This window comes from Sphingobium lactosutens DS20 (genome assembly GCF_000445105.1).
Lineage (GTDB): Bacteria > Pseudomonadota > Alphaproteobacteria > Sphingomonadales > Sphingomonadaceae > Sphingobium > Sphingobium lactosutens.
In genome coordinates, this window is sequence record NZ_ATDP01000087.1 from 7,501 (window position 1) to 65,171 (window position 57,671).

The 57,671-nt window shown below is 64.1% G+C and carries 50 protein-coding genes (2 of these 50 only partly in view); 26 read left to right on the top strand and 24 right to left on the bottom strand.

From position 1 onward, the window contains the following. Together RLDS_RS39345 and RLDS_RS39350 are read right to left on the bottom strand one after the other, a co-directional pair. Nucleotides 1-197, bottom strand: the start of a protein-coding gene (locus tag RLDS_RS39345) for an acyl-CoA dehydrogenase (protein WP_021225908.1). The gene continues 1,522 nt to the left of window position 1, outside the view; the window shows 197 of its 1,719 coding nt (coding positions 1-197); the start codon lies at nt 195-197; its stop codon lies off the left edge, out of view. 50 nt (nt 198-247) lie between these two features. Next, nucleotides 248-844 (bottom strand): TetR/AcrR family transcriptional regulator, encoded by a 597-nt coding sequence (locus tag RLDS_RS39350; RefSeq protein ID WP_021225909.1) that lies wholly within the window; start codon nt 842-844, stop codon nt 248-250. Nucleotides 845-1,002: 158 nt separating this feature from the next. Here RLDS_RS39350 and adh point away from each other — a divergent pair, with 158 nt between their 5' ends. The 4 genes from adh (at nt 1,003) to RLDS_RS39370 (ending at nt 6,462) form a co-directional block, all read left to right on the top strand. Continuing rightward, the gene (gene adh / locus RLDS_RS39355; protein WP_021225910.1) at nt 1,003-2,523 is read left to right on the top strand and encodes an aldehyde dehydrogenase; all 1,521 of its coding nucleotides are present in this window, start codon (nt 1,003-1,005) and stop codon (nt 2,521-2,523) included. A gap of 112 nt (nt 2,524-2,635) precedes the next feature. Further along, nucleotides 2,636-3,022: a DUF779 domain-containing protein gene (locus RLDS_RS39360; RefSeq protein ID WP_021225911.1), complete on the top strand. Its 387-nt coding sequence runs from the start codon at nt 2,636-2,638 to the stop codon at nt 3,020-3,022. A gap of 75 nt (nt 3,023-3,097) precedes the next feature. Further along, complete coding sequence (locus tag RLDS_RS39365) at nt 3,098-4,240, top strand: FIST N-terminal domain-containing protein (RefSeq protein WP_021225912.1); 1,143 nt, start codon at nt 3,098-3,100, stop codon at nt 4,238-4,240. Then, nucleotides 4,237-6,462, top strand: a complete 2,226-nt coding sequence (locus RLDS_RS39370) for a hybrid sensor histidine kinase/response regulator (RefSeq protein ID WP_021225913.1) — start codon at nt 4,237-4,239, stop codon at nt 6,460-6,462. The genes RLDS_RS39365 and RLDS_RS39370 overlap by 4 nt, the downstream gene beginning before the upstream one ends. A 14-nt stretch (nt 6,463-6,476) precedes the next feature. Here RLDS_RS39370 and RLDS_RS39375 read toward each other — a convergent pair whose 3' ends face one another. The 4 genes from RLDS_RS39375 to pedF form a co-directional block, all read right to left on the bottom strand. Then, on the bottom strand, nt 6,477-7,265 hold the full coding sequence (locus RLDS_RS39375; RefSeq protein ID WP_021225914.1) for a response regulator: 789 nt from the start codon (nt 7,263-7,265) through the stop codon (nt 6,477-6,479). Between the two features lie 25 nt (nt 7,266-7,290). Then, the gene (locus RLDS_RS39380; protein ID WP_031298044.1) at nt 7,291-9,039 is read right to left on the bottom strand and encodes a methanol/ethanol family PQQ-dependent dehydrogenase; all 1,749 of its coding nucleotides are present in this window, start codon (nt 9,037-9,039) and stop codon (nt 7,291-7,293) included. Nucleotides 9,040-9,351: 312 nt separating this feature from the next. After that, nucleotides 9,352-10,218, bottom strand: coding sequence for a substrate-binding periplasmic protein (locus RLDS_RS39385; RefSeq protein ID WP_021225916.1), 867 nt, complete (start codon nt 10,216-10,218; stop codon nt 9,352-9,354). Nucleotides 10,219-10,222: 4 nt separating this feature from the next. Then, a complete protein-coding gene (pedF, locus tag RLDS_RS39390; protein ID WP_031298047.1) occupies nt 10,223-10,648 on the bottom strand; it encodes a cytochrome c-550 PedF in 426 nt (141 codons plus the stop codon). A gap of 152 nt (nt 10,649-10,800) precedes the next feature. Here pedF and RLDS_RS39395 point away from each other — a divergent pair, with 152 nt between their 5' ends. The 4 genes from RLDS_RS39395 (at nt 10,801) to RLDS_RS39410 (ending at nt 17,801) form a co-directional block, all read left to right on the top strand. Further along, nucleotides 10,801-11,760: a PQQ-dependent catabolism-associated beta-propeller protein gene (locus tag RLDS_RS39395; RefSeq protein WP_031298048.1), complete on the top strand. Its 960-nt coding sequence runs from the start codon at nt 10,801-10,803 to the stop codon at nt 11,758-11,760. A 121-nt stretch (nt 11,761-11,881) separates the two neighbouring features. Then, nucleotides 11,882-13,285, top strand: a complete 1,404-nt coding sequence (locus RLDS_RS39400) for a porin (protein ID WP_021225919.1) — start codon at nt 11,882-11,884, stop codon at nt 13,283-13,285. A gap of 111 nt (nt 13,286-13,396) precedes the next feature. Continuing rightward, complete coding sequence (locus RLDS_RS39405; RefSeq protein ID WP_021225920.1) at nt 13,397-15,409, top strand: TonB-dependent receptor plug domain-containing protein; 2,013 nt, start codon at nt 13,397-13,399, stop codon at nt 15,407-15,409. Nucleotides 15,410-15,482: 73 nt separating this feature from the next. Continuing rightward, the gene (locus tag RLDS_RS39410) at nt 15,483-17,801 is read left to right on the top strand and encodes a TonB-dependent receptor (protein WP_031298049.1); all 2,319 of its coding nucleotides are present in this window, start codon (nt 15,483-15,485) and stop codon (nt 17,799-17,801) included. Between the two features lie 4 nt (nt 17,802-17,805). Here the strand turns inward: RLDS_RS39410 and RLDS_RS39415 are convergent, their stop codons facing one another. Both RLDS_RS39415 and RLDS_RS39420 read right to left on the bottom strand, forming a co-directional pair. Continuing rightward, nucleotides 17,806-18,750, bottom strand: a complete 945-nt coding sequence (locus tag RLDS_RS39415) for a quinoprotein relay system zinc metallohydrolase 1 (RefSeq protein ID WP_031298051.1) — start codon at nt 18,748-18,750, stop codon at nt 17,806-17,808. Further along, the gene (locus RLDS_RS39420; protein WP_021225923.1) at nt 18,747-19,535 is read right to left on the bottom strand and encodes a quinoprotein dehydrogenase-associated SoxYZ-like carrier; all 789 of its coding nucleotides are present in this window, start codon (nt 19,533-19,535) and stop codon (nt 18,747-18,749) included. Before RLDS_RS39420 ends, RLDS_RS39415 begins: the two co-directional genes overlap by 4 nt. A gap of 86 nt (nt 19,536-19,621) precedes the next feature. Here RLDS_RS39420 and RLDS_RS39425 point away from each other — a divergent pair, with 86 nt between their 5' ends. Further along, nucleotides 19,622-20,140, top strand: a complete 519-nt coding sequence (locus tag RLDS_RS39425; protein WP_021225924.1) for a rhodanese-like domain-containing protein — start codon at nt 19,622-19,624, stop codon at nt 20,138-20,140. A 122-nt stretch (nt 20,141-20,262) separates the two neighbouring features. Further along, a complete protein-coding gene (locus RLDS_RS39430; RefSeq protein ID WP_031298053.1) occupies nt 20,263-20,709 on the top strand; it encodes a pseudoazurin in 447 nt (148 codons plus the stop codon). Nucleotides 20,710-20,742: 33 nt separating this feature from the next. On the opposite strand, the gene RLDS_RS39435 is transcribed toward RLDS_RS39430, so the two are convergent. The 4 genes from RLDS_RS39435 to RLDS_RS39450 form a co-directional block, all read right to left on the bottom strand. Further along, nucleotides 20,743-21,699, bottom strand: coding sequence for a copper resistance protein B (locus RLDS_RS39435; protein ID WP_021225926.1), 957 nt, complete (start codon nt 21,697-21,699; stop codon nt 20,743-20,745). Further along, on the bottom strand, nt 21,696-23,453 hold the full coding sequence (locus RLDS_RS39440) for a copper resistance system multicopper oxidase (protein ID WP_021225927.1): 1,758 nt from the start codon (nt 23,451-23,453) through the stop codon (nt 21,696-21,698). The genes RLDS_RS39435 and RLDS_RS39440 overlap by 4 nt, the downstream gene beginning before the upstream one ends. A gap of 66 nt (nt 23,454-23,519) precedes the next feature. Next, the gene (locus RLDS_RS39445) at nt 23,520-26,042 is read right to left on the bottom strand and encodes an ABC transporter permease (RefSeq protein WP_021225928.1); all 2,523 of its coding nucleotides are present in this window, start codon (nt 26,040-26,042) and stop codon (nt 23,520-23,522) included. Then, nucleotides 26,039-26,740: an ABC transporter ATP-binding protein gene (locus RLDS_RS39450; protein ID WP_021225929.1), complete on the bottom strand. Its 702-nt coding sequence runs from the start codon at nt 26,738-26,740 to the stop codon at nt 26,039-26,041. Before RLDS_RS39450 ends, RLDS_RS39445 begins: the two co-directional genes overlap by 4 nt. Before the next feature lie 14 nt (nt 26,741-26,754). On the opposite strand from RLDS_RS39450, the gene RLDS_RS39455 reads away from it, so the two are divergent. From RLDS_RS39455 to RLDS_RS39490, 8 genes are all read left to right on the top strand, one after another. Beyond that, the gene (locus tag RLDS_RS39455; RefSeq protein WP_021225930.1) at nt 26,755-27,471 is read left to right on the top strand and encodes an arylesterase; all 717 of its coding nucleotides are present in this window, start codon (nt 26,755-26,757) and stop codon (nt 27,469-27,471) included. Nucleotides 27,472-27,715: 244 nt separating this feature from the next. Beyond that, nucleotides 27,716-28,603, top strand: a complete 888-nt coding sequence (locus tag RLDS_RS39460; protein WP_021225931.1) for a helix-turn-helix domain-containing protein — start codon at nt 27,716-27,718, stop codon at nt 28,601-28,603. A gap of 528 nt (nt 28,604-29,131) precedes the next feature. Beyond that, on the top strand, nt 29,132-30,277 hold the full coding sequence (locus RLDS_RS39465; protein WP_040603776.1) for a replication initiation protein: 1,146 nt from the start codon (nt 29,132-29,134) through the stop codon (nt 30,275-30,277). Nucleotides 30,278-30,844: 567 nt separating this feature from the next. Beyond that, on the top strand, nt 30,845-32,047 hold the full coding sequence (locus tag RLDS_RS39470) for an AAA family ATPase (protein ID WP_021225934.1): 1,203 nt from the start codon (nt 30,845-30,847) through the stop codon (nt 32,045-32,047). 46 nt (nt 32,048-32,093) lie between these two features. Further along, a complete protein-coding gene (locus RLDS_RS39475) occupies nt 32,094-33,137 on the top strand; it encodes a ParB/RepB/Spo0J family partition protein (protein WP_031298055.1) in 1,044 nt (347 codons plus the stop codon). A gap of 164 nt (nt 33,138-33,301) precedes the next feature. Next, nucleotides 33,302-36,406 (top strand): response regulator, encoded by a 3,105-nt coding sequence (locus RLDS_RS39480; RefSeq protein ID WP_084514759.1) that lies wholly within the window; start codon nt 33,302-33,304, stop codon nt 36,404-36,406. A gap of 2 nt (nt 36,407-36,408) precedes the next feature. Beyond that, nucleotides 36,409-37,278, top strand: coding sequence for a CheR family methyltransferase (locus RLDS_RS39485; RefSeq protein ID WP_084514761.1), 870 nt, complete (start codon nt 36,409-36,411; stop codon nt 37,276-37,278). Continuing rightward, nucleotides 37,271-39,154 (top strand): response regulator, encoded by a 1,884-nt coding sequence (locus tag RLDS_RS39490; RefSeq protein ID WP_021225938.1) that lies wholly within the window; start codon nt 37,271-37,273, stop codon nt 39,152-39,154. Before RLDS_RS39485 ends, RLDS_RS39490 begins: the two co-directional genes overlap by 8 nt. Here the strand turns inward: RLDS_RS39490 and nadB are convergent. The 6 genes from nadB to purM form a co-directional block, all read right to left on the bottom strand. Next, nucleotides 39,151-40,764, bottom strand: a complete 1,614-nt coding sequence (nadB, locus tag RLDS_RS39495) for an L-aspartate oxidase (protein ID WP_021225939.1) — start codon at nt 40,762-40,764, stop codon at nt 39,151-39,153. The genes RLDS_RS39490 and nadB overlap by 4 nt on opposite strands. A gap of 20 nt (nt 40,765-40,784) precedes the next feature. Then, nucleotides 40,785-41,225: an endonuclease domain-containing protein gene (locus RLDS_RS55255; protein ID WP_084514763.1), complete on the bottom strand. Its 441-nt coding sequence runs from the start codon at nt 41,223-41,225 to the stop codon at nt 40,785-40,787. Further along, complete coding sequence (locus tag RLDS_RS39505) at nt 41,222-42,151, bottom strand: ABC transporter ATP-binding protein (protein ID WP_021225941.1); 930 nt, start codon at nt 42,149-42,151, stop codon at nt 41,222-41,224. The genes RLDS_RS55255 and RLDS_RS39505 overlap by 4 nt, the downstream gene beginning before the upstream one ends. Before the next feature lie 206 nt (nt 42,152-42,357). Beyond that, nucleotides 42,358-42,645, bottom strand: a complete 288-nt coding sequence (locus tag RLDS_RS39510) for a terminase small subunit (RefSeq protein ID WP_021225942.1) — start codon at nt 42,643-42,645, stop codon at nt 42,358-42,360. 83 nt (nt 42,646-42,728) lie between these two features. Continuing rightward, nucleotides 42,729-43,679, bottom strand: coding sequence for a phosphoribosylglycinamide formyltransferase (purN, locus tag RLDS_RS39515; protein ID WP_031298063.1), 951 nt, complete (start codon nt 43,677-43,679; stop codon nt 42,729-42,731). A gap of 105 nt (nt 43,680-43,784) precedes the next feature. Beyond that, a complete protein-coding gene (gene purM, locus RLDS_RS39520; protein WP_021225944.1) occupies nt 43,785-44,879 on the bottom strand; it encodes a phosphoribosylformylglycinamidine cyclo-ligase in 1,095 nt (364 codons plus the stop codon). A gap of 75 nt (nt 44,880-44,954) precedes the next feature. On the opposite strand from purM, the gene RLDS_RS39525 reads away from it, so the two are divergent. The 4 genes from RLDS_RS39525 to RLDS_RS39540 are packed head-to-tail and all read left to right on the top strand — an operon-like array spanning nt 44,955 to nt 50,550. Then, on the top strand, nt 44,955-46,235 hold the full coding sequence (locus RLDS_RS39525) for a hypothetical protein (RefSeq protein ID WP_031298065.1): 1,281 nt from the start codon (nt 44,955-44,957) through the stop codon (nt 46,233-46,235). Next, a complete protein-coding gene (locus tag RLDS_RS39530) occupies nt 46,232-46,882 on the top strand; it encodes a P-loop NTPase family protein (protein WP_021225946.1) in 651 nt (216 codons plus the stop codon). The genes RLDS_RS39525 and RLDS_RS39530 overlap by 4 nt, the downstream gene beginning before the upstream one ends. A 3-nt stretch (nt 46,883-46,885) precedes the next feature. After that, complete coding sequence (locus RLDS_RS39535; protein ID WP_021225947.1) at nt 46,886-49,024, top strand: RNA degradosome polyphosphate kinase; 2,139 nt, start codon at nt 46,886-46,888, stop codon at nt 49,022-49,024. 8 nt (nt 49,025-49,032) lie between these two features. Continuing rightward, nucleotides 49,033-50,550, top strand: a complete 1,518-nt coding sequence (locus tag RLDS_RS39540; protein ID WP_021225948.1) for a Ppx/GppA phosphatase family protein — start codon at nt 49,033-49,035, stop codon at nt 50,548-50,550. Between the two features lie 41 nt (nt 50,551-50,591). On the opposite strand, the gene RLDS_RS39545 is transcribed toward RLDS_RS39540, so the two are convergent. Beyond that, entirely contained in the window at nt 50,592-51,260 is a 669-nt protein-coding gene (locus tag RLDS_RS39545) for a c-type cytochrome (protein WP_021225949.1), read from the bottom strand. Between the two features lie 159 nt (nt 51,261-51,419). On the opposite strand from RLDS_RS39545, the gene RLDS_RS39550 reads away from it, so the two are divergent. From RLDS_RS39550 to RLDS_RS39565, 4 genes are all read left to right on the top strand, one after another. Continuing rightward, a complete protein-coding gene (locus tag RLDS_RS39550) occupies nt 51,420-52,310 on the top strand; it encodes a prephenate dehydratase (protein WP_021225950.1) in 891 nt (296 codons plus the stop codon). A 96-nt stretch (nt 52,311-52,406) separates the two neighbouring features. After that, the gene (locus RLDS_RS39555) at nt 52,407-53,135 is read left to right on the top strand and encodes a sterol desaturase family protein (RefSeq protein WP_021225951.1); all 729 of its coding nucleotides are present in this window, start codon (nt 52,407-52,409) and stop codon (nt 53,133-53,135) included. Nucleotides 53,136-53,152: 17 nt separating this feature from the next. Then, nucleotides 53,153-53,563 carry a DUF2141 domain-containing protein gene (locus RLDS_RS39560; RefSeq protein ID WP_031298067.1) on the top strand — a complete coding sequence of 137 codons (411 nt, stop codon included), beginning with the start codon at nt 53,153-53,155 and terminating at the stop codon, nt 53,561-53,563. Between the two features lie 89 nt (nt 53,564-53,652). Then, a complete protein-coding gene (locus RLDS_RS39565; protein WP_001389365.1) occupies nt 53,653-54,417 on the top strand; it encodes an IS6-like element IS6100 family transposase in 765 nt (254 codons plus the stop codon). A gap of 162 nt (nt 54,418-54,579) precedes the next feature. Here the strand turns inward: RLDS_RS39565 and RLDS_RS39570 are convergent, their stop codons facing one another. The 5 genes in view from RLDS_RS39570 to RLDS_RS39590 are tightly spaced (at most 4 nt apart) and all read right to left on the bottom strand, a layout consistent with a single transcriptional unit that may run on beyond the window. Further along, nucleotides 54,580-54,822 carry a hypothetical protein gene (locus tag RLDS_RS39570; protein WP_021225953.1) on the bottom strand — a complete coding sequence of 81 codons (243 nt, stop codon included), beginning with the start codon at nt 54,820-54,822 and terminating at the stop codon, nt 54,580-54,582. Beyond that, on the bottom strand, nt 54,819-55,484 hold the full coding sequence (locus RLDS_RS39575; RefSeq protein ID WP_020820182.1) for a 3-oxoacid CoA-transferase subunit B: 666 nt from the start codon (nt 55,482-55,484) through the stop codon (nt 54,819-54,821). The genes RLDS_RS39570 and RLDS_RS39575 overlap by 4 nt, the downstream gene beginning before the upstream one ends. A 4-nt stretch (nt 55,485-55,488) precedes the next feature. Further along, a complete protein-coding gene (locus tag RLDS_RS39580; RefSeq protein WP_020820183.1) occupies nt 55,489-56,187 on the bottom strand; it encodes a 3-oxoacid CoA-transferase subunit A in 699 nt (232 codons plus the stop codon). Further along, a complete protein-coding gene (locus RLDS_RS39585) occupies nt 56,187-56,888 on the bottom strand; it encodes a dienelactone hydrolase family protein (protein ID WP_020820184.1) in 702 nt (233 codons plus the stop codon). The genes RLDS_RS39580 and RLDS_RS39585 overlap by 1 nt, the downstream gene beginning before the upstream one ends. Then, on the bottom strand, nt 56,885-57,671 hold the 3' portion of the coding sequence (locus tag RLDS_RS39590) for a muconate/chloromuconate family cycloisomerase (RefSeq protein ID WP_157838174.1). Its footprint extends 353 nt past the window's final position; only the last 787 of its 1,140 coding nucleotides appear in the window; its start codon lies beyond the right edge, outside the window; the stop codon is at nt 56,885-56,887. Before RLDS_RS39590 ends, RLDS_RS39585 begins: the two co-directional genes overlap by 4 nt.

Sequence of the window (57,671 nt, forward strand, 5' to 3'; positions counted from 1 at the left end):
AGCCTTGCCCCCTGCTCATCCCCCTGGCGATTGAGCGGATGGAGATAATCCGCGCAGAATCTTCCGGCTTCTTCGAGCACAGCCGTCGCCAGGCTGCAATCCACATCCTTGCCCAACTCGGCCATCACCCCGTCAAAGTCGAGGACCTCCTCCAGCAGAAAGCGATAGTCGTCGATGGGCGGGGTATAGCTTTGCATGTCACGGACCTTTCTACTGTGAAAGGCTATACCAAACAGTTGTTACAGTTTCAACCGGTGGAAGCGTCATGCCGGAACACTCTCACTATCTGTGCAGCAATCTCTTGTGGGGTCAGGCGCCCTGGTCGCACCCAATCTGCTGCGGAATTGAGCTGCGAAAGAAGCAGGTTTCGATAGATGGAGCGGTCCATGTTGGGCGGAAGAGGCAGATCATCCACCAAGGCGCGGAACAGCGTTTCGAAGCGATCCCGCCGCTCAATCAGCGCGGCCCGGACAGGGGCCGGGACTTCGCGAAAGTCGTTCATCATCGGCATGGTCAACGAAGCGGGATCGAGCTGGATTTCCAGCAGGCTGGTACAGGCCGCCTCCAGTCGCGCCCATGGCTGGGAATGCTGCTCAACAGCCCGCGTGATCCTGCGCTCCGCTTCGTCCAGTGCGGCATGATGCACTTCGACAAAGAGGGCGTCCTTCGACTTGATATGATGATATAGCGATCCGCCCTGAACGCCGGCCGCTTCGCCGATGTCGCGCATGGATGTGCCGCGATAGCCCTTTTGCGCGAACAGGCGCGCGGCGATTTCCAATATGGCGCGGCGTCGCGTGCCGCCCGCCTCCGGTTCACTGATCCTGTCATCCATCGTCGTCATCCCGGCGACCTAGCATGAAAGGCATTGGCGAATCACCCCGCGGTCGGCGTCGGGCAAGGGTCGGGGGACAAGGATTCATATCGACCGAAGGTCCAATTGCAAGCCTGGGCACCTGTGCCATCCTTGACCCAACTTCAATCAATTTCAGGAGTGGGACGATGCTGCAGCAGGCCATGGAGCGTTTTGCGGGGAATAGCTTGATCCGTGATCGCTACGACAATTATATCGGCGGGCAGTGGATAGCGCCCGCCAAGGGGCAATATTTCGACAATATCTCGCCCGTCACGGGGCAGGTCGTGTGCCAGATCGCACGCGGAAACGCCGATGATATCGAACTGGCGCTGGATGCAGCTCATAAGGCGAAGGATGGCTGGGGGAAAACATCACCCACCGAGCGGTCCAATATCCTGCTCAAAATGGCCGATCGCATGGAGGCCAATCTTGACCTGATTGCGATGGCCGAAACCATCGATAACGGCAAGCCGATCCGGGAAACGACGCACGCCGACATTCCGCTTGCCATCGATCATTTCCGCTATTTCGCCGGTTGCGTGCGCGCGCAGGAAGGCTCCATTGCCGAAATCGACCACGACACCATTGCCTATCATTTTCACGAGCCGCTCGGCGTTGTCGGCCAGATCATTCCCTGGAACTTTCCGCTGCTGATGGCCGTCTGGAAGCTTGCGCCCGCTTTGGCGGCGGGCAATTGCGTGGTCCTGAAGCCGGCCGAGCAGACCCCGATGTCCGTCATGGTCCTGATGGAAATCATCGGTGATCTGCTACCGCCGGGCGTGCTCAACATCGTCAACGGCTTTGGCGTGGAGGCGGGCAAGCCTTTGGCCAGCAACAAGCGGATTTCCAAGATCGCCTTTACCGGGGAAACCACCACCGGCCGTTTGATCATGCAATATGCCTCGGAAAATCTCATTACCGTGACGCTCGAACTGGGTGGCAAAAGCCCGAATATTTTCTTCGAAGATGTAATGGACGCCGACGACGACTATTTCGACAAATGCCTGGAAGGCTTTGCCATGTTTGCGCTCAATCAGGGCGAGGTGTGCACCTGCCCCAGTCGCGCCCTGATCCAGGAAAGCATCTATGACAAGTTCATTGCCCGCGCGATCGATCGGGTGAAGGCCATTCGCCAGGGTAGTCCGCTTGATCCATCGACGATGATCGGCGCCCAAGCATCGAACGACCAGCTTGAGAAAATCCTGTCCTACATCGAAATCGGCCTTGGCGAAGGTGCCGAATTGCTGACCGGCGGCGAAAGGGCGCGGCTGGATGGCGAGTTGGCGCAGGGCTATTACGTCACGCCGACCGTGTTGAAGGGCCACAACAAGATGCGGATCTTCCAAGAGGAGATTTTCGGCCCGGTCCTGTCCGTCACCACCTTCAAGGATGAGGCGGAAGCGCTCGCGATCGCCAACCACACCCTTTACGGCTTGGGCGCGGGCGTATGGACGCGCGATGGCAGCCGCGCCTACCGCATGGGCCGGGCCATTCAGGCGGGCAGGGTCTGGACGAATTGCTACCATGCCTATCCGGCTCACGCGGCCTTTGGTGGCTATAAACAGTCCGGCATCGGGCGCGAAACGCACAAGATGATGTTGGATCATTATCAGCAGACGAAGAATCTGCTGGTCAGCTACAGCCCCAAAGCGCTCGGATTTTTCTGACCCGACGATGGTGCAATTGTCGGAAGCTGCATTCCCTGTTTGACGCTTCCGATGGCGGCGGGCGCCGTTTCCCCAGCGCCCGCCGCACTGGTTTCTAGCAAGGACAGCGACCATGGTGCCAACCCGCGTGACAGCCACGCCGGAAGCAGAAGCGATGATGCGATCGCTTACGCGAACCCACGGCCCGCTGATGTTTCATCAATCGGGCGGGTGCTGCGACGGATCCGCCCCGATGTGCTTTCCGCGCGGCGAGTTCAGGGTCGGTGCGCAGGACGTTCTGCTGGGCCATGTGGCAGGCGACATTCCCGTGTGGATCGGGCGTGCGCAGTTCGACTATTGGCGCCACACGCAGATCATGATCGACATCGTGCCCGGTCGCGGCGCTGGCATGTCGCTCGAAAGCCCGGAGGGCGTCCGTTTCATCGTCCGATCCCGCGTCTTTACAGATGAAGAATATGTCGCGCTGGAGGCGGCGGGTGACCCGGCTGACGGAAACTGAACGTCGGACTGGCCACGCGTCATCGGCAGGTTCATAAGGTCGCATAACAAGGAGAAAACAGGGGGAGAGGACCCGATGACGTTGCTGGCTTCACGCATCGGCTTTGCCGCCAGTCACGCCGCCAGCCCAGCGGCGGCCATGGACGAAATCATGGAGCAGCTGGGTGAGGCGCCGCTTGCGGGGATGATGCTCTTCTGCTCCCATCGGTTCGACCGGGACGCGCTGGCGCGGGCCATCAACCGGCGCAGCGAAGGCGTATCGGTCATTGGATGCACCAGTTCGGGAGAACTGACGAATCGCGGCTATGATGAGGATAGCCTGAGCGCGATCGCCTTTCCCGAGGACGGCTTTCACCTTGCCTCCCATTGTTTCCAGGACGTCGACCGGTTTGATCCCGTTGCCGCCCGCGACGCTGTCCGCAATCTGGTCGCCACGGCGACGCGCGACAGCCGGGCGCTGGGCGACGAGATACATCAGGTCGCCTTGTTCCTTGTCGACGGGCTGTCCCATCGCGAAGAATTGCTTACCATGACAATCCAGGATGCGTTGGGTGATATTCCCCTGATCGGCGGTTCATCGGGCGATGGCCTGGCCTTTCGGGAAACGTCGATATTCGAGGGCGGGCGGTTTCATGCCCATGGGGCGGTGGTGGCGATCCTGTCGACGCCCAGGCCATTGCATGTGTTCAAGGCGCAGCATTATCGGCCGGGCGCAGCGAAGATGGTGGTGACAGGCGCCATCCCCCAGGATCGCGTGGTCACCGAAATCAACGCCGAGCCTGCGTCCAGCGAATATCTGCGCATGGCCGGTCATGCCGGCGAAGCGCTGGGTGTCGAATTCTTCGCCGCGCATCCGCCGATGGTCCGCGCCGGTGGAGATTATCATGTCCGGTCCATCCAGAGCGCCAATGCGGATGGCAGCCTGACCTTCTACTGCGCGATCGACGAAGGCATCGTGCTGACGGTGGGCGAGCCGGTCGATCGTATCGCCGGCATGGACGCGCTGTTCACCGACATCGCCGATCAATTGGGCGAGGTGGATCGCATCATCGCCTTCGATTGCGTGCTCAACCGCATTGATGCCGAACAACGCCAGATTTCCCGTGCAGTGTCCGAACTCTATCGCCGTCATAGGGTGATCGGGTTCAACACCTATGGCGAACAATATCATGCGCTGCACGTCAATCAAACGTTCAGCGGCCTGGCGATCGGGACATGACGGGGATGGCCGCCGACATTGCGGATGCGGATCAAGCGGACGTCGCGGCGCTGCGCCTGGAGGTCGCCAAGCTGCGCAAGATCAACGCCGCGTTGATCGATCGGGTCGAACGGTCCAGCGATATGGCGGGCAATGCCTTTGCCATGTTCGAAACCGCCATTTCCTTGGAAGCGATGGTGCGCGACCGCACCATGCAGCTGGAGGACGCGCTGGCGCGGCTGGCAAGCACGCATGCGGAACTGGCCGCGGCGCATGACAGCGCCGACGCAGCACGCATGCGACTGCGCGACGCCATCGATTCCATCAACGAAGGTTTTGTGCTCTTCGACGCCGATGACCGGCTGCTGCTGTTCAACGAGGCCTATCTCGGTTTCTGGCCCGACATCGCCGATCACCTGCGGGAAGGCATGCGGTTTGATGAAATTGCCCGGCTGGCAGCGGCACACCACACGCCGCGTGAAGCGCTGATTGCGCCCGACCGCTGGGTTTCCGAACGCCTTGCCCGCCACAGCGTCGCCCGGGGCGGCCATGTCCAGGCGCTGGCCGATGGGCGATGGGTGCAGGTCAACGAATTGCGGACCAGCGAGGGCGGCATCGTCGGCATCTATACCGACATCACCGAAGCCAAGGCCGAGGACGCGCGCGAGCGGGCGCGCGAACTGGCCGAACGCAACATCATCCTTCAGGCGACGCTCGACAATCTGTCCGAAGGCGTCTGCCTGTTCGACGCGGACGGGAATGTCGCGGCATGGAACGAGGCGCTTCAGCATCTTTTGCGACTGCCGGAAGATTGGGCGCAGGACATGGGCACCCATGCCCAACTGGTGCTATGGTGCCGGACCGAGCGGCATCTGGACGACAAGGGGTGCCTTGACTGGCGCAACGACGTCGGCCGCAAGGTCGCGCAGGTTCATGCAGCCGATCGTTGCTTTGAGGTGCGCAGCACAATGCTGGATGGCGGCGGTCAGGTGATCGGCTTTACCGATGTGACCGACATGCTGCGCGCGCAGGCATCCTTAAAGGAAACGGCCGAGACGCTGGAACGCCGGGTCATGGAACGGACAGGCGAGCTGCAAGCCGAAGTGGCCGAACGACGGCAGATCGAGGCCGAATTGATGGACGCCAAGGTCGCGGCGGAAAAGGCCAATCTGTCGAAGACGCGCTTTCTGGCGGCGGCCAGCCATGACCTGCTGCAACCCTTGAACGCCGCACGCTTGTTCGTCGCGGCCCTGGGCGACCGGCGACTCGCCCTGCCCACCCGCGCCCTGGTCAGCCAGACGTCCACCGCGCTCGATTCGGTCGAAGACCTGCTGGAAGCGCTGCTGGAAATCAGCCGGTTGGACGCCGGCGCCATCCAGGCCGAAGTGTCGGACTTCCCCCTCGACCGGTTGCTGGACACGCTGCGAGTGGAGTTTGCGCCGATGACGCGCTCAGCAGGCCTGTCGCTCCATATCGAGGCTGAACCGGTGTGGGTCCGGTCGGACATCAGGTTGCTGCGGCGGATCCTCCAGAATTTCCTGTCCAATGCGGTGCGCTATACGCAGAAAGGCGCGGTGCGGCTGCATTGCCAGATGTCCGATGACGCCGTCGAGATCGGCGTGACGGACACGGGGCCTGGCATTCCGCCCGACCAGCAGCAGCTGATATTCGAGGAGTTCCGGCGGTTCGACAATCGCCAGTCCGGCAAGGGACTGGGCCTGGCCATCGTGCGTCGGGCCAGCGACATGCTGCGCCATCCGGTGACGGTGCAGTCGTCGGCCGGCAAAGGTGCCACCTTTTCGATCAAGGTGCCGATCGGCATGGAAACGGCCGATGCGGCGCACCCGAGTGACGCGGCGGGGCGGGATCGCACCATGCGCGGGCTGACCGTCCTGGTGGTGGACAATGAACGCGCGATCCAGACCGGCATGAGCAGCCTGTTGGGCGGATGGGGATGCAGCGTCGTGACGGCCGGCAGTTTTGCCGAGGCGGCGGCCCAGTTCGACGCGGGCGCGGCGCCCGACATCATCCTGGTCGACTATCATCTGGACGAGGCCGAAACCGGCGATGTCGTGATTGACCAATTGCGGGCACATTTTGGCGTGCGGGTGCCCGCGGTGATGATTTCGGCCGACCGTGGCGAGGCATTGAAAGCGCAGCTGGACGCGGCCGACATTCCCCTGCTCAACAAGCCGGTAAAGCCCGCGCAATTGCGGGCGCTGTTGCGAACGATCCTGAAATAGCGGGGCGGTGCGGCTCAATCGCCGCTAAAGCCGACCCGGTTCGCCTTGATCACCGCCTGGGTGCGGCTGAGCACGCCCAGTTTCTGGAGGATAGCCGAGACATGCGCCTTGATCGTGGTCATCGAGACGCCAAGATCATGCGCGATCTGTTTGTTGAGACGGCCGCGCACGAGATGGCCCAGAACAGTCTTCTGCTGTGGCGTCAGACTGTCGATGCGGCGGACGATGTCGTCCTCTTCGACCGAGGGGGGCGGCACTTCGCCCATAGTCTCTGGCAGATAAATTTCGCCCGCGACGATACGGTGGAGCGCATCGACGATGCCGCTGCGCTTGAGCGATTTGGGAATGAAGCCCGCCGCGCCGGCCGCCAGCGCGTCCTGCACGATCGCGCGGTCAAAAGCGCCCGACACCATGACCACGGGCAGGATCGGAAAACGCTGGCGCAACAGCTTGAGCCCGTCGAGCCTGCGCACGTCGGGGATATTGAGATCCAGCAGGATGAGATCGAAATTATCCTGCTTTTCCAGCAGGGCGACCGCTTCGCTCATGCTGGCCGCCTCCAATATCTCGATATTGTCGAAACTGATCGCGATGACGCTGCGCAGGCCATCGCGCACCAGTGGATGATCGTCGATGATCAGCACCCGCTCCATCATGGCGTCCCCGCCCATATACTGATCCTGATCCATCCCCCGCCCCTGCGTTCCATGATCCATGATGCCATGGGCAGAAGCAAGATGCATCGCGCCTGGCGGCAATGCCGGCATGTGCGGCGCATACTGTCCCCGGCCCATGACAATCATCGATCAGTCTCCTTTTTTGTCGGGCTTATCGCGGCAGCTTGAAGACCCAGAGCGCCCCGCCCTGATTGATGTCCTTGAAGCTTTTGGCCACTTCGCCGCCCCATAGCGGCACCGCCCCGCCCCAGCCCGACATGACTGCGACATATTGTTCGCCATCCTGTTCCCAAGTGACGGGCGATCCGACCACGCCCGATCCGGTCTGGAATTTCCACAATTCCTGGCCCGTCTTGGCATCGAAGGCCTTGAGATACCCCTCCGGCGTGCCGGTGAAGACGAGGTTGCCGCCCGTCGTCAGCACGCCGCCCCACAAAGGCGCCTTGTTCTTATATTCCCACATGATCTTGCCGGTCCTGGGGTCCATCGCGCGGAGCGCGCCGATATGGTCCTCCGCAATCGGCTTGATGGTGAAGCCCGCCCCCAGATAGGCCGCGCCCTTCTTGTAGGCGATGGGTTCGTTCCAGATGTCCATGCCCCAGTCGTTGGACGGCACATAGAAAAGGCCCGTGTCCTGGCTATAGGCCATGGGCATCCAGTTCTTGCCCCCGAGGAAGGATGGGGAGGCAAAGACCGGCTTTCCCTTTTCGGTCGTCGGCGCGCCGGGCCGGCCGGCTTCGATATAATTGGGCCGTCCGGTCTTGAGATTGATGCCGTCCGCCCAGGTCGTCTGCATGACGAATTTCGACGCGCTGACCAATTTGCCGTTGGTGCGATCAAGCACGTAGAAATAGCCGTTGCGATCCGCCTTGGCGCCCAGCTTCATCGGCTTGCCATTGATCGTGGCGTCGAAGGGGATGAATTCGTTGACGCCGTCAAAGTCCCAGCCGTCATGCGGCGTGGTCTGATAATGCCATTTGATGACGCCGGTGTCGGGATCGAGCGCGATGGTGGAGCTGGTGTAGAGATTGTCCCCGGGGCGCAGATGGCTGTTCCAGGGCGCGGGATTGCCGGTGCCGAAGAAGAGCAGATTGGTGTCTGGGTCATAGGTGCCACCTAGCCAGGTCGCGCCGCCGCCGGTTTTCCACAAGTCGCCCTGCCAGGTGGCGTTGGTCTTGCCGGTGACGCCGTTATCCTTGCCCCGCAGCGTGCCCATATGGCCTTCGATCACGGGGCGGTGCCAGATGAGTTCGCCGGTGTTGACGTCGCGCGCTTCGACCGCGCCGACGACGCCGAATTCGCCGCCCGAATTGCCGGTGATGACCATGCCCTTGACGATGATCGGCGCGGCGGTTGCGCTATAGCCTTCCTTATAGTCGGCGATCTGCTTGTTCCACACGACCTTCCCGGTTTCGCGGTTCAGCGCCACCACGCGCGCGTCGAGCGTGGCGAAGATGATCTTGTCGCCATGGATGGCCGCGCCGCGATTGACGACGTCGCAGCAGGGCATGATCGCGTCGGGCAGGCGGGCGTCATATTGCCATTTTTCCTCGCCGGTGCGCGCGTCGAAGGCGAAGAGGCGCGAATAGCTGCCCGTCACATAGATGGTGCCGTCATAGACGATCGGCTGCGCTTCCTGGCCGCGCTGCTTTTCCCCGCCGAGCGAGGCGGCGAAGGCGGGCACGAGTTTTGCGACATTGCCGGCGTCGATCTGCTTCAAGGGGCTGAACCGCTGCGCGCGCGGACCCATGCCGTAGGTGAGCACGTCGCCGGTGGTCGCCGCGTCGTTCATGAGGTCGGCGTCGGTCGGGCCGGCCCCCTGCGCCAGCAACGGCGATCCCGCCACGACCAATGCCAGTGCGGCGGCGCCACCCAGCGAACGCAACATACGTCCCTTCATCTTCATCCTCCCGTTTCAGCGGCGCCGTGCGCCCCCATTGCGCCGACCAGCCTATGCCAGGCGGCGCGAGCGGCAATTGGACCTTCGGTCGGGAGGAAATGGACAGGAGCGAAGTTCAATCGCTTTTGCCGCTTTTGGCCCCGAAGCGACCGCTACGCGACCACGAAGCGACATTGAGGCGACACCCACGCGACGGGGCGCAATGGCCACCAAGGTCCGTCAGACGGGGCATGAACAGGATTGAAACAGGCCTCACCGATCAGGGTAGATCAGAGAAAATCCAACATTGGAAGCGGCAAGTGAGGGCCGCGATCAGCCTGCGACGGGCTTCTGATAGGTAACGCCATGGGCGGCGAACAGGGCGGCCAGCTCGCCCGATGCCACCATGGCTCCAAGGATATCTTCCACCGCGTCGCCCAGCGTGCGGCTGTTTTCCTTGACCGCCATGCCAATGTCCCAGCCCGGCGAGGTGAAGGCGGGAAGCGGCATTTTGCGGCGAGTGACGGCGGGATTGCCGCGATCATGCAATGCCGCCTCGATCTGGGCGCGGCTGGCGAGCACGCCGTCGGCCCCGCCATCGAGCATCGCGTCGACGGCCGCCGTGCCGCTTTTATGATGGATGACATCCCTGGACAGCGCGCCGCCAAAGGCGCCGATCAGATAGAAATCGGGAATGCTGTCCAGTTCGGCGGCGAGCCGCCTGCCCTTCCACTGCACCGGCGGCGCATCGCAGTCGATGTCGCCATTGGCGCAGGCGAACTGGAACGTCTCACGATAATAAGGCGCGACGATCGCAACCTGATCATTGCGCGCGGCAAAGGCCCGGTCAAAAGGCACATGCAACATGATATCGGCGGGCATGAAGCCCAGCAGCCCGCCCTTCCACACCGCATTGCGCAGGTCATCGTCGACGCTTTCATCCGCCGTGATTTGCGCCACGTCGGCGCGCACGCCCAGTTTCTGCGCCAGCGCCTTGGCAAGATCGACGTCGATACCGGTCAGCTGGCCGTTTTTTTCCCAGGACCAGGGACGGTTGTCACTATAGACGGCGACCCGAAGGACCCCTGTATCCCTGACCTTGCCGAGCGGCGCCGCGCCGATGCGCGAGGGCAGCAGGCCCAGTGTCGCGGCGGCGCCGGCGGCGCCGGCGGCGCCCAGGAACGCGCGGCGGCTGATCATGGGATCAGCCCTCGAACTTGGTTTCGAGCCAGGCGCGGATGGCCCAGCCGGTCTTTTGTCCCAGAACATCGCCAAATGGCGGCATATAGACTTTGCCATCATGGCTGGAGCCGTGGCGATAGCGTTCGGCGAACCATTGGTCGCCCGATTCGCCCTGCTCCAGATAGCGCAGGTCGGGGGCGATGCCGCCGCTTTCTGCGTCCAGTCCGTGGCAGCGCGCGCAGTTCTGGCCATAGGCGGACTGGCCGATTTCGATCGCCTTGGCGTTGCCGCTATAGGGATTTTTTTCCAGCCATTCCTCGCCAATGTCCGGCAGCGCGGAGGTGTCGACCGCTTGCGGCGTCACGTCGCCATGCGCCAGCAGCTGGCTGGCCGTCGTTCCGCCCAGCACGGCCAGCGCGCCGAGCAGCAAAATGCGTCCCGAAATCATGATCCTGTTCATCCTCACCCATCATGTCCTGTTCCGTGCAAGTGTAGGGGAGCGGCGGGGAGCGCCCCATTGGCCTTTGGTACAATCCCGCCCGCGTGACGCTGCGCCTAGACCATAGGGACAACAGCAGGACGTGGTTGGGAGAGGCTGGCATGAAGAGACTGCTATGGGCCGCGATGGCAAGCGCGATGCCGGTCCCGGCGATCGCGGACACGCTCTATGTCTCCAATGAGCGGGGCGACAGTGTGAGCGTGATCGACGGCGCTACGCGCACGGTGCTGGCGACATGGGATGTGGGCGGCCGGCCACGCGGCATCACCGTGTCGAAGGACGGGCGATATGTCTATCTGTGCGCCAGCACGGACCATGCGGTGCAGGTGATCGATCGCGCCAGCGGCAAGCTGGTGGCCGAATTGCCGTCCGGCGAGGACCCCGAGCAATTTTTCCTGTCGCGCGATGGCGGCACCCTGTTCGTCGCCAATGAAAATGACGCCGCGCTGACCGCGATCGATCTTTCCTCGCGCACTGTCGCCTTTCAGGTGGCGGTGGGCGGCGAGCCGGAAGGCGTCGCGCAAAGCCCGGACGAACGATGGGTGGCGGTCACGTCCGAAGAGGATAATGTCGTCACCTGGATTGATCTTACCACCCGGACGGCGGCAGGCGAAACCGCGACCGAGATGCGGCCGCGCCATGTCGAATTCACCGCCGACGGACGCCAGCTGTGGATCGCGGCCGAGATTGGCGGCATCGTCCAGATCGCTGACGTTGCCAGCCGGACGATCACCGACACGCTGCGGTTCGAGATAGAGGGCGTTGCGGCGCACCGTATCCTGCCCTGCGGCATCCGCTTCACGCCCGACGGCAGGACCGCGATCGTGGCGTTGGGCCGTGCCGATCATGTCGCGCTGGTCGATGTGGCGACCCGCAAGATACGCGCCTATGTCCCGGTCGGCCGCCGCGTGTGGCATGTCGCGGTCAGCGCCGATGGCCGCCATGCCTATAGCGCCAATGGCCTTTCGGACACGGTATCGGTGATCGACCTGGACACAGCCAAGCTGGTGGGCACCGTGCCGGTCGGCTCTGCCCCGTGGGGAATCGCCATCGCGCCCTGACCCGACCCATGCCAAAGCCCTCGGCCGAAAGTCGCAGAACCTAAGTTCAATTTTCCCTTTGCCTGCCGCGGCCCACTGTCGGGGCCAGCCGGAACCACCGGCGGCTCAACGGGAGGATGAGATGAAGGGGACACTGCGCCTGATGTGCGCCGCGGGCGTATTCGCGCTTGGCGTCACGGCCGCGCCGGCGATGGCCGGCACCACCGCCGATCTGCTGAAACGACTGCATGAAAAGGGCATCCTGACCGACGAGGAATATCAGGAGCTGCTGAGTGGCCAGGCGAGCGAAACGGTGCAGGCAGCAGCCGCGCCCAGCGCACCGCCCGTGACGCCCGACGCATCGGGCGGCGCAGGCTTCGTGCGGATGACCGACAGCGGCATCGGCTTGCAGATGGGGGACGTGACGCTGAAATTTTCAGGGTCGGTCAACGGATTTTACGTGCATGACAATGGCGAAGCGCCCAGCGCGACCAACACGGTCGTGGGCGGTGTCGCGACGGTGGGCGGGGACACGTCCGCGATTCGCAACGGCCTGCTGCCCGGTTTCCTGAAGGTCGAGGCGATGACCACCCAGGGCGGCTGGGACGTTGGCGCGCATTTCGGCATGTATCCGGGCATCAATTCGGTCAATTACGCGGCGGGCGGCGGCGCCAACAGCCCCGGCAATCCGCGCGCGTTGCAGACCAGCGGCATCGATTTCCGTCAGACCTACCTGACGTTCGGGCGCAAGGGCTTTGGCGAGGTGAAGATTGGCCGCGATATCGGCCTGTTTGCGTCCGAAGCGATATTGAACGACATCACCCTGCTGTCGTCGGGCACGCCGGCGGGCAATGTCGCGCCGTCCAACACGACGCTGGGCCGGATCGGCACCGGCTATATCTACACCGATTTCCAGCCGCAGATCACCTATACCACGCCCAGCTTTGGCGGGATCACCGCCAGCATCGGCATTTTCGAGCCGCTGTCGTCGCTGACGGGCCCCGCTGAAACCAACAAGCAGCCCGGTTTCCAGGGCAAGCTGGTCTATGACGGCAAGATGGGCGCGGTATCGACGCGGCTGTGGGCGTCGGGCATCACGCAGAAGCATAATGTGGATGCCGGCCCCGACTATACCGGCTGGGGATGGGATGTGGGGGCCAAGGTCGGCTTTGGCCCGGTCACGGTGGTCGGAACCTATTATGACGCATCGGGCCTGGGGACCACCGCGCTCAACCTGTTCGACACGGACGGGCTGGGCAACAAACGCGACAGCCACGGCTTCTATCTTCAGGGACTGGCGACCTTCGGCAAATTCTCGTTCGGCGGCAGCTATGGCGAAAGCCATCTGGATTACGCCAATGCGGCCGACGCAATCGCCAACCCCGCGCTGGTCGACAAGAATAGCAGCTGGGTCGGGCAGGTCCGCTATGGCCTCAACAGCTGGGTGACGCTGCTCGGCGAATATGTGAGCACCAAGTCGCAGGCGCATAACGGCAATGAGGCGTCGTCGGACGCGATCGCGGCGGGCGCGATCCTCTTTTTCTGACCAAAGGACCAATGTCACGGGGGCCGGGCCGCATCCTACAAGGGGTGCGGCCCTTTCCATTTGCAATCGCGACGAAAAACCAGAAGGGAGAGGCCGCCTGAGGGGAATGCCATGAAAACCTGCCTGCTGCCTGCGCTGCTATTGATCGTTCCGACCGCCGCATGGGCGCAGACGACGCCCGGCGATGCGCCAGCGATCATCGTGACCGGGCGCGGCCTGCCCCTGCCGCCGGGAACCCCGGCCTATGGATCGGTGGTGATCGGGCGCGACCGGCTGATGCACAGCGCATCCGGGCGGATCGAAACGGTGCTGGGCGATGTTGCTGGATTTCAGCAGTTTCGCCGGTCGGACAGCCGGTCGGCCAATCCGTCCGCGCAGGGCGTGACGCTGCGCGCGCTCGGCGGCAATGCGTCGAGCCGGACCTTGATGCTGCTGGACGGGGTGCCGCTGGCCGATCCCTTCTTTGGCTATATTCCCTTCGGTGCGCTGGCGCCCGAACGACTGTCGGTCGTGCGCGTGACGCGCGGCGGGGGCAGCGGCGCGTTCGGATCGGGTGCGGTCGCCGGCACCATCGAACTGGCGAGCGCGACCCGTGACGAGTTGCCCGACATGGCGCTGAGCGCCCTATATGGCAGCCGCGACGCCAGCGAATTGTCCGCCACCATCACCCCGGATCTGGGCGGCGGCCATGTCTCCCTGTCCGGGCGATGGGACCGGGGCGACGGATTTTATACCACGCCGCGCGACCAGCGAGTCGCCGCCAGCGCGCCCGCCGCCTATGATGGCTGGTCGACCAATATCCGCGCGGTCGCTCCGATTTCCGCGACGTCCGAACTGCAATTTCGCGCGACATTGTTCGAGGATCATCGCACCCTGCGCTTCCAGGGCGCCGACAGCATGAGTGAAGGGCAGGACGCCAGCATCCGCTATGTCGCGCGCGGCCCGTGGCAGGTCGATGCGCTGGCCTATATTCAGGCGCGCAATTTTTCCAATATCGTCATATCCTCCTCCAGTTTCCGCAAGACGCTGGATCAGCGCAACACGCCATCGACCGGGCTGGGCGGCAAGATCGAGCTGCGCCCGCCGGTCGGCCCCGACCATGTGCTGCGCGTGGGTGCCGACACGCGGCTTGCCACCGGCGACATGTATGAGGACGCCTATAACGCCAATGTCGCGAGCAACCCGCGCACCTTCCTGCGGCATGCGGGCGGCGAGCAATGGACGAGCGGCCTGTTTATCGAGGATGACTGGACGCTGGGCAGATTGGTGCTGACCGGCGGCGCGCGGGTCGACCGGTGGACGATCCGCAACGGCTTCTACCGCCAGGTCAATGCGACGACGGGCGCGGCGAGCGGCGAATCCTATGCCGACCGGTCGGGCTGGGAAACGACCGGCCGGATCGGCGCGCTGTTCAGGGCGAGCGACGCGGTTGCGCTGCGGGCGGCGGCCTATAGCGGCTTTCGCCTGCCCACGCTGAACGAACTTTATCGGCCCTTCGTGGTCTTCCCTATCACCACGCGGGCCAATGCCGCGCTGAACCCTGAAAAGCTCAAAGGCGTGGAGGCGGGCGTCGACCTTACCCCCATGAAGGGCGTCACCCTGTCGGCCACGGCTTTCTACAACCGGCTGGACGGCGCGATCGCCAATGTCACGCTTGCCGACGTCCCCAACACCCGCAAGCGGCAGAATGTCGATCGGATCGTCGCCAAGGGCGTGGAACTGACGGCCGCGGCGCAGATGGGCGATTTTTCCCTGTCGGCATCCTACGCCTATAGCCACAGCAGCGTCCATGCGCCGGGGCAGGCGTTCGACGCCTTCGCCCCCGCGCAAAGTCCGCGCCATGCGGCGAGCGGGACAGTCGCCTGGGCGCCGCGCGGCGGGCCGTCGCTGTCCACGACGCTGCGCTATGTCGCCAAACAATATGAGGATGATTTGCAAAGCGATGTGCTGCCCGACGCGCTGACGCTGGACGCGGTTGCGCGCCTGCCGCTGGCCCAGGGCGTGTCACTGGTCGCGCGGGGCGAAAATCTGTTCGACGAACGCGTCATCACGCGCAACGCGGGCGGGTCCATCGACCTTGGCACGCCGCGCACGCTGTGGATCGGCGTCAGCTGGCGTCATTGACCCAAAGTAGGATGGAGCGCCCCCTGCCCCTCCCCTAACCCTTGTTCCGGCAAGGAAAATGGGAGCGGATATGATGCGAGGCTGGGCTGCACTGCTGGCCGGATCGACGGCGATCTGGACCGCGCCAGGCAGCGCGGCGGAGGGAGAGGCGGACAGCAACGCCGACAGGAGCGCGATCATCGTGACCGCGCCGGGCGGCGCTGTCGACATTGACGATGCGCTGATCCTGACGCGAGACGATATCGGACGCGCCGGCACGCCCGACCTGCTTGGCGCCCTGACCCGGACGATCGCAGGCATCACCGTGCAGGATGCCCAGAATAATCCCTGGCAGCCCAATCTGGTCTATCGCGGTTTTTCCGCGTCGCCCTTGCAGGGCGTGGCGCAGGGGCTGGCGGTCTATCTGGACGGAGCGCGGTTCAACCAGCCCTTTGGCGATACGGTGGCGTTCGACCTGCTGCCCGAAGCGGCGATCCGAAGCGTGGGCCTGCTGGATGCAAGCCCGGTCTATGGCCTCAACGCGCTGGGCGGGGCGATGCTGGTCGAAACGCGCACCGGCCTGTCCGATCCGGGGCTGGAAGCCAGCTATAGCGCGGGACGTTTCGATTATCGCGAGGCGAGCGTTGCCGGCGGCATCGCACGCGGCGACCTGAGCGCCTATGGCGCGTTCCAATATAGCCATGAGGATGGCTGGCGCGATTTTTCGCCCTCAACCCTTTATAATGGCTATCTCGGCCTGGGCTTCGACACGGCGTCGGGCGGCCTGCATGTCAAGCTGGTGGGCGCGGATACCGACCTGACCGGCAATGGGGTCGCCCCGGTCGAATTACTGGCGGCGGACCGGCGCGCGGTGTTCACTTGGCCCGATAACAGCCAATCGACCTATGGCCGCATCAGCCTGCATCCCTGGGTCGCCCTGTCCAATACCACGCGGATCGAAGGCACGCTTTATGCCCAGCGGCTGACGCTGCGCACGATCAACGGCGACGCGGCCGATATCGAGGCGTGCGAGGAGGAGGACGAGGCAGGGCTGCTGTGCCTGGAAAGCGTGGGGGATGATCCCGACGATGAGGAAGATGCGGTGCTGACCGACGCGGCCGGCGCCCCGATCGCCGACATGCTGGGCGGGGACGGCTATGGCGTGCTCAATCGCGGCCGCACCCGGACGCGGGCCATGGGTGCCCTGTTCCAGATCATCGACGACCGGCCGATGCGGGGCGGGACCAACCATTTCGCGCTGGGCCTGAGTTACGACACCAGCCGGACGCGATTCGACACGTCGGTCGAACTGGGCGCGTTGACCGATGCGCGCAGCGTCGATGGGCTGGGCGCGATGATCGTGCAGGGCGATGGCGCCATCGCGCCGGTCAGCCTGGTCACGCACAGCGATTATTGGGGCGTCTTCGTGCAGGACAAGGTGCCGATCACGCCGCGCCTGTCGGCCGAGATCGGGCTGCGATATAATCATGCGCGGATCGTGCTGCAGGACCAGATCGGCACGGCACTCAACGGCCGGCACCGGTTCCAGCGGGTCAATCCGGGCGTGGAACTGGATTACAGGATGAGCGACGCGCTGTCGCTGCGCGCGGGCTATGCGGAAACGAACCGGGCGCCGACCCCGGCGGAATTGTCCTGCGCCGACGAAAATGCGCCGTGCAGCCTGACCAATTTCTTCATCGCCGATCCGCCGCTCAAGCAGGTAGTGGCCAAAAGCTGGGAGGCGGGCGCGAGCGGATCGGGACAGACTGGCGGTATCAAGGTCGACTGGCTGCTGTCGGCCTATCGCACACGCAACCGCAACGACATTCAATATATCGCCTCGGCCATCAGGGGGCGGGCCTATTTCCAGAATATCGGCGCCACCCGGCGGCAGGGGATAGAGGCCAGCGTCAAGGCAAGCCGGGGCGGCCTGACCGGCGCGATCAGCTACGCCTTCACCGATGCGACCTATCGCGCGCCGCTGACGCTTGCGAGCCCGGCCAACCCGCAAGCGGATGAGGACGGAAGAATCGCGGTGGCGCGCGGCGACAGGCTGCCGGGCATTCCCCGCCATAGCGCGACGCTGAGCCTAGACTATGCGACAGCGCGATGGTCGATCGGGGGCGATGTGCTGGCGCGGAGCGGCCAATATCTGGTCGGCGACGAAGGCAATGATACGCCCCGGGTGCCGGGCTATGCCATCGTCAATCTGCGCGGCAGCGTGACGATTGTGCCGGGCGTCAGCCTGTTCGGCGAAGTGCGCAACGCCTTCAACCGACGCTATGCCACATTCGGGACGTTCAGCGAGGTGGATGAGATCGACCTGGAGGAAGCGCCCGGCGCAGCGGACCCGCGCGCTTATGGCCCGGGCGCGCCGCGCCGCTGGTATCTGGGAATGAAAGCGCGTTTCTAAAGGTCTAGTCCGGCCGGTCGACGCGCGGAAGCAGCCGCGCCTCCAGCCCGGGGTAGAGATGCGAGACGCTGCGTTGCAGTTCGTAACGCGCGGCGGCGAGGCCGGCGAAGCGATCGGGGATCGGCAGCATCCCCGCCTCCACCATGTCGAGGCCGGCGGCGACGGCATCGGTCAATGTCGCGTCGAGCCAGTCAAGCCAGTCGCGAGTCTGGGCGATCGCGGCCGTGCCGCCAGGATCCAAGGGCCCGTGGCCGGGCAGCAAGGCGCCATGATCCAGTGCCGCGAGCCGATCAAGGCTGGCGCGCCAGGCCAGCAAGTCTGCGGTCGGCGTGCTGGGCGCGCGGTCGTAAAACACCAGATCGCCCGCGATCAGCAGCCCGGTCTGTTCATCGAGCAGCGCCAGGTCGGCGCTGCTGTGGCCCGACAAGGCCAGTAGGCGAAGCGTCCTGCCGCCAAAATCCTCCTGCCCGGCGGTCAGCGCAGTGCGGGGCAGCAACAGGTCCGTGCCGCGCATCCAGTCGCCAAGGATACGGTACATGGCGTCGGAAAAGCCCTGCCCCTGCGCCGCTATGGCGGCGATGGTGCCCGGCAATGCGGCGGCGCGGGTGGTATCGAAAGCGCCAAGGCCAAAGCCATGATCGGGATGGAGATGCGTCACATAGACGCGGGTCACCGGTTTTCCGGTCAACCCTTCGGCCACGCGCTTGAGCGCCAGGCCATAGCGCAGCGAGGGGCCGCAATCGATCAACACCGTGCCCGCCGGCGTATCGACAATGGCGATATTGGCGATGGCGCCGCCATTATCCGCCTGAATGGGCGCATCGGCCCCGCGCACCATCCAGATGCCCTGCGCGATCTGTTCGGGTTCGATCGCGTAGTTTTCGGCGGCTCTGGCAATGACGGGCATAAGGGCGAGGCCGGTCAGGACGCTGCGACGCGAGAGCATCAGGGACGCGCCGGTATCGGTGATTGCCGGGCCACGTCGATGCGTGCGACATAGTCCCGGCCATTGGTATCGCGCGCTTCGACCAGAAGTTGCCCCCCTGCCGGCGCATCGGGCATCAGGGTCAGCGCCGGATCTTCGGCCACGCTGGCCCATATATCCATCTCCCCCAGCAGCCGGCCATCGCCATTCTTCACCACCAGATGATCGAGATGATAGGTCGCGATATTGGCGACGAGGCCCGTGTCCATGGGGTGGCGGAAGCCAAGCCGCAGCCGCGCGCCATTCTGCTGCGGCCAGGCGCGGCCGCGGATTTCGCCCAGATGATCGGCCCAGTCGCCCTTCACCCGGCTGACCGGCGGCGTGGAACAGCCCCCGCCCGCCGCGTCGATCCAGCCGCCCGACACCAGCCACTGACCGTCCGTCAACTGAACCGCGCCGCGCACCGGCGTCCGCTGGTCGAGCTTGATGCGGGTGGCGACATAGGGCGCGGCGTGGGTGGGCCGATAGTCGATCGCGACGGGAATGGGATTAAGGTCGGCAAAGAGCAGCATTCGCCGCACCCCGGCGATCCCGCGCGCGTCGATGGCGACGGGAAAAGCGCGCTGATCCTCCGCAATGGAAGGAAATTCGACCTTCACGCGCGCGTCGAAGCGGACGGGATCATCGCCGAACAAGGTCCGGGCATGGGCGCGCCACATGGGCGATCCCAGCGGATCGGCGGGATAATCCTGCGCCGCCTGCGCCGGCGCGGCGATCAGCGCCAGCAACAGCGCCATGATGGCCTTCATGTCCCTTCTCCCTAAGTGCAGGACGTAAGGCAGGCCGCCTTGCGATACCATTACACCTTGGGTCGAGGGCGCGGAAGGAGGTGGCGATGGGGATCGCGTGGATGATGCTGGCGATCGCAGCGCCAACGGGGGCGAACGCATCTGCATTCGACAGCGCGGGATATCGGATCGCCCATTATCGCGCGCCGACGCGGCGCGCGCCCGAGGGCGTTACCCGGATCGCACCTGAAGCCGCGGCGATGTTACGGCCGGGTGTCGATGCCCTGTTCATCGACGTGACGCCGGTCGATCCCGGTGCGGTGGGCAAGCCGGAGCGAATGACGATCCCCGGCGCACACTGGTTTCCCGACAGCGGCAGGGGTGGCATTGATCCGGCCGTCGAACGATGGCTGATCGGCGGCGTGACGCGGCTGACCGCAGGGCGCGCCGCTATGCCGGTGATCGTCTTTTGCCTCGCCGATTGCTGGATGAGCTGGAATGCGGCGCGACGGCTGCACCGCGCGGGCTATCAACCTGTCTGGTGGCTGGCGGAAGGGAGCGATGGCTGGCGAGACCTGGGCTTGCGGCTGGAGCCGAACCGTCCGGAACGCAACCGCCCGCAATGACCGTCGATGCATGCAGCCTGAACACGCGCCTTGGACCAATGGCCCATTGCGCCGCATCGGGCTAAACCCGCATTTTCATGGGCAATCCGGCGACCTCAGCCGAACCGTCCATGGAGAGCATCTTGACCAATCCCGCCATTCTTCGCCTGTCGATCGCCGCCGCGCTGCTGCTGTCGCCGCTGCCCGCCGCTGCCAAGGATATTGTCGTCCAGATGAAGAATCAGGGCGCGGAAGGATCGATGGTGTTCGAGCCGTCCTTCATCAAGGCTGCGCCGGGGGACACCATCCGGTTCGTGCCAACCAACCCCAGCCATAATGCCGAAACCATGGCCAATATGCTGCCCAACGGCGCGAAGCCGATGAAGGGGGCGATGAACAAGGAAGTGACGATGACCGTCACCAAGCCCGGCCTCTACGGCATCAAATGCCTGCCGCATTATTCGATGGGCATGGTCGCCCTGGTCCAGGTGGGCAAGGTGACGCCGGCCGACATCGCCGCCGCCAAGGCCGTGAAGCTGCCCCCCTTCGCCGCCAAGCGGATGACGGCGGCGCTGGCCAAGGTGAAATGATCGAGGCCGCCGCCTCGGCCTGAGGCAACGCGATCAGAACCAGAAGCGCAACCCCATGACGAGGCTGGTGGTCGACGCCCCCTGCCCCGCCACGCGCGCATAACGCGCCGTGTCGCCGAGGCGCCTTTCCCAGTTGACCCCGACATAGGGGGCAAATTCGCGCACAATCTCGTAGCGCAGGCGAAGGCCCAACTCGACCGTCGACAGGCCGGATCCGACACCCAGTTCCGGCACGTCCTGCGCGGCGATGTTGAATTCAGCGGCGGGTTGGAGGATCAGCCGCTGGGTAATCCGCTGATCATAGCTTCCCTCCAGCCGGACATGGGCATCGCCCTTGTCCGACAGGAAGGCCTGTGCCTCGACTTCGAAAAAATAGGGAGCGAGGCCTTCGATACCGATGGTGGCGTAGCTGCGCTGTGGCTGCGGGCGGATATCGTGACGCACACCGGCGATCAGGTTCCACCAGGGATCGATGGCGCGGCTGTAGAGCGCCTGAACCTCAGCCGTTTCGAGCGCGCCGCCGACATCGCCCTCCCCTTCCGACTTGATGGCGAGGCGGTTGATATCGCCGCCGACCCAGCCTTCGCCTTCCCAGTGATAGCCATCACCGCCGTTGCGTGCGCGATATTCAAAGCGATCGGCCATCAATTGTGAAAAGGTCATGCCGCCATTTTCGCGGATCAGGATGGCCCGGGCGCGCGCCATCTCCGCCGGATCAAACAGTGCGTCGGCGGCATGATCGGTGGGGGGGGCCGGCGGCGCGGAGGGCGGCCCGGCGGGCATGGCATGGCCCGCATGAGGACCGCCATGGCCCTGATGTTCGACAGGCGGCAGCGGCGGAGCGGCGGGGGCGGGCTGGTCCATGCCGTCATGCTGCATCTGGTCATGGCCCATATGCGCATGATCCATCTGGCTGTGGTCAGCCGACTGGGCGAATGTCGGGGATACGCCCGTCGCGCTCAGAAGGAAGACGGCAAGAAGGCGCTTCATGCCTCCGCCCCTTCATGCCGCACCGTGACGATGCGCATCATCCCCGCATGCATGTGCAGCAGCATGTGGCAGTGAAAGGCCCAGTCCCCGATGGCATCGGCCGTAAGGTCGAAGCTGATCTTGCCGCCGGGCAGGACGTTGACCGTATGCTTGCGGGGGAAGCGGGCGGGGTCCGGGCCGTTGACCAGATCGAAGAAATGGCCGTGGATGTGAATGGGGTGCGGCATCATGGTGTCGTTGATGAGCGTGACGCGCACCTTTTCGCCGTGACGGAATGCGATTGGCTCTGCCCCGTCCGACAGCTTCACGCCGTCGAACGACCACATATAGCGTTCCATGTTAGCCGTGAGATGAATGTTGATCGCGCGATCGGGCGCGCGGCTGTCCGTGCCGGGGGTCATAGCGCGCAGGTCGGCATAGGTGAGAACCCGATGGTCGACATGCTCCAGACCCGTCGGCCGGTCAGCCGTCCGGTCCATCGGCATGGGGGACAAAGTGGCGACGCCCGGTCCCATCGGCACGTCGGGCGCGACCGAGGGGTCCAGCATTTTCATCTTGTGGTCGGCCATTGCGGGGCCATGTCCACCCATGTCGTGCGCCATAGCCTGGCCCGCGCCGCCGCCATGACCACCATGCTGCATCGTGCCCATGTCCATGCCCATGTCCTTCATGCCCAGCAGTGGCCGCTGCCGCAGCGCCGGGACAGGCGCGACCATGCCCATACGCGGCGCGAGCGTAGCACGGACCAGTCCGGAACGATCAATCGCCTCGGCGATCAGAGCATAGGGTTTGTCTTCGCGCGGCTGGACGATGACATCATAGGTTTCGGCAATACCGATCTGGAATTCGTCGGTATCCACCGGCTGCACATTCTGACCATCGCATTGAACAACCGTCATCGGCAGGCCGGGCAGGCGGACGTTGAAATTGGTCATCGCTGAGGCATTGATGATGCGCAGGCGCACCCTTTCCCCCGGAGCAAAGAGGCCGGTCCAGTTTTCCGCCGTGCCATGACCGTTCACCAGATAGCTGTAAGTCGCGCCGGTCACGTCGGAAAGATCGGTCGGGTCCATGCGCATCGCGCCCCAGTCGATCCGTTCATCGAGCGGCTGGTCTTTCCCCGCCAAAAGCCCATCGAGCGTTTGCCGTTGATAATTATAATAACCGCCCATCTGCTTGAGCCGCCTGAGCAGCGTATGCGGATGGACCGGTGACCAGTCGGACAGGAGCACGACATGCTCCCTGTCGCAGGCCACCGGATCAGGACCGGCAGGATCGATGATGATCGGACCATAATGGCCCATCGCTTCCTGCATGCCCGAATGGCTGTGATACCAATATGTGCCCGATTGGCGCACGGGAAATTCGTAGCGGAACGTCGCGCCCGGCCTGATGCCGGGGAAGCTGACGCCCGGCACGCCATCCATGTGAAAGGGGACGAGCAGGCCGTGCCAGTGAATCGATGTATCTTCGCCCAGGCGGTTGGCGACGTCGATGCGGACCGTCTGTCCTTCCTTGAGGCGGATGAGTGGCGCGGGAAGCGTCCCGTTGACGGTGATCGCATGCGCGGAGCGCCCACCTGTACGGAAATGACTGGTCCCGACCGTCAACGCGATCGCATCGCCCGACAGGGTGTCGGGCGATGGCGACAGACCTGCGCTGCCGCTGCGCGCCCAGGCGGGGAACGCGCCGGCCAGAGTCAGGAAGGCCGCGCCGCCCAGGAAGGCGCGGCGGTCAAAATGCGAATCAGTCATATGCGCTCATACACGCGGCAACGGCCATGGGTGCAATCACCTCTCACGCGGCTGCCGCCTCCCCGGTCAGACCTGTCGCAGGGCGCGGGCGGGGCGGACCGATAGCAGCGGCAGCGCGCCGGCAAGGCCGACGCCCAGCGTCAGCAAGGCTCCGCCCGCCAGCGTGCCGAGCATGACCGCCCAGTCGGGCGACCAGGTAAAGTCGAAGACCTGAACGATCACGAACCAGGCCGCCGCGCTGCCAAGCGCCAATGCAACGATAGCTAGCAGCAGCGAGAGCAGGCCATATTCCAGCGCCTGCCCGCCCAGCAGTTGCAGCCGCGTCGCCCCCAGCGTCTTGAGGATGACGCTGTCATAGCTGCGCGACTGGCGGGCGGCGGCGATTGCGCCCACCAGCACGGCTATACCGGCCAGGATCGCGACCGAAGCGGCGACCAATATGGCGCGCGACATCTGCGTCAGGATGGTGCCGACCTGATCAATGACATCGCCCACGGCGATGACCGATACGCCGGGGAAAGCCGCCAGCAGCGCGCGGGTCATGGCGGCATCATGGCGCGGGTCCATGGTGATGGTGGCGGCGACACTGTGCGGCGCGGACTGCAAGGTGACGGGCGAAAAGACGAGCACATAGTTGAAGCCCATCGTGTCCCAGTTGACCTTGCGCAGCGAAGCGATGCGCGCCGTGATCTCACGCCCCAGGATCGAGACAGTCAGGCTGTCGCCAACGCCGATGCCGAGCGTGCGGGCGGCTTCCGCGTCGAGCGAGACGAGCGGCGGGCCGCGATAATCGGCGGGCCACCATGTGCCGGCGACCAGATCGCTGCCTTCGGGCAGGCGCGCGCTATAGGTGACGCCGCGTTCGCCGCGCAGGAGCCATGCGCCCTCGGGCAGTTGCGCCAGATCGGCGACGCGCGTGTCGCCATAGCCCGTGATCGTGCCGCGCAGGACGGGAACGATGTTAAGTTGCGCTTCGGGCGCTTGCGCCAGGGCAATGGCGCGAAAACGCTGCTGCTGCGGCGCGGGAATGTCGAGAACGATCTGCGCCGGCGCCTTTTTGGGCACAACCTGCCGGATTTCGGCGTTCAGGCTGGTTTCGATCCCGGCAAGCGTCACGAACAGGGTCAGGGCGAGGCCAAGCGCAACGATCAGCGCAGCCGTCTGCGCCCCGGGCCGGTGCAGATTGGCAAACGCCAGCCGCAGCCAGGGACGACGCGGCCGAGGCAGCCGCCGGGCGATCCGGCGCACGGCGACGCCGATGCCGAGCAAAAGGAGCAGGACCGCCCCGACCGCGCCGAGAACGGCGGCGGAAAAGAGCGGATCGCCCGCCGTTCCCAGCGCCAGCGCCAGGAGCAGAAGGCCAGCCACCGCCATGGCGGCGAGGCTGCGCCGGTCCAGGCCCGATCGGTTTTCGATCACGCCGCGGAACAAGGCGGCCGCAGGTTGGGTCCGCGCGCGCGCCAGCGGCGGAAAGGTAAAGAGGAAAGCGATAAGCAGGCCGTACAGCGCACTCGTCGCCAAAGGCAGCGGGAACAGGCGAAACCCGGGGCTGACCGGCAGCACATCGCCTGCGAGCGCCACCACCAGCGGCGGCAGCGCAGCGCCCACAAGCAGGCCTACGACAATGCCCAACAGCGCGACAGCACCCACCTGCAACCGATAGATTCGCGCAATATCCGCCGCGCTGGCCCCCAGCACCTTGAGCGTTGCAATGCCGTTGCGCTTTCCCGCCAGATAGGACGCCACGCCATTGCTGACGCCGATGCCCGCGATCACGAGAGCGGCAAGGCCGATCAGCGACAGAAATTGTCCCATCCGGTCGATGAAGCGATTGGCGCCGGGCGCGGCGCGATCGCGATCCTTGAACGTCCAGCCTTCGCCCGCGCGGGCCTTTTCCCAGTCCCGGCGCACGGTCGCCGCATCATAGCGCGGATTGAGCCGGATGCGATATTTGGTGGAATAAAGACTGCCGGGCTGGATCAGCCCGGTGCGGCGAAGCCCTGACAGGGACGTGATCGCCACGGGGCCGAGCGTGAAGCCCTCCCCCAGCCGGTCGGGCTCGTCCTTGATGATATCCCGCACAGTGAACAGCGCGTCCCCATAGCGCAGCTTTGCCCCACGACCGATCCCCAGCCGTTCGACAAGGGCGTCGCCGATCAGAATATCGCCGGCATCAAGCGGGCGATAGGGCCCATGTTCCAGCGTCAGCGCGCCGTAAAGCGGATAGGCGGCATCGACGCCCTTGAGTTCGGTCAGGATGGCGGGCGGTATGCCCCCCCTCCCCTGCCCCACCCGCTGCGCCATGGCGCGCATGCGGATGGTCTGGCTGAGCGTTCCGAGCTGCCGAAAGGCTTCTAAGTCGCCCAGGCCGGCTTCGCGCTGGGTCATGCCGATCTCGATATCGCCGCCCAGGATCAGTCGACCACGGTCGCGCAGTTCCTGCGTGATCGCGCTGGTCAGGCTGCCGATCGCGGCCAGCGTCGCCACGCCCAGGAACAGGCAGAGGAAGAGGAGGCGCAGGCCGCGAAAGCCCAGATGCAAATCGCGGCGGGCAATGCCCCATGCCGCGCGCCAGCCAAGGCGGCTCACGCCATCTGATCCGACAGGATATGCCCGTCCCGCATCTCGATGATGCGCTCGCAGCGTTGCGCCAGTGCGGCGTCATGCGTGATGATGAGCAATGTCGCGCCGGCCGCCGCCTGCCGTTCGAACAGCAGGTCCAAGATCGCCGCACCGGTCGCTGCGTCCAGATTGCCCGTGGGTTCGTCGGCAAAGAGCAAGGTGGGGCGCGGCGCGACCGCGCGCGCGATGGCGACGCGCTGTTGCTCGCCGCCAGACAGTTGCGCGGGATAATGATCCAGCCGGTGGCCGAGGCCCACCGCGCGCAATTCGTCCGCCGCCAGGGCAAAGGCGTCCGCCTGCCCCGCCAGTTCGAGCGGGACCGCGACATTTTCCAGCGCGGTCATGGTGGGAAGAAGATGAAAGGATTGGAGGATGATGCCGATCCGCCCGCGCCGCGCGCGCGCCAGTTCATCTTCCCCCAACGCCCCGAAATCGACGCCGCCAATGCTCACCATGCCGCCGCTCGCGCGTTCCAGCCCCGTCAGCACCGCCATCAGGGAACTTTTCCCCGAGCCGGACGCGCCCAGGATGGCGACGCTCTGCCCGCGCAGCACCTCCAGGTCGATCCCCTTGAGGATCGTAACCGGGGCCTCACGGGTTCCCAGCTGCAGCGTGACATTGCGCGCGCATATGGCGATAGTTGCAGGATCACTTGGCGAATGCATGAAGGGAATGGTCCTTGGCGGGCAGGTTGACGCAATATGGGGCTTTGGCGCTGATTGTCCATCTGACGACGGGCTGTTCGCGTGATGCCCCGCCCCCTCCCCCCGCGACGGAACAGGCGCAAAAGGCGCAGCCGCCAGCGGATGCGACCCCAGCCGCCGACCGCAAGCTGGTCGTCGCCTTCGGCGACAGTCTCTATGCGGGCTATAATCTGGACCAGGGCCAGGGCCTGGCGCCTGTGCTGGAACATGCGCTGGCCGAGCGGGGCATCCAGGCGCGGGTTGTGAATGCCGGGGTGTCGGGTGACACCACCGCGGCGGGGCGCGCGCGGCTGGCCTTCACGCTGGACGGATTGCCGCGCACGCCGGACCTGATGCTGGTAGGACTGGGCGGCAACGACATGCTGCGGGGATTGTCGCCGCAGGACACGCGCGACAATCTGGACGCGATATTGCGTGAAGCCAAGGCGCGCGGGATCAAGGTGATGCTGACGGGCATGTTGGCATCGCCCAATATGGGGGCGCAATATGCCGCCGCGTTCAACCCGATCTTTCCCGACCTGGCGCGCAAATATGACGCGGCGCTCTACCCCTTCATGTTGGACGGGGTGCTGGGCAACCGGACATTGCTACTGGCAGACGGCATCCATCCCAATGCCCGTGGCGTGACCGTGATTGCCAGCAGGCTGGCGCCGCTGGTGGCACGCGCGCTGGAGCCTGCTTCGGCCGATTGAAGCTGCTTTTCGCGATCGAAATAACAGAAATGGGAGGAAGCGAGGGCCGAGACTGCCGACAGCCGATGGACTATCAAGCAGACTTTCTATAAAGTGCTCATCGTTTAATTATGTCATCTATCTATTTAGAAAATAGTGTAATTTTAGGTAGGATTAAAGATAGGGTCCGAGGCTGGTTTTGAAGGAAGATCCTGGTCTTGCCTACGCTCGTGCACAAGAAGCGCTGGGACGTATGGAGGAGCGGATGCGGCTCAGCCCGGTGCGCGCGGCCTTTCGCGTCCGCGCACAGATTGCCGAACGGCAGGCATTGGCGGCCATCGATATGGCGCCGCTGAGCGATCGCGATATCGAGGTCGATGGGCGGCGGGCAGTGAAGACGTCGGTCTTTGATCTCAGCATCGGGCGACGGTCCATTGGGACAGCGATCAGTCTTGATGCAATGACCGGGGATGCGGCGGCCGTGCTGGACTGGCTTGGCGTCGACGGCGGCGCGGCGGACTTCGGCGACAGGATCGCGCGTGTGGAGACATGGCAGCGCGCGATAGACGGCTGGAGCACCTCCCCTCCCCTGACCGCCGGCGCGCATCTGGGGGCGTCCTGGCGCCTACATGCTCCGCTTGGCCAGAGCGATCTGGCGATCAGCGTGCTGATTGGCGATCGCTGGGGACCGGGGCGCTGGGATGGGTCGCAAGGTGGTCTGGTCGCGATGGGTCTGAACAAGCAGCAGAGCGGATGGCGCCTGGCGCGAGGCGAGGAACTGGAGGCACTTTGGCTCGACGCCATTCGGAGCGGCGCGGGCATGTTGCTGGATATGGAGCAGCGCTTGCGCGGCTTTGCCGGACGCGCGCGGTATTTTTTGGAATCAAGGCGGCGTCCCGGCAGGATGGGCGAGCTGCTGCACTTCGCGATGATGCGCCCCTATGTCACGAGCGCGATGGTTGCGAGGCAATTGGGTCTGACCAGCGCCGGCGCGATCAAATTGCTGACCATCGCAACTGAGGCGGGCCTGCTGATCGAACGCACAGGCCAAGCCAGCTACCGTCATTATGCGATTCCGGTAGCGCCGCCTTCGGAGGTCCCGCGCAGAAGCGACGACCCGTTCGAGCTATCGGAACCCATGGGCTGGGATTGACGTGACACTGCGCGATCCGCTGGGAACGGGGAGACGAAGACATACTCTGTTGAAGACGCCCGGCGCGTCAGCGGCGGGGGATTCTCCGATTCAAGGGATTCTAAGATTCGGGCGCAGCAAGCTTCTCTTTTTATTACAGGATTCGAAGTGATCCTGACCCCATGGGAGAGAATCCCTGTCTCGGCGGGGGCTTTGGGCTGACCATCTGGGGGAGAGTTCCTGTCCTGTTGGGGCCTATCCTGACCTGCTGGGGGCGGGAGCGTGATCGTACTTTGTAGCGATAATCAGGGAGAGATTGTGGTTGGGTTTCGCAATCGGTGCGACTCGTGCAGCTATATGGCGTCTCCGGATGTTTCCGGGCTTTGTAATCCTGACCTTATGGGGGTGACGAGGGGCTGCCATCCTGTCCTGACTTGACGGGTGACGACAGGACAGGCATTTTCCATCGCCTCACCGGGGTGCGCCATGACCGATTCTGCCAGAGCCGAGCAAGGGGAAGCTGACGAACAGGCGGCGACGCCGCGATCCATGCGGGTCGCAACCGCGCTGGCGCGCAAGGGTAGCGATGAGTTCGTCAAGCCAGGTCGACTGGTGGAAGTGCGGTTCGTCAAAGGCCAGTCGCTCAGCCTTACCGCTTCGCGCCTGCTAGCACTGATGATCCTGACCGCGGGCGGCGATGCGTGGCGCGACATTCCCCATCGCATGCGCAAGGCCGATATCCGGCGCGGCCATAAGGGCAATGAGCGGATTGTTGATATGCTGGAGGAACTGCATCGCACCTTGTTTGCGGAGGATGACAAGAGTTGGCGGGGCAAGCGCGCAACCAAGCGGTTCAACCTGATCCAGGCATCCTGGGAAGAAGTGGAGGATGGCGACAAGGAAACCGGCTGGATCGAATGGCAGTTCACGCCCGATGCCCGGCGATTGATCCAGGAATCGGAAACCTATGCGGTCATGAACCGACAGGCAGTGTTGGGGTTTCGCTCTGCCTATGCGCTCAAACTCTATGAAGAGGGCGCCCTTCGCCTGCACCGCCGGCAGCCGGTCTGGAAGGTCGATATTGTCGGCTTGCGAGCAGCGTTAGGCATCGATCCCGATAAATATGGCGATTTCGCGCAGTTGCGCCGGAAGGTATTGAAGATCGCCAAGACGGAGATTGACCAGCTCGCCCATTTCACTGTGGAGTGGCAAGAAATGCGTCGCGGGCGCGCCGTGGTGGAGATCGAATTTCGTTTCGCGCCAAAGGGAGCGCCATCGCAGATCGCCACTGTTGACGAGTTGGCACGGCACTCTGCCGGACGCAAGGCACGGCGGGAGCAGACGGTTGAAAAGGTGGTCGCGATTGGCGACCAGAAGGCCGCCGATCCGGCTGAGGTCACGCATCTGCTGAAGGCCGTGACGACGTCACTGTCGACCAAGAAGGACGGCGAGCCCGACACGTCAGCGCAGCCATGGGCACGCTTCCCGCGCGGGAAACTGCATTTCGGAGTGACGGAGCAAGCGGCGCGAGCGATCGGCCTGCGGTATGGCGGTGGCTGGGACGTCGACCTGATCGCTGACGCCTATCGCGAGACGATGGGCGATCGGCTAGGGAGCCTGTCCGGCACTAAGCTGGAAAAATCCTGGAAGGGGTTTTGCGAGGCCTTCTTCGCGCGGCGGGGCCGCCCCGCATAGGCAAATTGCAGCCCTGCAATTTCGCCACTTCTGGGATATGGAGTGATCGATCGGGATGGACCGCGTCGGGGGATCAATTGTCGCGCCGGCGCCCTTCCCCATCATCCTAGCGGCTGGCCTCCTTCTTCGCGTCATGTCCGGGATCGTTCCATAAATTCAAAGCGATTGGCTTTGGCATCAAGCAAAGCCAATATCTAACAATGTGCAACGAGCGATGACGCGGTGACGGGTACGCAGTCACAATGGCGGATGCACTCTAAGGCATGCTGACTTTCAGACCGCAATCAGCCACCGTTGGGGCTGCGCCCACGTCACCTCTAATCCAAGACGCAACGCCCCGCGGAGCGGCTGCAAGGAGCAAATTGCAGCCCTGCAATTTCGTGTTGGCGTCCCCCAATAGGTCAGGTTGCTTCGCGTACATTCTGCTATATTGCCCCCAATAGGTCAGGCTACGACCAGCTGTTTGCGTCGCACATGCCGCCTCATCCCGATTTGCGAAAGAGATGCTCATATTGACGAGAAAGTGAAAATCGCGGATATACGGCTCCAGTTTCACAAGGAGCAGCTATGGCTTCCGCATTTGAGCAAGTGCGGCTGGGGGAAGCACTGGATGTTGCCACCCTGGCCGCGCGATCATCGTCTGTCCTCGAAAAACTGCGCAATTCTGCGCGCAATGCCCGCGCAGACGAACGGCGTGAGCCGACATTTCAGATTGGCAAGGCGGCCGATCTGGTCGGTCGGACGACGGCGGCGATTCGGGAAGCGGAGAGCGATGGTCGACTTATCCCCCCTCCCCGCGCCGACAACGGACGACGCATGGGCTATACGCTCGCGCAACTGAACGACATGCGTGGCACGTTCGGCACGCGGCCATGGCGCGATCGCGAGGACCCGTGTTCGATCATCGCGGTGCAGAATTTCAAGGGCGGCGTGGGCAAATCCACTGTATCGGTCCATCTTGCTCAATATCTGGCGATCCGCGGCTATCGGGTGCTGCTGATCGATTGCGACAGTCAGGCGTCAGCCACGACCCTGTTCGGCTATGTTCCCGATCTTGATCTGGACGAGAATGAAACGCTCTACCCCTATCTGCGCGAAGGGGAGCGGACGTCTCTCGACTATGCTATCAAGAAAACCCATTTCGATGGCCTGGACCTGATTCCCGCCAATTTGCGACTGTTCCAGTCGGAATATGAGCTGGCCGCGCGTATGGCGCGGGGGCAGGGAGCGTTGCTCGACCGGATGGCACATGGCATCGCGTCGGTGCAGGATTTGTACGACGTCATCATCCTGGACCCGCCGCCCGCGCTTGGCGCCATTTCGCTGTCGGTGCTGCGGGCGGCCAATGCATTGGTCGTGCCGGTGCCCCCAACCGTGATGGACTTCTCTTCGACCGCTGCTTTCCTCGCCATGCTGGACGAGACGATCCAGGAACTGGCCTCCTACGATCTGGCGCCTCAGCTCGCTTTCCTCCGGTTCGTGGCGTCCAAGGTGGACGAAGGCAAGTCGATGCAGAAGGGGCTGCTCGACCTGATGCGGCAGGTCTATGGCAATGCCATGGTGCGCACACCGCTCAAGGACTCGGCGGAAATTGACAATGCGACTGCGCGGTTGATGACGGTCTATGAACTGGAAGGGCCGATGACCAGCAAGGCGGTGCGCGACCGGTGCCTGACCTATCTGGACGGGGTGAATGCGGAGATTGAGCTGGATATTCGCAAGACCTGGCCCAGCCATCTGGGGCGGCTGCGCAAGGAGGGGCATGCATGAGCGCGCAAAATTGCAGCCCTGCAATTCGGGATGAGGGAGGGGTGGCATGAACTCCAGGAACAAGAGTTTCATGGCTGATCTGGTGTCCGCCGTCGATCCGGCTGCCGAAGGGCAGGGCAGGCCGTCGCGCCTGGGAGTCGGCGTGCTGGGCGGTCGCAACAATCGTCTGGCAGAGCTGGCGTCTGGATCGGTTGTGAACAACCCCCAGGAACTGGTCGACCCCGCGCGCTGTCGCATCTGGGATCGGCATAATCGCGACTATGCCGCGCTGAACGAGGATCGGTGCAACGATCTCATTGAAAGCATTCTGGCGCAGGGCAAGCAGGAAGTGCCCGCGATCGTTCGGCGGGTTCAGGACCCGGATTATGATTTCGAGGTGATTTGCGGCGCGCGGCGACATTGGGCGGTGTCGTGGCTGCGGCAGCATAATCATCCGGAGATACGCTATCTCGTTGAAATCAGGGACTTAACTGACGAACAGGCATTTCGCGTCTCCGATCTGGAGAACCGTGCGCGCGCGGACCTTAGCGATCTGGAGCGCGCGCGCGATTATTTGAAGGCGCTCGACCTCTATTATGGCGGCAGTCAGAAGCAGATGGCCAAGCGGCTTAATCAGTCGGAAGCATGGCTGAGCCGCTATCTTGACCTTGCGCGGCTGCCGCAGGATTTAGTGCAGGCGTTCCCCGATCCCTTCGACCTCAAGATTTCGCATATCGGCAGTTTGAAGCCGATCCTGAAAGCCGACGACATGCGCGCGGCTGTGCTGGGCGCGGCAAGGCGGATTTACGAGGCGCGACTGGCAGGGGAGGGGGACGGTCCGGCCAATGCGCCGGAAATGATCCGGGCTCTGGTGGCGGCGGCCGGTATGACCGGCACAATGCGGGACAAGGCGCGCCCGCCCAAGGCCCCCAAGAGGACAGGATCGGATGCGGTCATCATTCATAGCGGCAGCGGTGCGCCGCTGTTGCGCGTGGATGCGAAGGACCGGCGCGGCGTGACCGTGACCTTGTTTCACAAGGGCGGGGGCGAACGGTCCGAGGTCGAGGCGGCATTGCGCGATCTGTTGGACAATCACTGGCCCGCCGGATGAGGCGAATGCCGCCAATGCCAAGAGGCTCTGTCCAAAATCGGCAAGTGCGAACCAACCGCCTCGTTGGTTGGCGCGTATTTGTTTGAATAGCCTTGCGTCACCGCGACCGGCTTGCAATATGGCGGCGCGGCGTGGGGGCGCTGTGACGAAAGTATGAAGACACGATGCCCTCCCTATTCGGGATGACCCCGGCGCGATCAGCGACGTTGCTCCCCCTGGCCCTTCTGATCCTCATGATCCCGCCTTTTCTGGCGGACATGACCTTGCCGCTGGGCATGTCGGTATGGGTGCTTTACCTGCTCCCCATAACATTGTCCTATATGACGTCGCGCGCGGTCCTTCCGCCATTACTGGCGGGGATCGCGACGTTGCTGATGGTGATCGGCTATCAGATCGCGCCGGCGGGGGTCGATCCCACTGTCGCGCAGGTCAATCGGTCACTTGGGGGTCTTACGGCCTGGTTACTGGGCGGCCTTGGCTATGCCTTCATTCGCACGAAACTGGCGGTGCGGCGGGAGGAATGGGTGCAGCGATCGCAGATCGGCATTGGCCGGGCGATGGCGGGCGAACGCAGTTTGGCCACGTTGGGCGAAGACCTGCTCCGTTATCTCACGACCCGGCTGGGCGCGCAGGCGGCGTTGCTGTTTGTCGACGATGGCGCGGCCTATCGCCGGACCGCCAGCATCGGGGTGCCGCAGGGGGCTGACATCATTGCGTCGACCGGGCCGGACGATGGCTTGATCGGCGTTGCCATTACGGAACGGCGGACAGTTCGGATTGGCCCGGTGCCATCTTCTTATTTGTCCTATGGCGCCGGCATGGGTCAGGCCGCGCCCACAACCATGCTGGTCGCGCCCGCTTGCGCCGACAATGATGTCGTTGCCGTGCTGGAAATCGGCTTTGCGCAGGAACCTGACGCGCAGGCGTTGGTGCTGTTGGAACGGGCGGGGGAAGCGATCGGCAAGGCGATTCGCGCCGCGCGCTATCGCGAGCGTTTGCAGGAATTGCTGGAGGAAACGCAGCAGCAATCGGAAGAGTTGCAAGCGCAAAGCGAGGAATTGCGCAGCGCGAACGAGGAACTGGAGGAGCAGAGCCGCGTGCTGCTCGATTCGCAGGCGCGGCTGGAAACCCAGCAGGCGGAACTGGAACAGATTAATGTCGAGCTGGAGGAGCAGACCCAGCAATTGGTGCAGCAACGCAATGACCTGACGCGCGCACAGGCGTCGCTGGAGGAACAGGCGCGCGAACTGGAGCAGGCGAGCCGCTACAAATCCGAGTTCCTGGCCAATATGAGCCACGAACTGCGCACCCCGCTCAATTCCCTGCTGATCATGGCGCGATTGCTGGCCGACAATCGGGCGGGCAATTTGACCCCGGAGCAGGTGCGCCATGCCGAAACCATCGAGACCTCCGGCAATGACCTGTTGCTGCTGATCAACGACATATTGGATATTTCGAAGATCGAGGCGGGGCATGTCGACCTTCAGACGCGCCCCATGCGCATCGCGCCGATGGTCGAGAAGCTACATGCTCTGCTGGAGCCGGGCGCCCGCCAGAAAGGGATTGCGTTGCGAATACCCGCGGTCGGGGCGATGCCGGTCGAGATTGAGAGCGACCCTCATCGGGTGGAGCAAATCCTCAAGAATTTCCTGTCGAACGCGATCAAGTTCACCGACAAGGGCGAAGTGACGCTGACGGTGGAGGAGGCCGGAGACGACAGGATCGCCTTTACCGTGCATGACACGGGCATCGGCATCCCAGCCGAGCAACAGCAGACGGTGTTCGAACCTTTCCGGCAGGCCGATGGATCGGTCAGCCGCAAATATGGCGGCACGGGGCTGGGCCTGTCGATCTCGCGCGAGCTGGCGAAATTGCTGGGCGGCGAGATCAGTCTGGTGAGCGCGCCGGGGGAGGGGAGTAGCTTCACGCTCACCCTGCCACGCCATTTCGCCGAGACGCCCGTTACCCGCCCGCATTATCGGCCCGCGCCGCGCGAGGCAGCGCCGCTGCTTGCCACCCGTACCGACCTGCCAGCGCCGCCGCCGCGTGCCCGGTCCGTCGAGGATGACCGGGACGTGCTGACCGGCGACAGCCGCGTCATCCTGTTTGTCGAGGACGATCCCGCCTTTGCCCACATATTGTGCGACTTGGCGCGCGAAATGGATTTCCAGTGCCTGCTGGCCGAAAGCGCCGACGAAGGGGTGACGCTGGCGCGCCAGTTCGTGCCCCAGGCAATCATCCTCGACATGGGGCTGCCCGACCATAGCGGCCTGTCCGTGCTCGACCGGTTGAAGCACGACGTCAATACGCGGCATATTCCGGTGCATTGCGTGTCCGTGGCCGACCATGCCCATGCGGCGCTGTCCAGTGGCGCTGTGGGCTATATGTTCAAGCCGGTCAAACGGCAGGAGCTGGCCGATGTCCTGGAAGGCTTGCAGCATCATTTTTCCGCTCGCATGCGCCGCGTGCTGCTGGTGGAGGATGACGCGACCCAGCGGGAAAGCCTGCGCCTGCTGCTGGCAACGCGCGACGTGGACACGGTGGAGGCGGCCGACGCAAGCGAATGTCTGGACCGGTTGTCGAATCAGACCTTCGACTGCATGGTCATGGATCTCAATCTGCCGGACGCATCGGGCTTTGAACTGCTGGAGAAGCTGAGCCGCGACGACAGCCTCTCCTTCCCGCCGGTCATCGTCTATACCGGCCGCGATCTGTCGGCCGAGGAAGAGTTGCGCCTGCGCCGCTATTCCAAGTCGATCATCATCAAGGGCGCGAAGTCACCCGAACGGCTGCTCGATGAGGTGACGCTTTTCCTGCATCAGGTGGTCGCCGACCTGCCTGCGCGACAGCAGGCGATGCTGGCGACCGCGCTCAATCGCGACGCGCTGCTGGAAGGGCGCAATATCCTGGTGGCGGAGGATGATGTGCGCAACATCTATGCGCTCACCAGCCTGCTCGAGCCGCATGGCGCGACCGTCCATATCGCGCGCAACGGCGTGGAGGCGCTGACGTTCCTGGAGGGCGAGCGCGGTCGGGAAATCGACCTGGTGCTCATGGACGTGATGATGCCCGAAATGGACGGGCTGACGGCCACGCGCGAGATCAGGGCCAATCCGGACTGGCGCGACCTGCCGATCATCAGCCTGACAGCAAAGGCGACCGCGCAGGATCAGGCGCAGTGCATCGCGGCGGGGGCCAATGACTATCTGGCAAAGCCGCTGGACGTCGACAAGCTGCTGTCTCTCGTCCGCGTCTGGATGCCGCGATGACGATGGACATGGTTGTGGCGGACGACGCTGGCGACGAGCTGCAATTGCTGGAGCTGGACAGCTTGCTCGACCTGCTGTGGCGTCGGCATCAGTTCGATTTTCGCGGCTATTCCCGGGGATCGATGCTGCGCCGGATGGTGCGGGCGCAGCAATATTTCCGGTGCGAAAGCCTGTCCATGTTGCAGCATCGCATGCTGCATGAGCCCGCGATCCTGCCCGACCTGCTGAGTTTCCTGACCATCCATGTCAGCGAGATGTTTCGCGATCCCGCCTATTTTCGCGCGCTGCGCGAGGAGGTGATCCCCCATCTTGCGACCTTCCCCTCGCTCAAAGTCTGGGTGGCGGGATGCAGCACGGGGGAGGAACTTTATTCCCTCGCCATTCTGTTCCGGGAGGAGGGGCTGGATAGTCGCACGCTGTTTTACGCGACCGACATCAGCCCGGCCGCACTGCGCAAGGCGGAACTGGGCATTTATGATCTGGACCGGCTGGCGGGTTTTACCGCCAATCATCAGGCGTCGGGCGCGCGCACGTCTCTCAGCGACCATTATACCGCCGCTTATGGCGGCGCGCGTTTCGACCCCGGCCTGCGGGCGCGCACGGTCTTTGCCGAACATAGTCTGGTCAGCGATCAGGTGTTCGGCGAAGTGCATCTGATATCCTGCCGCAATGTCCTCATCTATTTCGATCGGCCCTTGCAGGACCGGGCGATCGGCCTGTTCCGGGACTCGCTGGTCCGCGGCGGTTTTCTGGGGCTTGGTGCAAAGGAAACCTTGCGTTTTTCAACCCATGCAAATGCATTTAGCGAATTTGCCGCGCAAGAGCGCGTCTACAGGAAAGCTGCAAGTGCAGGAAATGCCGTCCATGTCTGAAGAAGCGCCGATCAATTTCCTGCTGGTGGACGATGTGCCGCAGAATCTCGAAGCGCTCGAAGCGTTGCTCGCCGCTGACGGATTGCGCCTGTTCAAGGCGCAGTCGGGCGCGCAGGCGCTGGAACTGATGCTGGAGCATGAATTCGCGCTGGCGCTGCTAGACGTGCAGATGCCGGACATGGACGGGTTCGAACTGGCCGAGATCATGCGATCGACGGAGCGGACCCGCGCTATCCCGATCATCTTCCTGACGGCGGTCGCGACCGATGAACAGCGCCGTTTTCGCGGCTATGAAGCCGGCGCGGTCGATTATCTGTTGAAGCCCATCGACACGCGCATGCTGCGCAGCAAAACCGACGTCTTTTTCGAGCTGAGCCGACAGCGGCAGACACTGGCGCGTCAGCGCGACGCGTTGCGCGACACGGCCGAGCAACTGGCCACCACGCTCAATCGGCTCAATGCCCATCGTGACAATTCGCCGCTCGCCATTGTGGAGTTCGAACCTGATCTGCGGCTGATCAGCTGGACACGCGGGGCGGAACGGCTGTTCGGCTGGTCGGCGCAAGCGGTGCTGGGGCGTCACGCCGGTACGATCGGGTGGATGGATGGGGAGACGGCGGGCGCGGTGACGCGCCATGTCGCCGCGCTGACATTGGGCGGCGAACAGCGGGACATGCAAGTCCATGCGGTCAACCGGATCGACGGCGCCGCGCTGGAATGCGAATTTTATTATTCGCTGCTGCTGGATCATCAGGGCCGGCCGGCTTCGGTCAGCGTCCAGATACTGGACATCACTGAACGGCGGCGGGCGGAGGAAACGCAGCATCTTCTGATCGGCGAGCTTAACCACCGGGTCAAGAATACGCTGGCGTCCGTGCAGGCGATCGCGTTCCAGACGCTCAAAGGCGCGCCTAGCCCCGCTGAGTTCGCCGACAAATTCACCGGTCGGCTGCAGGCTCTGGCGCAGGCTCATTCCCTGCTTAGCCGTCAGACCTGGCAAAGCGCCAGCCTGTCGCAACTGGTGCAGGACCAGCTGGATCTGGGCACGATCGATGAGGGGCGCTGTTCCGTATCCGGTCCTCAGGTCGAATTGCCGCCCAATCTGGCGCTGCATCTGGCGCTGGTCCTGCATGAACTGGGCACCAATGCCGCCAAATATGGCGCGTTGTCCAACCGCGAAGGGCATGTGTTCATCGATTGGCGGCTCGCGGATGACCGATTGCTGCTGAGCTGGCGCGAAAGCGGTGGCCCTGCCGTCACCCCGCCCACGCGCAAGGGCTTTGGCACGGTGCTGGTCGAACGCAGCCTGTTGGGGGAGGGCGGGGTGGTCAGCGCCGACTATCCGGTGGAAGGCGTGCATTGGCAGTTCGACCTTCCCTGGTCGCCTGTCGTCGTGGCGGACATGGGACCAGCGCGCCTGTCGACCGGCGGCGCGGCTCCCGAGCCGGTCATCTATGGCGAGCGTCTCAACAGCCACACCATCCTGGAAGGATTGGACTTTCTGGTCGTCGAGGATGAGCCGTTGATCGCATTCGAACTGGCCGATGTGCTGACCGATGCGGGCGCGCGTGTGGTGGGCACGCCATCGACACTGGACGAAGCGGTCGATGCGGTCGAAACGCTTGCGTTCGACGCGGCGATCCTGGACGGCAATTTGCAGGGGGCGGCGGTCGACCAGATCGCCGAGGCGCTGGATCGCCGGGGCATACCCTTTCTGTTTCTGTCGGGTTATGGCCCCGAACATCTGCCCGTCGCCTTCAACGGGCGGCCGCTGCTCAACAAGCCGTTCGACCGGGGCAATCTACTCAGCCTTTTGCGCCACATCGTCGAAGCCGACGCGCCCGAACCGCTGCCGGGCCGCCGGATTGCAGGCTAGGGGGCCAGCACCGTATCGACCGCCTGGGGCAGCGTGTCGGGATAGTCGAGCGTATAGTGCAGGCCCCGGCTTTCCTTGCGATGGAGCGCGGAGCGAACGACGAGGCGCGCCACCTCCAGCAGGTTGCGCAATTCGATGAGGTCGGGCGTCACGCGGAAATTGCCGTAATAATCGTCAACTTCCCGCGCCAGCAGGTCGATGCGGTGCTGCGCCCGCTCCAGCCGCTTGGTGGTGCGGACAATCCCGACATAGTCCCACATGAAGCGACGGATTTCCTTCCAGTTATGCTGGACGATGACTTCCTCGTCGCTGTTGGTGACGCGGCTTTCGTCCCAGGCGCGGATCGCGGGTGGTGGGGGCAGCTGATCCCAGGACCCGCGAATATGCTTGGCCGCCGCTTCGCCGAAGACGAAACATTCGAGCAGCGAGTTGGACGCCAGGCGATTGGCGCCGTGCAGGCCGCTTTCGGTCACTTCGCCGGCGGCATAGAGGCCGGGCAGGTCGGTGCGCCCATCCAGATCGATGATGACGCCGCCGCAAGTATAATGCTGCGCCGGGACGACCGGGATCGGCTCTTTGGTGATGTCGATGTCGAGGTCCAGCAGGCGCGCATAGATGGTGGGGAAGTGATGCTTCACAAATTCGGGCGGCTGGTGGCTGATGTCGAGATGGACATAGTCCAGACCCAGGCGCTTGATTTCATGGTCGATCGCGCGCGCGACGATATCGCGCGGGGCGAGTTCGGCGCGATCGTCGAAACGCGGCATGAAGCGCTCGCCCCCGCCCGGCACGCCGGGGGGGAGCTTCAGATGGCCGCCTTCGCCACGCACCGCTTCGGTGATGAGGAAATTCTTGACCTCCAGATTATAGAGGCAGGTCGGGTGAAACTGGTTCATCTCCATGTTGGAGACGCGGCAGCCCGCGCGCCAGGCCATGGCGATGCCGTCACCGGTCGCGCCGCGCGGCGCGGTGGAAAAGAGATAGGTGCGGCCCGCGCCGCCGGTGCACAATATGGTCGCGCGGCCGATAAGGGCATCGACGCGCTTGGTCGCCTTGTTGAAGGCATAGACGCCCCAGACATGGCCGTCGCCCGAATAGCGCTCGCCATGGCGTGAGGTAATAAGGTCGATCGCGACCATATCCTCCATCAGCGTGATGTTGGGATTGGCGCGCGCGGCTTTCAGCAAGGCGACCTGCACGGCATGGCCGGTGGCGTCGTCGACATGGACGATGCGGCGGTGGCTGTGCCCGCCCTCCCGCGTCAGATCCCAGCGCTTGCCAAAGGCCTCGCCGCCATCCGCGCTGGGGTTGAAGGGCACGCCCAATGCCGCCAGCCGCTCGATCGCGGCGGGCGCTTCGGATACGACGAACTCCACCGTCTCGCGATTGTTGAGGCCCGCGCCCGCGACCATCGTGTCATCGACATGCGCCTCGAAACTGTCGCCCGCATCGAGTACTGCGGCAATGCCCCCCTGCGCCCAGTTAGTCGAGCCGCCATCGAGCGCGCCCTTGGCCAGCACCAGCACTTTGCGGTCCTGCGCCAGATTGATGGCGGCGGTCAGCCCGGCGGCGCCGGAACCGATGATGATGACGTCATGGGTGATGGGCATCTGCGCTCTTGCTGCTTTTTCTACTCCCCTCCCGCAGGCGGGAGGGGTTGGGGGTGGGCCTGGGCAAGCGTTGCCTGGATATGCAACACCACGCCGTCGAGGTTCGTCATCACATCGTCATGGGAGATGCGCAAGATTTTGAAGCCGAACGAGCGGCAATAGTGATCACGCCGTTCGTCATGACGGATGGTCTGATCATGACTGGCCCCATCAATTTCTATGATGAGGCGCAATTCTCGGCAGAGAAAGTCAGCAAAATAGGGGCCGACCGGCATTTGGCGGCTGAACTTGTATCCTAGCTTTTTGCCTTTCAGGCATTGCCACAGCAATTGCTCGGCAATGGTCGCGCTATTGCGTAGCGCTTTGGCGCGGGTGGTGTCGCGTTGTTTGAAAGGTCGCGCTGGCCCACCCCCTGGCCCCCTCCCGCTTGCGGGAGGGGGAAGATGGGTTTCATCCGTCACGCCGCGGCCGTCAGGTGCAGGAAGACGTCCTCCAGGTCCGGGTCGCGCGTCACCACGTCCACGATCGACAGGCCGCTGGCCTGCACCGCGCTTAGCACCTGGCCGGCATTGGCGCGGTCCTTGCTGTAGGTGATGGTGAGCGTGCGTTCGCCGGTCAATTCGACCTTTTCAAAGCAGGGCGCGTCCGGCGCGGCCGTGACGTCGCGATCGACCGTCACCTGCACCACCTTTTCCTGCGCCATGGCGATCAGCTCGCGGGTCGGCTTGTCGGTGATGACCTTGCCATGGTTGATGATGCCGATGCGATCGCACAGTTCCTCGGCTTCCTCCAGATAATGGGTGGTGAGCACGATGGTGACGCCCATGGCATTGAGTTCGCGCACATAGTCCCATAGCTGCTGACGCAATTGCACGTCGACGCCGGCGGTGGGTTCGTCGAGCACCAAAATGGGCGGGGAATGGACCATCGCCTTGGCCACCAGCAGGCGGCGCTTCATGCCCCCCGACAGGGTGCGGGCATAGGCATTGGCCTTGTCATCCAGATGCACCGCGCGCAACAATTCCATCGACCGGCGCTTGTCCTTGGGTACGCCGTAGAAGCCCGCCTGATTTTCCAGCGTTTCCAGCGGCGTGAAAAAGGGGTCGAAGACGATCTCCTGCGGCACGATGCCGATCGAATTCTTGGCATTGCGGGGATTGACGTCGATGTCGAAGCCCCAGATGCGCACGTCGCCCGCGCTCTTGTTCACCATGCCGGCCAGGATGTTGATAGTGGTCGACTTGCCCGCGCCATTGGGACCAAGCAGTCCGTAAATCTGGCCGCGCGGAATGGTGAGGTCGATGCCGTCGAGCGCACGCTTGCCGCCCTTGTAAACCTTGGTGAGGTTACGGATTTCGATGGCGGCTTGCGCGGGCTGATCGGTCATGGCTGATCTCTATGGGGATCGAAGCGGGGGAAGGGAAGGGGCTGAAACGACGCGACAGTTGAAAGTTCACAGTGTCGTGCGTCGCCATTTCCGGGCGATTTTGGCACAGACGCGCCTGGGATGCCCCGGTGAAGCGACACCGACGCGACACGGAAGTCACGCCGAAGCGAAAGCCAGGCGTCAGCGAAGCGATAACGAGGCGACATTTATCGGCCGATCGGTCCTCGGTGCGGACGGATCGGCGCGAGCGGATCGGCCCGGCGGGCAGCGTGGAGCGCCAGCGCGCTGGCCCAGCTGCGGTCGAAGCCGGTGCCGGCCAGCCGATCGCGCAGCCGGTGCGCGCTGGAACGGGACATGCCGACCATCTGCGCGGCATGGCTGACATTGCCGGTTTCGAGCAGCGCGGCGAGGAAACGGCGCTGACGATCGGGCGTCCATTGGCGGCGGCCGCGCCGGGGTGCGGGGATGGGCGGATTGGGGAGGGGCTGGTCCATCCGTCAGGCTAGATCATGAAAGACGCGTGTAGGACAGAGGGGAGGATGGTCCGCATTCCATCCGACATGGGCCTTTGCCGACGTTAGAACTGGTCGGCGATGTCCATGAGGCCGAGCAGCTTCTTCGGCGCGACCTGACGCCAGCTGGCGCGAAGCCGATCGCCGATATGGTCCCAGTCGTTGGCGCCCCGGTCCAGCCGGATGCCGACCCAGTCATCGCCAAAATAGGCCGGCCGGTAATAGCGGTCCGGGTCGGCTTCGATCAGGGTCGCCTGTTCGTCCGGCGCGGTGGTCTTGACCAGCAGCGCCACGACGCCGTCGCCATGATGGTCGCGGGTGAACCAGGCGAATTTCTTGCCCTTCTCGATCCCGAAACACGGCATGCCGTGGGAGATGACCTCGTCCGCCTGGGGCAGGGCAAGGGCAATTTCCCGGACGCGATTGAGCATCCATTCGGGCTGCTGTTCGCGCGTGACAAACGCCGCCAGCGTGCGCGAATAGAGCTGATGTTCGGCGATCAGGATGCGGGCGGCAAGGCTGTCGGCGCTGTCGCCGGGCAGGATGGCCACGGGGGTTTGCGCCAGCACTGGTCCATCGTCCAGTTCGGCCGTGACGATATGCACCGAACACCCGGCATGGCTGTCCCCGGCATCGATCGCCCGCTGGTGTGTGTCGAGGCCCTTATATTTGGGGAGCAGGCTGGGATGGATGTTGAGCATCCGGCCTTCCCATGCCCGCACGAATTCGGGGGACAGCAGTCGCATATAGCCGGCCAGCGCCACATAGTCCGCACCCGCAGCGCGCAATTGCGCGTCGATGATCGAATCAAATTCGGCGCGTTTCAGCCCCTTGTGACTCTGGCCAAAGGTGGCGATGCCTTCCGCCGCCGCCAGCACCAGACCCGGTGCCGCCGGATCATTGGCGGCGACCAGCACGATCTCATAAGGACAGCTGTGCGCCTTTGCGGCGTAAAGCAATGCAGCCATATTCGATCCCCGCCCGGAAATCAGAACAGCGACCCTGGCTTTAGCCATCATTGTAACTCCGTTCGCCCTGAGCCTGCCAAAGGGCGTTACTGCTTCTAAAAGAAAGAGCAGGGCTTCGACAGGCTCAGCCCGAACGGAACAAATTTGCCCGGTTCAACCCAGATGGGTGGCCGACCAAGCGGCTTTGGCGCTCCAGCTTTCGGCGCTGCCCCGGACGGTGCACCCCTTGTCCCCGGTCACGACGGCGCCGATGGCGAACACGGTTTCGCCCGCATCCTCCAACGCCTTTGTGACGGCGGTGACATGCGCTTCATCGACGGCGAGCACCATGCCGATGCCGCAGTTGAAGGTGCGCGCCATTTCTTCGGGTTCGATATGCCCCTGCGCCTGCAGGAAGGCCATCAGCCGGGGCTGGTCCCAGGCGTCAGCTTCAATCACGGCGTGGGCGCCGTCGGGCAGGACGCGCGGGACATTTTCCAGCAGCCCGCCCCCGGTGATATGCGCCAGCGCGTTGACGAGGCCCGCTCGCACCAGCGGTAGCAGGCTCTTCACATAGATACGCGTGGGCGCCATCAGCGCGTCGATCAGCAGCACGTCCTGGTCGAACAGAGCCGGGCGGTCGAGCTTCCACCCCTTGTCGGCGGCGAGGCGGCGGACCAGCGAATAGCCGTTGGAGTGCACGCCCGACGAGGCGAGGCCCAGCAGCACGTCGCCGGCCTTGACCCGGTTGCCGGTCAATGCCTTGGATCGTTCCACCGCGCCTACGCAAAAACCCGCCAGGTCATAGTCGCCATCGGCATACATGCCCGGCATTTCGGCAGTTTCGCCGCCAATGAGCGCGCAGCCTGCCTGACGACATCCTTCGGCGATGCCGGCGATGACGCGTTCGGCGACGCCGCTTTCCAGCCGGCCGGTCGCGTAATAATCGAGGAAGAAGAGCGGCTCTGCGCCTTGCACGATGAGGTCATTGGCGCACATGGCGACCAGGTCGATGCCCACGCCATCATGGCGGCCATGGTCGATCGCGAGCTTGAGCTTGGTGCCGACGCCATCATTGGCAGCGACCAGCAGTGGATCGTCATAGCCAGCCGCTTTCAGGTCGAAGAAGCCGCCAAAGCCGCCCAGTTCCGCGTCCGCACCCGGCCGGCGCGTCGCCTTGGCAAGGGGGGCGATGGCGCGGACCAGGGCATTGCCAGCGGCGATGTCGACGCCAGCCTTGGCGTAGCTGTAGGATTCGTTGTCGCTCATGATCAGCGCCCCTAGAACAAAGAGGCGCAAAACGGAAGCTTGGCATCCCGGGCATTACACGCCAAAAGGGCGCGCGTGAGCCCGAGCCCGTCCCTCTCCCGTCCCCTTTTCCGGCCCGTGGCGCTCTTGCGCCTCCTGTCCCGGCCCATTCAGATCGCGGTCGCCATCGCCCTAGGCCTGCTGGCCGCCGCTTTGTTTGCCCAGATGGAGGGGGAACGCGGCGTCCCGCCGATCGCCAGCGGCGGTGATTTCGAGGTGACGGGCGTCAAGGTGGACGTGGAAGCCAAGGACGCCGACAGCGCGCGTTATGCCGGCTGGCGCATGGCGCAGCGGCAGGCCTGGCGCATGTTGTGGAGCCGCACCCATGGCGGGGCGGGCGCGCCGGCGCTGTCCGATTCGCAGCTGGAAGGCATGATTTCGGGGATCGAGATCGAGCAGGAGCAGATCGGCCCGACGCGCTATGTCGCGACGCTGGGCGTCATGTTCGATCGCGCGCGCACCGGGCAGTTGCTCGGCGTGTCGGGCAATGTCCGCCGGTCGCCGCCGCTGCTCGTCATTCCAGTGATGTGGGATGGCGGGTCCGCCGTGTCCTACGAGCGGACCAATGAATGGCAGAAGGCCTGGGCGCGCTATCGGACGGGTGAAAGCGCCATCGATTATGTGCGTGTCGCCGGATCGATCGCCGACCCGATCCTGCTCAATGCCGGCCAGACCGGGCGGCGCGGCCGCCTGTGGTGGCGGGTGCTGCTGGACCAATATGGCGCGGCCGATGTCGTCATTCCGATCGTGCGGCTGGAGCGTGCCTATCCCGGCGGCCCGATCACCGCGACCTTCACCGCGCGCTATGGTCCCGACAACAGCCTGATCGGCAGCTTTGCGCTGCGTGCGTCCAACGCCAGCGGCCTGGCGCAGATGCTGGACGAGGGCGCAAAGCGGATCGATGCGCTGTATACCGGTGCGCTGAACGACGGCCGCCTGCGTCCAGACCCGTCGCTCATCATCGAGGAGCCGGTCGATCCCGCGACGCTGGAAATCGACAATGCAATAGAAGCGCCGATCGAGGCGGTCGACGTGCCGGTGCCGGGCGCCAGCACGACGGGCAGTTTCACGATCCAATATGACACGCCCGACGTCAGCTCCGTTGGCGCGGGCGAATCGGCGGTCCGGTCTATTCCGGGCGTACGCTCGGCATCGACCAGCAGCCTGGCGCTGGGCGGCACATCGGTGATGCAGGTCGGGTTCGACGGCAGCATCGACATGCTGCGAACCGGGCTTCAGGCGCGCGGATATCAGGTCGCCGTAGCCGGGACGACGCTGCGCATCACGCGGCGACAGGCGCCGCCGCCCGCCCAATGAGCCAGATCAGCCTTCCGTTCGAAGGCCATGGGGGGAAGGGCGACGACGATTTTCTGGTGAGCGAGGCCAATCAGGTCGCCGTCGCCTATCTGGAGCGCTGGCGCGAATGGCCGCTGTCCATCGCCGTGCTGGTCGGGCCGGCCCGATCGGGACGCTCGATGCTGGCGCGTCAGTTCGCCCGCATGAGTGGCGGGGATGTCATCGACGATGCGCAGGAGGCGGGCCGCCCGCTGGACGATCATCGGTTGTTTCACGCCTGGAACGCCGCGCAGACCGACCATCGCCCGCTCTTGCTGGTGGGGCAGGCGCCGCCGGCCAGCTGGCCCGCCACCTTGCCCGACCTGCGATCCCGGCTGGCCGCCGTTCCCCATGTCGCGATCGATGCGCCCGACGAGATGCTGACGCGCGCGCTCATCCAGCGCAGTTTCGATACCGCTGGCGCGGCCTATTCCCCCGATGTGCCAGACTGGCTGGCGCGGCGGATCGAGCGGTCCTATGCCGCCATCGACGCGACCACACGCCTGCTGGATCGCGCCGCCTTGTCATCTGGACGCAAGATTTCGGTCGCAATGGCGAAAGAGGCCCTGCAATCCGCGGGTATCCTGCCTATAGTCCCGTCCGATCCTTCCTCAGCGCAACGCGAGTAGTCCGTGGCCGAAGCCGATCCCATTGCCAATCTGTCGCTGCCCAGTGACCGCTATTTCAATCGCGAGCTGTCCTGGCTGGCGTTCAACCAGCGCGTGCTGGAAGAGGCGATGAACCGCGCCCATCCGCTGCTGGAGAGGTTGCGCTTCCTGTCGATTTCGGGCGCGAACCTGGACGAGTTTTTCTCTGTCCGCGTCGCGGGCCTCAAAGGGCAGCAGTTGCAGAATGTCGACATGCGCTCCGCCGACGGGCTGACGCCGGCGCAGCAATTGTCCGCCATCACCGAGACGACCGGCACGCTGATGCGCGCACAGCAGAAAGTGTGGGGCGCGCTGCATGGCGAACTGACGCAGGTGGGGGTGGAGGTCATCGGGCCATCGGCGGAGATGGACAATGTCTGCGCCGCCTGGCTGCGCGAGCATTTCCTGACGCAGATATTCCCGATCCTGACGCCCCAGGCGCTCGACCCGGCGCATCCCTTTCCCTTCATTCCCAATCAGGGGCTGTCGATCGTTTTCGATCTGGAGCGCCTGTCCGACAAGCAGCCGATCCGCGAACTGGTGATGATCCCTTCGTCGCTCGCGCGGTTCGTGCGCGTGCCGGGGGAACCGGCGCGCTACATGGCGCTGGAGGCCGTGATCCGGCGCTTTTCAGCAGACCTTTTCCCCGGCTATCGCGTCCGCAACAGCGGCGTGTTCCGCATCATCCGCGACAGCGATATCGAGATCGAGGAGGAAGCCGAGGACCTGGTCCGCTATTTCCGCAGCGCCATCAAGCGCCGCCGGCGTGGGCGCGTCATCCGCATGGAGATTGAGGAGCGCATTCCCGAGCCGGTCGAGGAAATGTTGCAGGACATGCTCCAGGGGCATGAGGCGATCATCGAGGAAGTGGAGGGCTTTGTCGGCATCGGCGACCTGTCCGGCATCGTTGACGAAGACCGGCCCGACCTCAAATTCGAACCCTATGCGCCGCGCTTTCCCGAGCGCATCCGGGAATATGGCGGCGACTGTTTCGCGGCGATCCGGGCCAAGGACATCGTCGTCCATCACCCCTATGAAGCCTTCGACGTCGTCATATCTTTCCTGAAACAGGCGGCGTCTGATCCCGATGTGGTTGCGATCAAGCAGACGCTCTATCGCGCGGGCAAGCAGTCGGCGATCATCCGGGCGTTGATCGACGCGGCCGAAGCGGGCAAGTCCGTGACCGCCGTGGTCGAGCTGAAGGCGCGATTCGACGAGGAACAGAATCTGATGTGGGCGGACGCGCTGGAGCGCGCGGGCGTTCAGGTCGTCTATGGCTTCATCGACTGGAAAACCCATGCCAAGGTGTCGATGGTCGTGCGGCGCGAAGGGGAGCAGTTCCGCACCTACTGCCATTTCGGCACGGGCAATTATCACCCGATCACCGCGCGCATCTATACCGACCTCAGCTTCTTTACCGCTGATCCCGATTATGGCCGCGATGCCGCCGCGCTGTTCAACTATATCACCGGCTATGTCGAACCGCAGGGGCTGGAGAAACTGGTGATGAGCCCGCGCGACCTGCGCAATCGCCTGTGCGAACTGATCGAGGCGGAAATCGACCATGTGCGCGCCGGGCGACCCGGCACCATCTGGGCCAAGATGAACAGCCTGGTCGACCCGGCCATCATCGAAAAACTCTATGCCGCCAGCAATGCCGGCGTGCGAATCGAACTGATCGTGCGCGGCATCTGCTGCCTGCGGCCGGGGGTGCCGGGCATGTCGGAAAATATCCGGGTGAAATCGGTCGTCGGCCGGTTCCTTGAACATAGCCGGATCACCGTGTTCGGCAATGGCAAGGCGCTGCCCAACAATGGCGCGAAGGTCTATATCAGCTCGGCCGACTGGATGCCGCGCAATTTCGATCGCCGCGTGGAGTTCCTCGCTCCGGTGGAAAGCGGCACCGTGCACGACCAGATCGTCGATCAGGTGATGGTCGCCAACCTCATCGATACGGAACAGAGCTGGGAGCTGGATGCCGAAGGCCATTATAGCCGTGTCGAAATGGGCGAAAAACCGTTCAACCTGCATCGCTATTTCATGACCAATCCGTCGCTTTCGGGGCGTGGCGCGGCGCTGGACAGCGACGCCGTCCCGACCTTGCGTTTGCGCAGCGGGGGTTGAGCGACGCCATGAATTCGATGCTGAGCCGTGTCCGGGCCGTAGCCGAACAGATGGTGACTTCGCCCGAACCCGCCCATGCGCGCACGGCGATCATCGACATCGGATCGAACAGCGTGCGCCTGGTCATCTATGACGGGCCGCGCCGCATCCCCTTCATCCTGTTCAATGAAAAGGTGATGGCGGGGCTGGGCGCCTCGCTGGCCCGCACCGGGGCGATCGAACCCGAAGCGATGGAGCGGGGCCTGCGCGCCATCGGCCGCTTTGCGCATCTGTGCCGGTCGATGAAGGTCGCGGAAATACGCTGCGTCGCCACGGCGGCGGTGCGCGATGCGACCAACGGTCCCGACTTCATCGCCCGCGCCAAGGCCATGGGGTTGACGGTCGAATTGCTGACCGGCGCGCAGGAGGCGATCGGCGCGGCCATGGGCGTCTTGTCGGGCATTCCGGGCGCGGACGGCATTGTCGGCGATCTGGGTGGCGGCAGCCTGGAACTGGCGCGGGTGCGGGGCGGAGCGGTGGAACAAACCATATCGCTGCCGCTGGGCGTGCTGCGCCTGCCGCAGATCCGCGCCAAGGGGCCGCGCGCATTGGAGCGTTCGGTCGCCAAGATGCTGGACAAGGCCGGATGGACGCCGGAGCCGGGCCTGCCCTTCTACATGGTCGGCGGGTCGTGGCGGGCGCTGGCGCGCTTCGACATGCAGCTCACGCATTTTCCGCTGCCGGTCGTCCATCAATATGAAATGACCGCGGCGCGCGCGGAGCAGTTGACGCGTATCGTCAGTCATGTCGACAAGGCGCGGCTGAAACAGATACCGGCCATGACGGGATCGCGCGTGCCGACGCTGCCCGATGCCGCCGCCTTGTTGTCGGTGGTGGTGCGCCAGCTCAAATCGAGCCGACTGGTGGTGTCCGCCTATGGCCTGCGCGAAGGATTGCTGTACGAAGCGCTGCCGCCCGAAATCCGGGGGCATGATCCCCTGTTGGTCGCGGCCGAGGCGGAGGGGGAGGCGCAGGCGCGCTTTCGCGGCCATGGGGACAGAATCGACCGCTGGATCGCCCCGTTGTTCACCGATGACGATGCCTCGGCGCGCCGCATTCGCCGGGCCGCCTGCCTGCTCGCCGATGTCAGCTGGCGCGCCAATCCAGATTTTCGGGCCGAGCGCGGCGTCGAAATCGCGCTGCACAGCAATTGGGTCGGCATCGACGCGGCGGAACGGGCGATGCTGGGACAAGCGCTTTGCAGCCATTTTGGCGGCGGCGTCGCGCCGCTGCCCGCGCTGGAGCGAATCGCCAGGCCTGAGCGGTTGCAGCGCGCCATCCTGTGGGGCCTGGCCATCCGACTGGCCCAGCGCATGTCGGGCGGGGTGGAGGCCCCCCTGGCGGTATCGCGGCTGGAGCGGCACGGCGACCGCATCGACCTGTATCTGCGCGCAGAGGACGCCGATCTCTACGGCGAGGCAGTGGAACGTCGCCTGCGCCATCTGGCCCAGGCCATGACGCTCAAATATCGGATGATGAACAGCTGACGGGCGCGGGGGCGCCACTGCCCGTCAAAGGTCGATAGCGCTTATTCGCTCTCGCCCGTGGTCGGCGTGGCGGGGCCGCCGGCCGTGGCGGCACCGGCGGGTGCCGCGCCTTCGACGCTCTCGGCAGCATTGGTCGCGTTGCCAGCCGCTTCGGCCGGCGTGGCGCTGGCTTCGGCCGGCTCAGCATCTGCCGCGGGAAGGGGGAGGTTGGACCCCTGCGTATTCAGCCAGGCGATCAGGTTGGCGCGGTCGGCGGGGTTGCCAAGGCCGGCAAAGGTCATCTTGGTGCCCGGCGCGAATTCACGCGGGCTTGTGAGCCAGGCGTCCATATTTTCGAACGTCCACTGGCCGCCCTTGCTCTTGAGCGCGTCGGAGAAGGCAAAGCCTGCCTTGCCCACGGCGATCGCTTCGCCGACCGTCCCCCACAGGTTGGGACCGATGCCATTGGCTCCGCCCTGATTCACGGTGTGGCACGCGGCGCATTTGGCAAAGACCTTCTCGCCCGCCGCGACGTCGGCGCTCGCGAGCAGGGTGTTGAGGCTGGGGCCGCTGTCGCCGCCTTCGCCCTCGGCCTCCACGCCTTCAATCGCGTAGCCCATCTTTTCGGGGCGTTCGGTATCGAAATATTTGGAACTGACGATCGCGCCACCCAGGGCGATAATGCCCGCAAACAAAGCCCAGCCCGCCACGGTATTGAAACGATCGCCCATCTCGCTCGACTTCCCTTGCTCTTGTCTGGCGGCTGTCAGTCGCGCCCCCTCTTGTGCGCTGCCATAATGGGGCTGGCGCGATGGTGCAAGCCGGGTTGATAGACGAATGCGCAGGGCGCTTGCGCCGGCCGGGGGGAAATCCTAAGCGCGCAGGCGCAAATGGAAAATTATCCTGCCCCCGCCCGCGCGATCGTCGCGGACCTGGCCGCCAAGGCCGCAGCCGATCCGGCGCGCGCCGTCGCCTATCAGGGCGCACCGGGCGCCAATTCGCATCTGGCGGCGCTGGGCTATGCGCCCGATTGCGTGCCATTGCCCTGCTTCGCGTTTGAAGATGCGATCGACGCCGTGCGCAAGGGCGAGGCCGACCGCGCCATCATCCCGATCGAAAACAGCCTGCACGGGCGCGTGGCGGACATGCATTTCCTGCTGCCCGAATCGGGCCTCCACGTCATCGACGAATATTTCCTGCGCATCCGTCATTGCCTGATGGCGCCCGATGCGACGCCGGTGACGAGCGCGGTCAGCCATGTTCAGGCGCTGGGCCAATGCCGCCACTATCTGCGCGAACGCGGCATTCAGCCGGTCGCCTATGCCGATACCGCTGGGGCGGCGGCATTGGTCGCCGAACGCAAGACGCCGGGGGAGGGGGCGATCGCGCCCTATCTGGCGGCCGAACTCTATGGGTTGCGGCTGATCGCGGAGAATATCGAGGATAGCGACGATAATATGACTCGCTTTCTGGTGCTGGCGCGCGAGGCGAAAATGCCGGTCGCGGGCATCGGTCCGGTCATGACCACCTTCCTGTTCGAAGTGAAGAATGTGCCCGCCGCGCTGTACAAGGCGATGGGCGGCTTTGCGACCAACGGCGTCAACATGACCAAGCTGGAAAGCTATCAGCGCGGCGCCAGCTTCGCCGCCACGGAATTTTTCTGCGACATCGAAGGCATGCCGGGCGATGCGGCGGTCGACCGGGCGCTGGCAGAGCTGGAATTCCACACCAAATGGGTGCGGCAACTGGGCAGTTATCGTCAGGCGCGCCCGCGCACCTGAGGCGCGACGCTTCAGTCGGCGGCTGGGCAGGCGTCGAGGAAAAGCCCGGCGCGCTCCACTCTTTCGCCCGCCTTGCTTCAAGGCTATAGGCCGCCCATGGTCGCAGCTATCCTTCTGTCCGCCCTGGCGATGAGCGTCATCGTCGGTGTGCGTTACCTGGTGGCAAGCGGCGGCTTTGCGCTGGCGACCCGTATTCGCCAGCCCGGCCTTTACCGGGGGCTGGAGCGGCAGATGGGCCGGGAAGTGCGCTGGTCGCTCCTGTCGGCCTTCATCTATGGCGTGCCGGCGGGGATCGTCGCCTGGGGCTGGCAGGCGCGGGGCTGGACGCGGATATACAGCGATATCAACGACTATCCGCTCTGGTATCTGCCGCTGTCGGTGCTGCTCTACCTGCTGGCGCATGATTGCTGGTTCTATTGGACCCATCGCTGGATGCACCAGCCACGCCTGTTCCGCATCGCCCACGCCGTCCATCATGCCAGCCGCCCGCCGACAGCCTGGGCGGCAATGAGCTTTCATCCCTGGGAAGCGCTTACCGGGGCGATTGTCATTCCAGGCCTCGTGTTCCTGATCCCCATCCACGTCGGTGCGCTGGCCGTCGTCCTGACCGTCATGACCATCATGGGGGTCAGCAATCATATGGGGTGGGAGATGTTTCCGCGCTGGATGGTGCGCGGTCCGATGGGCGCCTGGCTGATCACGGCGAGCCATCATCAGCGCCACCATGAATATTATGCTTGCAATTACGGGCTATATTTTCGTTTCTGGGACCGTCTGTGCGGCACCGACAAGGGGCTGGGTGAATTTGTGAAGGCGCGCGCGTGAAGGCGGTCGGTCTCAGTATGGTAGCATATCTGGTCATGGGCGCGGCGCCCGTTACCCTGCCGCAGCCGCTCAGCATGGCGCTGGAGGGGCTGCGGTCGGCCAGGGGGCAGATATTGATCTGCGTGACGCGCGACCCGGATCATTTTCCCGATTGCACGGATGATCCCGACAAGCGGCATTTCGCCATCCCGGCGTCCAGCGACACGGTGACGCTGGGGCAGTTGACGCCGGGCAGTTATGCCATCGCCATCATTCACGACGAAAATCGCAATGGCCGGCTGGATACCTTTGCCGGCATTCCGCGCGAAGGCGTCGGCTTTTCGCGCAACCCCGTGCTGCGTTTCGGCGCGCCCAGTTTCCGCTCCGCCAGTTTCACGATCAGCGGCGCGCCGGTCGAACAGGATATCCAGCTCAAATATTTCCTGTGACGGTAATCGGGAACCTGTAACCCCTCCGGGCTCTGTTGCAAAAATCGTGAAGCTTGAGCATGCTTGGCGGAGATTGGACGGACGGAACGATGACGGATTTCAAGTGGCGCCATTTCCAGGGTGATGTGATCCTGTGGGCGGTGCGCTGGTATTGTCGCTATCCGATCAGCTATCGCGACCTTGAGGAAATGCTGGCGGAACGCGGCATTTCGGTCGACCATACGACGATCTATCGCTGGGTCCAGTGCTACGCCCCGGAGATGGAGAAGCGGCTGCGCTGGTTCTGGCGGCGTGGCTTTGATCCGAGCTGGCGCCTGGATGAAACCTACGTCAAGGTGCGGGGCAAGTGGACCTACCTGTACCGGGCAGTCGACAAGCGGGGCGACACGATCGATTTCTACCTGTCGCCGACCCGCAGCGCCAAGGCAGCGAAGCGGTTCCTGGGCAAGGCCCTGCGAGGCCTGAAGCACTGGGAAAAGCCTGCCACGCTCAATACCGACAAAGCGCCGAGCTATGGTGCAGCGATCACCGAATTGAAGCGCGAAGGAAAGCTGGACCGGGAGACGGCCCACCGGCAGGTGAAGTATCTCAATAACGTGATCGAGGCCGATCACGGAAAGCTCAAGATACTGATCAAGCCGGTGCGCGGTTTCAAATCGATCCCCACGGCCTATGCCACGATCAAGGGATTCGAAGTCATGCGAGCCCTGCGCAAAGGACAGGCTCGCCCCTGGTGCCTGCAGCCCGGCATCAGGGGCGAGGTGCGCCTTGTGGAGAGAGCTTTTGGCATTGGGCCCTCGGCGCTGACGGAGGCCATGGGCATGCTCAACCACCATTTCGCAGCAGCCGCCTGATCGGCGCAGAGCGACAGCCTACCTCTGACTGCCGCCAATCTTTGCAACAGAGCCTTATTTTATATCAGTCGATAAAAAATGGCTTGTGTCAAGCGTTTTGCCTGAATGCAGGTCGCATCAGGCATAGTCGTGACTGAAATTGCCGGACTCTTCATGCGCTTTTCAGGTGTCACTGCTTCGCGCGGCGCGCGATTTGCGCATGGTGGCAAGAAAGGGAAAGAGAGCAATCACCATCACACAGGCACCTGCATAGCCGCAGGCCAGCCGGTGCGCGATGGACCCCGCGCTGCTGCCTTCCAACAGTCCGTTGGTCACCGCTCCGGCCGTTGAGGTCAGTAGACAACCGAACAGGCTAAAGGGGACGATGTCCGCGCCTCGACGCCATTTTGCGGCCAGCCACTTCAATCTCTGCTCCCCCCGGCATTTCCATCCAGCAGCTCAAGGCCGGTCATGTCGCACAAAGCGTGCAGGCTCAAACCTTCGACGATGTCGCTTGCGGTCATGCCGTAGGGTGTGCGGGTGAAGGTGGCCAAGTCCGTGTAGACGCGACCGACACAGGCCAAGCCCGTGAGCGGATAAGTGCATGCCTTGACTAGTTTGCTCTGCCCCGACCGGGTCAGCAGATCCATCATCACCCACGTTTGCCTAGCGCCCGTAGCAAGGTCCATGGCGCCCCCCACGGCAGGGATGTCCTCCGGATTGCCGGTGTGCCAGTTCGCAAGGTCGCCGAATTGGCTGACCTGAAATGCGCCCAGCACGCAAATGTCGAGATGGCCGCCGCGCATCATGGCAAAGCTGTCTGCGTGGTGGAAGTAAGAGCCTCCAGCTAGAAGTGTGACTGGTTGCTTGCCAGCGTTTATGAGGTCGTAGTCTTCCTCGCCCGATTCTGGGGCTGGTCCCATGCCCAGTATGCCGTTCTCGCTGTGCAGCACGATACCAGCGCCCTCCGGCAGGTAGTTGGCAATCAGCGTGGGCATGCCGATGCCCAGGTTCACATAGGAATTGTCCGGAATGTCGCGGGCGATTAGGGACGCCAGTTCAGCCTTGTCACGGCTTCGGTAGTTCATTGCCTCATGCCCCCTTGAATCCGCCGGCGCCGGTGGCCGCGCGCGGCACCTGCACCAGTGACTTGACGAAGATGCCAGGCGTGACCACGGTCTCCGGGTCCATGTCACCAGCCGCCAGCACCTCATGGACCGAGGCGACGGTGCGCCGGGCCGCCGTCGCCATGATGGGACCGAAGTTCCTGGCGGCTTTCCGGTAGGTGAGGTTGCCCCAGGCGTCGCCGCGTTCGGCCTTGATGAGCGCCAGGTCCGCGTGGATGGGCAACTCCAGCACGTACATCCTTCCCGCGATCTCGCGCGTCTCTTTGCCCTGCGCGAGCTTCGTGCCGTAGCCCACCGGCGTGAAGAAGCCGCCTATGCCGGCGCCTGCGGCGCGTATGCGTTCGACTAGATTGCCTTGCGGCACCAGCTCCAGCTCGATGCGGCGCTGCCGGTACAGCGCATCGAAGATTTGGCTGTCGGCTTGCCGCGGGAAGCTGCAGATTATCTTGCGCACGCGGCCGGCCTTGAGCAGCGCGGCCAAGCCGCTGTCACCATTGCCAGCGTTGTTATTGACAACCACTAATTCCCTAGCACCGGTGGCGATCAGTCCTCCTATCAGTTCATTGGGGATGCCGGCGGTGCCGAAACCGCCGACCATCACGACCGATGCGTCGGCTACGGGGCCGATCGCCTCGGCCACCGTACTTGCGATCTTGCCGGCCATCAAGTACCTTGGTGCCGATTCAGAAAGGCGACGGCGCGCGTAAACGCCGATTCCGCGGCGCGCGGCGAGTAGCCGAAGGAGCGAACCGAGTTGAAAAAGCCGTGCCCGGCTCCCGCATACAGATGCAGCTCGTTGGTCTCGCTGCTCGAGAGCGCGCTTGTAAGGACATCGAGCACTGGAGGCGGTATGTGCGCGTCGTCGTCGCCAACGTGGACCTGCGTGGGACACTTTAGCGTAATCAGTTGTTCTTGGTAGTCGTTAACACGCACCGGATAAAAGGACACGCTCGCGAGGATGCCGCCTTGGGCCGCCAACAGTAACGCGTATTTGCCTCCTAGGCAAAAACCTAATACGCTAATTTCTCCGTTGCAGCGTGGATCAGCCGCCAGTGCATTGATGGCAGCGCGGCTGTCCGCCAGCGCCACAGAGTCGTCCATCTTTTGCCAGATGGCGATCGCGCGTTCGCGGTCCGCTTCCGTGTAGCCCAGCTCAACGCGCGACTCTACTTGGCTGAATAGGTCGGGTGCCAGCACCGCGAACCCTGCCTGCGAGAACTGGTCTGCCGCCAGGCGCATCGCGCCGTTGATGCCGAAAATCTCAGGCAGCAGCACGATGCCGGGCCGGGCCTGACCAGGCTGCGCAGTGATGTAGCCATCCATGGGGCCGTGCGAGGTGTCGATGGAATAATTGAAATTAGTCATGTCTTGCGGGTGTAGAAATTGATCTTGTCGTGGTCGGGCTGTACGCCCAGGCCGATGCCGCCCGGTACCACAACCTCAAAGTCGCGGTATCGTGTGGGCTCAGTGGCCAGGTCATCGGCCAGCAGGAGCGGGCCGATGAGTTCGCAGTCCCAGTCTAGCGCCGGCAGCGCGCTGAACAGTTGCAGGGCGGCGGCCGTGCCTAGGGAACTTTCCAGCGCCATACCGCCATAGATGGGAATGCCGGCGGCCTCGGCCACCGCAGCAGCCTTGTAGGCGCGACGAATGCCGCCGCCCTTGCCGATCTTCACTCCGTACAGTCCGGTGGCGCCCGACTTGAAGGAGGCGTATGCATCGTGGAAATCCCACAAACCTTCATCGGCCACCACCGCCATCCGTAGGCGCAACGACAGCGCCGCCATGCCGTCACGGTTCCAGTGAGGCAGCGGCTGCTCGACCATGGCGATGCCTGCGTCTTCGAACTGCGGCAGGTAGCGCGCGCATGTCGCTATATCCCAAGCTTGGTTCAGGTCGACCGTCACAACCGCGTGCGCAGCGATATCATGGATCGCCCGCGCAGTACGCATGACTCTACGAGATTCAGTCTCAGGACCTTCGAACCCCATCTTGATCTTGAACGTCTTATGGCGGCGCTCCTGCAGCATGCGGGCCGCATCGTCGATGTCTGCGGCCGCGTCGCCCGAGACCAATGCCCACAGCACGGGCATGGAACCGCGCACCTGGCCGCCGTAAAGCGCGCTGACGGGAATCCCCAGCAGGCGCCCC

Bases quoted from the DNA above. Each gene is read 5' to 3' on its own strand.
- RLDS_RS39380 (WP_031298044.1), bottom strand. From the start codon at position 9,039: ATGAAGGGACGTATGTTGCGTTCGCTGGGTGGCGCCGCCGCACTGGCA.
- RLDS_RS39440 (WP_021225927.1), bottom strand. From the start codon at position 23,453: ATGACTGATTCGCATTTTGACCGCCGCGCCTTCCTGGGCGGCGCGGCC.
- RLDS_RS39370 (WP_021225913.1), top strand. From the start codon at position 4,237: ATGACGGGGATGGCCGCCGACATTGCGGATGCGGATCAAGCGGACGTC.
- RLDS_RS39540 (WP_021225948.1), top strand. From the start codon at position 49,033: ATGAATTCGATGCTGAGCCGTGTCCGGGCCGTAGCCGAACAGATGGTG.
- RLDS_RS39400 (WP_021225919.1), top strand. From the start codon at position 11,882: ATGAAGGGGACACTGCGCCTGATGTGCGCCGCGGGCGTATTCGCGCTT.
- RLDS_RS39360 (WP_021225911.1), top strand. From the start codon at position 2,636: ATGGTGCCAACCCGCGTGACAGCCACGCCGGAAGCAGAAGCGATGATG.
- RLDS_RS39470 (WP_021225934.1), top strand. From the start codon at position 30,845: ATGGCTTCCGCATTTGAGCAAGTGCGGCTGGGGGAAGCACTGGATGTT.
- RLDS_RS39490 (WP_021225938.1), top strand. From the start codon at position 37,271: ATGTCTGAAGAAGCGCCGATCAATTTCCTGCTGGTGGACGATGTGCCG.
- RLDS_RS39530 (WP_021225946.1), top strand. From the start codon at position 46,232: ATGAGCCAGATCAGCCTTCCGTTCGAAGGCCATGGGGGGAAGGGCGAC.
- pedF (WP_031298047.1), bottom strand. From the start codon at position 10,648: ATGATTTCGGGACGCATTTTGCTGCTCGGCGCGCTGGCCGTGCTGGGC.
- purN (WP_031298063.1), bottom strand. From the start codon at position 43,679: ATGGCTAAAGCCAGGGTCGCTGTTCTGATTTCCGGGCGGGGATCGAAT.
- RLDS_RS39480 (WP_084514759.1), top strand. From the start codon at position 33,302: ATGCCCTCCCTATTCGGGATGACCCCGGCGCGATCAGCGACGTTGCTC.
- RLDS_RS39485 (WP_084514761.1), top strand. From the start codon at position 36,409: ATGGACATGGTTGTGGCGGACGACGCTGGCGACGAGCTGCAATTGCTG.
- RLDS_RS39395 (WP_031298048.1), top strand. From the start codon at position 10,801: ATGAAGAGACTGCTATGGGCCGCGATGGCAAGCGCGATGCCGGTCCCG.
- RLDS_RS39375 (WP_021225914.1), bottom strand. From the start codon at position 7,265: ATGATTGTCATGGGCCGGGGACAGTATGCGCCGCACATGCCGGCATTG.
- nadB (WP_021225939.1), bottom strand. From the start codon at position 40,764: ATGCCCATCACCCATGACGTCATCATCATCGGTTCCGGCGCCGCCGGG.
- RLDS_RS39510 (WP_021225942.1), bottom strand. From the start codon at position 42,645: ATGGACCAGCCCCTCCCCAATCCGCCCATCCCCGCACCCCGGCGCGGC.
- RLDS_RS39565 (WP_001389365.1), top strand. From the start codon at position 53,653: ATGACGGATTTCAAGTGGCGCCATTTCCAGGGTGATGTGATCCTGTGG.
- RLDS_RS39365 (WP_021225912.1), top strand. From the start codon at position 3,098: ATGACGTTGCTGGCTTCACGCATCGGCTTTGCCGCCAGTCACGCCGCC.
- RLDS_RS39545 (WP_021225949.1), bottom strand. From the start codon at position 51,260: ATGGGCGATCGTTTCAATACCGTGGCGGGCTGGGCTTTGTTTGCGGGC.
- adh (WP_021225910.1), top strand. From the start codon at position 1,003: ATGCTGCAGCAGGCCATGGAGCGTTTTGCGGGGAATAGCTTGATCCGT.
- purM (WP_021225944.1), bottom strand. From the start codon at position 44,879: ATGAGCGACAACGAATCCTACAGCTACGCCAAGGCTGGCGTCGACATC.
- RLDS_RS39460 (WP_021225931.1), top strand. From the start codon at position 27,716: ATGCGGCTCAGCCCGGTGCGCGCGGCCTTTCGCGTCCGCGCACAGATT.
- RLDS_RS39465 (WP_040603776.1), top strand. From the start codon at position 29,132: ATGCGGGTCGCAACCGCGCTGGCGCGCAAGGGTAGCGATGAGTTCGTC.
- RLDS_RS39385 (WP_021225916.1), bottom strand. From the start codon at position 10,218: ATGATCAGCCGCCGCGCGTTCCTGGGCGCCGCCGGCGCCGCCGGCGCC.
- RLDS_RS39475 (WP_031298055.1), top strand. From the start codon at position 32,094: ATGAACTCCAGGAACAAGAGTTTCATGGCTGATCTGGTGTCCGCCGTC.
- RLDS_RS39555 (WP_021225951.1), top strand. From the start codon at position 52,407: ATGGTCGCAGCTATCCTTCTGTCCGCCCTGGCGATGAGCGTCATCGTC.
- RLDS_RS39575 (WP_020820182.1), bottom strand. From the start codon at position 55,484: ATGAACTACCGAAGCCGTGACAAGGCTGAACTGGCGTCCCTAATCGCC.
- RLDS_RS39420 (WP_021225923.1), bottom strand. From the start codon at position 19,535: ATGAAGGCCATCATGGCGCTGTTGCTGGCGCTGATCGCCGCGCCGGCG.
- RLDS_RS39425 (WP_021225924.1), top strand. From the start codon at position 19,622: ATGGGGATCGCGTGGATGATGCTGGCGATCGCAGCGCCAACGGGGGCG.
- RLDS_RS39435 (WP_021225926.1), bottom strand. From the start codon at position 21,699: ATGAAGCGCCTTCTTGCCGTCTTCCTTCTGAGCGCGACGGGCGTATCC.
- RLDS_RS39560 (WP_031298067.1), top strand. From the start codon at position 53,153: ATGGTAGCATATCTGGTCATGGGCGCGGCGCCCGTTACCCTGCCGCAG.
- RLDS_RS39550 (WP_021225950.1), top strand. From the start codon at position 51,420: ATGGAAAATTATCCTGCCCCCGCCCGCGCGATCGTCGCGGACCTGGCC.
- RLDS_RS39505 (WP_021225941.1), bottom strand. From the start codon at position 42,151: ATGACCGATCAGCCCGCGCAAGCCGCCATCGAAATCCGTAACCTCACC.
- RLDS_RS39580 (WP_020820183.1), bottom strand. From the start codon at position 56,187: ATGGCCGGCAAGATCGCAAGTACGGTGGCCGAGGCGATCGGCCCCGTA.
- RLDS_RS39585 (WP_020820184.1), bottom strand. From the start codon at position 56,888: ATGACTAATTTCAATTATTCCATCGACACCTCGCACGGCCCCATGGAT.
- RLDS_RS39410 (WP_031298049.1), top strand. From the start codon at position 15,483: ATGCGAGGCTGGGCTGCACTGCTGGCCGGATCGACGGCGATCTGGACC.
- RLDS_RS39450 (WP_021225929.1), bottom strand. From the start codon at position 26,740: ATGCATTCGCCAAGTGATCCTGCAACTATCGCCATATGCGCGCGCAAT.
- RLDS_RS39405 (WP_021225920.1), top strand. From the start codon at position 13,397: ATGAAAACCTGCCTGCTGCCTGCGCTGCTATTGATCGTTCCGACCGCC.
- RLDS_RS39350 (WP_021225909.1), bottom strand. From the start codon at position 844: ATGACGACGATGGATGACAGGATCAGTGAACCGGAGGCGGGCGGCACG.